Genomic DNA, 48212 nt, shown 5'->3' with positions numbered 1-48212 from the left:
ACTAATTAAGGCAATTAATGGTTTCCCCAAAAAAAGTACATCTTATTTTTCACTTAAATTCCAATTAAAGTCTTATAATCGTAATTTTAATTAAAAATTCTAATTTGAGAACTTCATTAGATAGGTTCCCGAGAACTCCTCAAACAAAATAGCAGATGAACACCTGCTCAATGAACAAGAGGCCCTTCTTAGCCATTTAAGTTAAAAAAGAAAAGAGGCTTCCGCCTCAATTAAGATGGTACATAACTAAAGTAAGACAAAACCATTTCTGCATTCTGTCCATTTATCGGCACTAGGTGATTCATAAGCCACATCTGCATAGCAACTCCGCCAGCCACATGTGGAATGCTTGTCTGATCTGTACAGTTCCAGTCAGATATAACAGTTCCATTAGGTAGTTTTGCAGTGAAGTGGACATATGTTGGTTCCCAATCAAACCTGTATATCACGTTTTTAGCTCTTTGGTAAGAAGAGTCATAAGATATTGAACTCTGATATGCATTTGGCTGGACACCATAACTAAGTCTGTCACTGTATATCCAGCCCCACTGAGTAGCTTCGATATCTATTTCATTGGTATCGTTATGGCGGAAGAACATAGCCGCTACAATGTTAGGATCAAGGTTCAGTATTGGTGACGAAACCTTCCACGTGTATACACCATATGTATAGTTAGCGGATGTTGTATCAACCTCTGTTGAATACCAGGTATTTCCGATTTTTTGGATTGTAAGGTGCAGTTTCTGGTTTTCATCAACCCAAACACTATTACTTGAGTTGCTCCAATGGTTACCACCAGGATTACCAGTTCCACTTCTTACCCACCACTCTTTACCACACCAATTGAGATAGGTGTCTGCTGCAGCAACGTTTGCGATCATAAGCAAGCCTAATGTACTTAATATTACGAGTTGTATATATTTTTTTTTCATATTACTCGTAAGATAAATTGTAGTACTTTGTGAAAAATTCACAGGTTTTGATTCAAATAGAAAGATAAAAATATTTTAAAAATAATGTAACTATTCATAAACCATAAAATGAGCCAATTGACGCTGATTTTGACTATCTCGGCAACCAAAATTAGGGCTCATAGCAAAATTAAAAACGCCTTCATTTGACATCAGAGTATAAAATAAGCTTAAGTATAATAGACATTACAGTCCACGTAAATTACGGCTCTTGATGGTGATTATTAGGTAGCTGAATAGTTACAAAATAATATAAGTTTACAGAACTTGAGCATTAGTGATAACGTATCCTCTTCAAATTGAGTGGAAAGCTCTTACTCAACTCAATGAGCTTTTTTCTCTGATCAGTTTTGCTAGAGACGGCATTTCAAATGTGTTGCTCACTCTATCAAATATGTAATCATATGCACTTACACTCAGTTTCTTTGCTGTCTGAACAATCGTCATAAATGTATCGTTTGCCCTTGTTCTTTCATCTGTTATGGTTTGCAGGCTCACGTCTCTTTTTCTGACCTTTGCTCTTGCCGCTAACTCTGCTGCATTGTTATTCAGCGGTACCTCTGGTGAAATCAATGTCTTCAAGAGATGTTCCTTGTTCTCTTTTGTTTTACAGCTTCTTTCATCCAGCTTTTCATATCCTGTTATAGTCGAAAACAATTGATCAAACTTTGTGGGTAATTGTTTTGCAATCTCTAAATCTGGGTTTTCTCTAAACTCACAGAGTTCCCATAAAAGTCCCATATTCCCAGGCATTACATAATTCCTTTTATAGTATTGTTGAGAGTCATAAAGGGAATTCATTTATCGCTGATGATCAATATGTCATAAGATGCGAGAGGCAAGCTGGCGAAGATAAACGATACTGAAAGAACTGTATACATCGGAATATTTTATTTCAGTGTATGGAATTAGTATCTGTTGAAGGAATGGTATATATTGTTTATTGCGAAAGTGATGAAAATGGACGAAATTAGTATAACAGTTAGGCAAGCAATAGTATTTGGTTCAAAAGCACACGCAGAGCAGCTTGACGATGCCGGAAAGGACTATTTTATGACCCACTGCTGGCAGGTCTATGAAATTGTCAAAATATTATACCCTGATGACTTTGCACTACAGACGGCTGCTCTGCTGCATGACACATTAGAAGATACCGACACGACATATGAAATGTTAGTTGCCATATTCGGCGCAGATGTCGCTGATCTGATTCTTGAGGTTACACACGAAAGAAAAGAAGATGATACAGGCTGGTATTTCCCTCATCTGCACTCTATACGCGGAATTGTCTTAAAATTCGCTGACCGTGCCTCTAATTTGTCCAGGATGGAAGGTGTGTGGAATGCTGAAAGGATCGAGAAGTACATCAAAAAGTCAAAATTTTGGCAATCAGAAGATATGTAGGTAAACAATTTTAGTTAAGTCCCCATTTCCCTTTTTTCGGGCTTCTTCCTTCATTATTAAAATCCGATATTGAAGGATTTCATGGGTTCAAATCTACTCCTCGCACCAAATTTCGGATATATACAACGTTAAAAAAGTGTACGCAACTGCCCTATATCCATAGTACAGTTTTTTTTCTACAGTACCGTTTTTTGGAAAATTGTCTTAACCAAAAATCACTCTATTTTTATAATCATAGCTTAATAAAAAGCCTCGTTCATTTCTGATGAATAAATCAAATTGCATGCGGCCACCCCACCCTAAAGGATGGGGTATGCTGATGGGCCGCACGCCGATTTATGGGGAATAGTTTAGTATCCTTTGACAAGATTTCCTTGATATAGAGTCGCATTCCCAACTCCTGTAACTATGGTACCAAGAAACCTTATTTTACAAAGAAGCGATGATATAGAGGTTTAAACAAAACCAAAAAGAGGCGAGGGTTCACTTCATCCCCGACCTAAAGGATAGGGTATTCGTGACCCTCCGCACTCCCAAAGCAATAAAACCAGAAAATAGTAATTTTTTCAGCATAACTAATAACTTTTCATATTATTGGATTTTACAGGAGTTTTGGTATTCCATCCCTGTTTTAGTAGACCTTGCGCTTGAATCTCTAAAGCCTAATCTGTCAATACGATCCCATGCAACAACCCATAAAAATTTAGCATAAGAGGAAGGATAATTCACCCAAAAAACTAATTTCTTGAAAAGCGATCGATTTCTATAGTCATCTACCCACATAGATTCGCTTAGAAATCCTTTCCAGACAAGAGATTTTTGCATATGTTTCCATCGCTTGAACATATGGCCTATTATGAATAAGAAGGTACAAGTGATTGCAAATAGTCTTTTAGTTATATTTTTCACCCTCAACGACTCAATAAATTTAATAATAGGTTAACAGGAAAATGCATTAAAAGCAACACATTTCTTACAGATCATATCTTAACCGAATACAAATTAATATATTTTTAAAATTATACTTTCTTTCTTCCCATTTTCTTTCGTACATACCTTAAAACCCCATAAGAACAACCCAACAGAAGCATAATCTTAAAGGGTTTCTCACCTGCTTTGAGGAGTTCTTCGATTTTTTCATGATCGAACTTTGGTTTCTGACCTCTCTTTTTTGGAGGAAATTGGTGACTCATTAAGATTTCATCTCTTCATATAATTTACTGTACTTTTAAGTTTACGAGGACTGGTCATTTTATAGGTTCAACTGAAGCTGAAAAAATTCCTTAGCTTCCATAGACTTGACAGAACCTCAAGAAAGTTGAAAAAAATAACTTAGCAGCCCCATATTATCCTTCTCCACAATATAACCATATTATAACAAAAATATAAAAGCCTTTCATATTAATTATTAATTTAAACTATTAATATTTCTCGTATCATCTAAGAATTTGTAACGAAATAACTTAGGCAATAAATAATTTAGTTAAAGTTAAATCATCCCTCTTGCATGTGAAAGTTATTTAATACATTCTTAAAAACTGCCTATGTTATTTTGCGGTGGGTCCTAAGTAAGTAGAAGTAAAAATAAAAAGCAGTAAACGTCTATCAAAAGGCTTATTTTTAGACTTGATATGTATTTCTCAAAATAATTTTGCTCTAAAGTGGACTGTCATCAGTCATAAGTCCGGTATTTCGATGGTTTCTGGAACGATCGAGTTTAGAATAGTAAGAAGAAAGCAGAAAAATGAGAGGGTCGGAACGTAGAAGACATACTTATAAAATATCAATAGAGAAAGTCAATCAACTCTACTCTAGAAGACTGAATATTCATGAAATTTCACATAGCAACGAAATAATAAAAGGCTGCTATAATCTATGTAACAAATACCAAAAACTGCAGGAAATGGGAGCAGTGTCACGAATTTGCTGTAAATTCAAAGTTAATTTTTTGTGTACTGAGTACAATTTCGTTCTTTCAATATTGAATTTTCAACCTACCAACTTTTTAAGATTTATGATATTGCAGAAAATCAACATACTGCTACCGAACTTCTTTTTGTTCGATTTAACGGCTTTATATACCTTATTTTTCACACGTTTTTGTCCTGAAATTGAATTGTCGGGCAGCCTGCTTAAGGTGGAGTAGCTGCCCGTAATTTGATTTTATAGGTTCCGAGTTATGAGATTATCACCATAGATAGAACCGGAGCACATCGGGATTGGTGTTAGCTATATGGAAGTACATGTTCTCAGCGATTTCCTGATCAGAGTTCCTGACCAGAATGAAGGTATTTTCATTGCTGATGGAAAGGGTATCACCATTAATTAAAACGTCGTTGAGGTTACAGAAGTCGTCGTCAGATTCGATGGTCATTGCGTTTGCGTAGTCTATGAGCCAAATACCTTCGATCTGGGCAATGCTGTCGGATGCGCCCTGGAAGACCTGGTTGACATGGACTCTCAAGACAACAACGTCGTCTTCGTCCTGCACGTCATCTAGTTCGACGTCCCATGTGCTGTTATCTGTACCGACTGAGATGATTTTGTCATCTACGTATTCTCCATCCTTGTTGAACTGGAGCCAGACTTTCTCACCGTCAACATCGATCTGCTTGGCTTCGAGAGTGTAGCCCTGGCCGAGGTCAAGAGTTTCGCCGGTTATGATAGTGTACTTGTCGTCACTGTCAAGAATCAGTTTTGCGAGTTTGTCAGCGCTGTTGGATTGGAGTGGGATGTACCCTTCACCGAAGAAACCTATAATCGGGTACTGGTTCCAGCCTGCATTTGCATTTTCGTATTCGTATGCAACCTGCTGGATCTGGGTTTCGTAGACAAGGCCACTTTCTCCAATGACATTGCTCTGAGTGCCTGAAACATCTTTAATGGAAATAGTTTCAGTTTTCACGTCGTTGTCAATATCGTAATAGAATCCTTCAAATTCAGCAGCATCGATTGTAAGAGACGTACCGTCACCATATGTGTCGATAATATCATCGATGTCAGAGCCGTTGTACACATTACTGCGTGCTGCTGCACTTGCGGCAGATGCAAATACAATCAGAAGCATGAGAACAGCCAGTGATAATACTGTAAATCTCTTCATTTTATTGTTTCCTCCTTTTTTGAGTTTATCCAAAAGCTCAAAATCGTGCATAAAATATCTGATTTTGATACTATAGAACTAACTATATAATCTATATTCCAATTTTCCAATACCTAAGTTGAGTTTGACTGTTTCTAAGTATGAAAGACTTCCCTCTTGATATTACTTTCTATACTTTTTTATATAAATTTTAAAAATACTTATTTGTATGAAGAGGACTTTCGATATATAATTATTCTGTGGAAAAAGGCAGGGGAGAGCATGGAGGCGGATAGACCAATATTTTCCTAATCCTGCTTGTGATTATATTGTAAAAGATTATGTAGAGCTTTTCAATTTTTCTTTTTCGATTTCGGTATCCGTGATTAAGAAAAGTAATTTTGAGTTTGGGGATCAACTCTTTAATTATAAAAAGCTGTTAAATAGGCTGGTTATAGACCGAAAATCCTGTATTCTTATAGCCTATATAATCACTGGCTTTACTGAAACATACCCTCGAATTCAAAAACATATAATAGAAAATGTACAAAATTGTATAAAAATAGTTAGATAGTTTGTCGTTTGCCATTTTTTACAGATACATTTAATACATATCTTCAGGATTATTTTAATTATTTCATATATTCAGGATGAATTTAATAAATTCTTAAAGCTGAAAGTAGTTATTTTGGCCAAAAAGAACTCCTTGAAAGAAAAGAACGAGCTGTTCAGTTATTTTTAATAATTTTTGGTTTGATTTTATCTTATAGTTGGAAATCTAATATTTTAGACGGTGCCTTACCTTTGTTGTTTTTTGCTTTCGTTGCATCAATTTTATTATATTAGGACTTACGCACTTGACAAAATCAACCACTTTCGGCGTTGTGGCTGGGTTAGTAATTTACATAGTAAAAGTTTCTAGCTATTGATTTCTCAGTTCAACCGCGTAAGTCCTGAATAATTCACTCTGTTTTACCTTCTTTTATACAAGAATACACCGAGCAGCCCGATAATACAGTAAATCATTTGGAATCCGGGCATGCCTGCGTTTTCTTTCTGAGGAGTACTTGTGTTTCCTATTTGCTCAGGACTTTTTTCAATTTCTGATTTTATACTTCCGTTTTGTTCAAGATCCTGAGTGCCAGGTTTAGGCAGTATTTCAGTCGCAGCTTCTTTTGCTGTAATCTTACCTGTTATTGCAAAGGGCGAGAATCCCGGAGTTTTTGCTGTGAAATACAGATATTCGTCATCTTCCCTTAGTAGAGTGATTGGAAGCTCATTCCATTTCTTGTCAGTGTACCTTTTGAGAGTGATTGAAGACTTGTCAATGCCTTTATCCCTTATCCAGGATTTTTCAACCTTGAAACATACAACCGCGTTTTCGAGATTATCTTCATCACTTCCATATCCGCCATTTCCAACCCAGATATTCAGGTAATTATAGACTTCGCCTTCGGGTGCATCCGGCGTAAGCGTAGATTTATCTCTCAGCATCTCAACAATTGTCGTTGTCTTGCCAACAGTTTTCTTTGAATCAAAGCTTAAATAAACAATAGCAGTGACATTCTTTGGGAAATCAAACTTTACAGGGTTTCCGCTTGTAATAAAAGTCTGCGAAAGTTCCTTTACTTTTACATTCTTTGCAGGCTCAGGGGAACCACCAGCACCACCACTGCCTCCACCGTTGCTCCCACCATTGCTTCTTCCACTGCTTCCACCGCTGTCTTCAAGTACAGTTATTGTATCAGTTTTTGAGGCATCTCCGTCTGCGTTGCTCACTACAAGCTTAACGTTATAGGTTCCTGCTGAAAAATAAGTATGAGTTGTATTCTGCTCAGTTGAAGTATATCCGTCTCCAAAGTCCCAATTCCATGACGTTGGAAATCCTATACTGGTGTCATTAAACTGAACAGTTAATGGGATATTTCCACATGTTGTATTTGGGCAGAAATTAGACGATGGGGGTTGTAGCAATACTGTTATATAATTTACTTTTTGAGTACAATTCGATCCTATGTCATTCACCACTGTCAACATAACAGAGTAATTTCCACCATTCGAATATTCATGTACCGGATTCCTGGTTGTTGATGTATTTCCATCCCCGAAATCCCATGACCAAGATTTTGGAAATCCGGTTGATGTATCTTTGAACGTGATATTGAGTGGCCTAAATCCAATTGTACAATTACTGGTAAAATTAGCAACCGGAGTTGACGGTTGAATAACCTTAATTGTTTGGAACATCGAATCACTGCAAACGTCATTTGTTACCGTTAGATTAGCCGTATAAATTCCTGGTGTTGTATATGTATGAGTGACATTTGCAGTACTACTCGTAGGCGAACCGTCACCAAAATCAAGCAGTTCAGTAGTTTGGTTGATACTATAATCCACAAACGTCACATTTTTCCCAACAAATAAACTATTTGTAGAAACTGTATAATTTGCAGCCACATTAGAAAATCTGGGGAGTTGCACCCAGGACGAATTACCCAAATCTCCCATATGATAAAATACTCCGCCATTCTGACTGGTATAATTTAGAATTGAATCCAGTTTTGATGTTGAAGTTTGATATGGTCCGGTAGCAGTTGGAGTAATTGCATGCCCATATAACACTAATACATTCCCAGTTTTTATTGCGTAATCGATTCCATTTTCTATAGATTCCAAGCTGCTACCAGAAGACTGGTCATCTATTTCAACACCATAAAGAAGTTGAGTATCATCCCATTTGTAATAAGCCAGTGTTGTTTCGTTTATATTCCCGTTTACAACCGTGGGGGTTCTCGTTCTAAGTGTTCGGAAATATGGAGCTACTATTGCATCAGTAGCTGCATTTCTACTTGAATAAGGGTATGCAAGGGTACAAACCGGATAACCATAACGGGTGACTTCTACGATGTTAGGGAATATTTCCTGGTCTAGCCACATTGTAGAATTGTTATCATTTAGAAATTGAACTGAATTTACGTGATTATACCCATGCAAAGCTACTTCCCATCCAGCCGAATGAAGTGCATTTAGTTCATTTATTATGGTCTGTGGCCTGTTACTTACTATATTTACATTTATAGTACACGTAGCGTTATACTTCTGGAAAATTGGCAAATATTTATAACACGTATCAATATGTCCTGAATCGTCCCATGATAGAGCAATACCTCCTGGTTTATTTGAATTCTGTATGCTGTGGATAATTGTACTGTTACTTTTGTGTTCCGAATTATCAACTGTGGTATTTCCAGTATCTTCAGACCAGTTATAAGACACAAGCTGATTTGTATCTGCATATGCAGTGCTAACTAAACTAATTATGAATAAGAGAGATAATCCATATTTTGCATATGGTTTAAAATTGTGAAATTTCATCGTGTCAGACCCTTATGAAGACAATATTAGACGTTTTCCTCTTATGCAGTGATTCAAAAGTTTTTTTAGGTTCTAATACAAAAACTTTTGATAAATGAAGTAAGAATTTTCCTTTTTAGTTTGCTGCAACTTCATTATTATCCACCGATTATGTACCTGGTATAAGCCTCGTATTTGGACTCTGATATGTTCAAAAATACTTCTTTAACCGGACTATTCAATTTAATAATATCCACACAGTCTGGTTTTGAGGAAGTAATCTAATTGGTTTACAGTAAAAACATTATAAAATAGAGTACAACATCTTAATATTTATACTTAAGTTCGCCATATTTATAGTGTTTTCATGAATGATCATATTGATAAAAAATAGATATAGTTTTGAGTGCAGACATTCACATTTAAGTCGCTTGATGGTGAATAACTATTGTTAGCGTGGAAAAATATGGACAAGATCCTAACAAAACCCTAAATCCTGAGATAACCGCAGGTAAATGATAGATTCTGCTGATCGGGCGATAGAAAATTAATCGATTTGAATAAACTCAATTTACCCTTGCACCTATCCCAAAGGAAACGATCCCGATATCATTCCCATAGAGAATCTGGAAATCTTGTGCAGAAGCTCATATAGAGTATTGTAAGATGTGAAAAAACCCATTCTTTGAACTTAAGCCGGGAAGTATGAGGATTCGAAAAGGTCGTGAAGTAGGGCTAATGAAAACTGTAAGCACAAGAATAGCTCTTAAAAAAGGAGAAAGGTTTTTTATAAGATTTGATCAAAAACCCAACCTATAATAATTTATTTTTTTTTATCTTCTTTTGTACAAGAATACGCCAATAAGACAGAAGATATTGGAAGCTACTTAAAATCCAGGAATGCCTGCGTTTTTTCAGAGAAGTATCTGTGTTTACTATTTGCTAAGGACTCTTTACACTTAAGATAAATACTTATTTAGTTGAGATGTCATTCACAAATAACAGAACCTGTGTAGTCCAAGAAAAAAGATTTATAACTTTCGATTCAACAGCTTTATCACCCACAGATTATCTGCAGGTTGAATTTACGTACTTTTGGTTCCTCAGTTCAACTACGTAAGTTCTAAAGTAAATTTTAAGTTATGAGATAAATTGATACAGATAATTATTTATAAAGAATTACGTCTGCATCTTTGGTAGATATGATGAAACTAAAAGAAATAAAAGATAATGCGAAAAGATACATTGAACTATGCAAACTTCTATGCGCAGACTCCCGAACTCCCAAAACTACAAAAATAATATTATGGATCGCCATAGTCTATGCATTATCGCCGATCGACTTAATACCTGATTTTATACCTGTAATTGGGTATCTCGATGACATAATAATCCTTCCTGCTCTTTTGTACATTGCAATAAAATCAGTACCAGAAAATGTGTATATAGATAATTATGATCAAGTTTTCAAGAGATAAGTTATTTAGCCAGAAAATCGCTGTGCAATTTTGAGATTTTTAAAGATCTACTTCAAGCCAAAACGAATTTGTAAAATTTTTCGGAGAATGGAAGTTACTGTGGTTATGTAGATCTGTATCCAATGGCAGCACTAAATATATAGAATGGAATAAAAATTTTACTCATGAATGGGACGACTGAAGATTGGAGAACTCCCGAGAAAAAGGAGTTCTTCTGCTTCGGTTCAGCCCGAGCTGATTTCCTATTGAGTTGAAAAAAAACAATTTTGTCAGATTTCAGTGGCACAGTTACGACTCAAACAAACTCCTTATATAAATCACATCTCATACAATCAGCACATTGATTCCCCTCTCTGTCTTTACTTCTACGTAATTCGGCTGCAGCTTGCACCATCTCTATGCGAGTTTTGTCGTGAAGGTCTTCCAATACTTTAAATCGTCTCGACTTCAGCTCATAGCAGTTTGGATTTTTAGCAATTTCAAGATCGAGATTTCGCAGTTTCAAGGCGACATCAACAATATGTTTACTTTGATCAACGATATGCTCATCTATAACAGTCATATAATTTCTCCACTCCATGAAATAAATCTTTGAAAAGAAAGGCTTGACGGTCTGCCAGTTCTATCCTTTTTTCTGCCGGTGCTCCCAGTCTGGAGTCTCAAGTTCATTTTACCTTCACCCATATTTTTCGCCGTGTTATTTTTCCCTTAGATGATTAATTATTCTATAACTAAAATATATAATAGTTTCTGGTCGGAGTATATAGGAATCCTAACGATAACAGTTTGAGAAGTGGAAAAAATTGTGACGTAGAGGAATGTACCGTAATATCAACACTAAAAATAGAACCATTACTACCAACCAAAGCAGAAAAAGAAGTCTAGAAAACCGAGAAAGGATGATCAGAAAATAATGAATGGAATTTTTTGTCCTTCATAGTGGTTGCCAATGGAAAGCGTTGCTAAGATGGAGGGGTCAGATCAACGATAAGAATAATATATATCCGAGTAGATATTAACCAGTAAAAACGGGGTAAGGGGTTTTAGATATTAGCCTCAACAATGCCTAACATTTGCCATTTAATCATGCTACTGATGGATATAATAACCTGGGAGCCGAAAGACTCATTAAAAGTCGCGAATTTCTATGCAAATTATGAATACCCTAAAGGCATAAAAGTGATCGACGAGTGGACTGACCTTACGGGCTACCGCACGTTTGTGATTTATGAAACTGCCGACGAGAAAACGTATGCAGCTTCAGTTCTTCCTTTCATAGGGCTGTGCAGGTTTGAGACATTCCCGATCATGAAACTGGATAAATTTATGCAGATTGCTCAGAAATTTGCCGAGAAAGTCGGAGGGAAAGGATCTGGAGCTGAACAGGGCGGAGAAGCCTCAGAAGAGTTTCTTCAGCAAATGGAGAATATTGAAAAGAGGATTGAGCGCCTGGAACATCACTCTTTTATCCAGCAGGAAGATACGACCTGAAGGCTTAAATCCGGAATCAACTTTTGCTTTTAGGCCTGTGGATAAAATTTACCTTGATTTTATTTTTTAAGAGAACTTTCGAATCTGTCCTCGTTCATACGATAGATGTGCCATCCTTCTACGAGGCCTGCCCCAAAGTATTCGTAGAATTTCCTTGCCGGGTTCCAGTCGAGAACTGCCCATTCCATTCTTCCACAGTTCCTTTCTTTTGCAAGCTTCACACAGCGAAGAAACATTGCTTTTCCTATTCCTTTTCCGCGAAACCCGGGTTTTACGAAAATATCTTCAATGTAGAGCCCCTTCTTCCCCCCGAAAGTAGAGAAGTTATGAAAAAAGACCGTAAAACCTGCAGGTACCCCATCCAGTTCCGCAAAGAAAACTTCCGCAGAAGGCTTTTCCCCAAACATGGACTCCATCAGGGTTTCTTCTGTGGCTGTGACCAGATGAGAAAGCTTTTCGAACTCAGCAATGCCTTTAACGAATTCAAGAATCAAAGGAACATCTTCTTTTTCTGCGGTGCGGATACTCAAACCTAATTTATGTTCATTTTCGGTCATTTTAATTCCCTTATCAAATTAATAGACTAAGATAATCTCAGCAGGTTTGGTGAGATTGAATTTATTTCTTTGATGAGATTGAATTTATATGATTCTATTCGTAAGCTACGTAATTTACCACTAGCTTGAAAAATAGGTCTTGTTCATGAATTATTGATCAATACTGAAAAAACGAGTATACCCCCCTTATTTACGGAAAATGAAAAGAGATTCTCATGCTTATGATTTTCAATAACTCACCCCCACGACAGAAAAATAGTACTTTAATCTAATTTATAGAAATAAACCTCATTAATGTAAACCCTGATGGATAAATGATTATTTAGTGAAAATCATATTAGTTGGGGAGTAAGAATAACTGACCGTACACAGTATTTATCAATAAAAATAATTAAAAGCCAAAAAAGTCTTGTTCAAAATGCTTTGTCAGGAAGATTTCAAACCGGTCACGCTTGCAGATCGGGCTTTTTTCGAGAGCCATTACGCGCTCTACCCGCAAACCCACAGCGACAACACCTTCACGAATATGGTTTGCTGGAGCCATTTTACGCAGTACCGGTATGCGTATGTTAACGGGAACTTGATACTTGCGTGCACCACCGCAGGAGTGACCAGATTACATCCGCCCATAGGCCCCTACAATCCTGTGCTCATGCGTGCACTCATACGGCTGGCGCTGGATATGGGCGATGATAATAAGCCTCTTATACTCATTGATCCTGGTACTGCGCAGCGGATAAAGGAGATCGATCCTGACCTTATGCTGGTTCCGGAACTGAACCGTTTCGAGTATGTGTACCGAGCTCTCGACCTTGCAGAGCTTCCAGGAAAGAAATATCTCAAGATTCGCAGCCAGATCAACAAATTTCGGAAAAATTACCTGTACACGATCGAGACGATAACACCCAGTAACCGGGAAGAAATAATGGAGTTCCTGGTAAAGTGGTGTGAGAGCAAAAGGTGCGAGGATGATTTCATACTTTCACACGAAATAGAGGCAATCTTCTACGCGATCGAGCACTTCATCGAACTACCCCTGCAGGGCCTTTTGATAAGGGTCAATTCACAGGTAGGCGCCATCTCTCTTTTTGAACGTCTCAACGCTAATACGGCGCTAATCCATTTTGAGAAAGGATTGCCTGAATATAAAGGAATCTACAAGGCAATCAATGCAGAAACTGCAGCAGTTCTTGTCAGCGAGGTCGAATACATCAATCGAGAAAGCGATCTCGGCATCAGCGGGCTTCGAAAAGCAAAGCTGAGATATCACCCACATCACATGGTCGAGGTATGTTCGCTAAAACGCCGAGCCTGTTTTCCATTTATCACATGATTTTTAGTTTCTGTCGGATGGGCGTGAGCTGACGGTACCGTTTCTTCAGAGATTTGAAAAACTAAGGTTCTGCAGAAGAAAGAATTGATAAAGAGCTAAAAGAGGGTGAAAAAATCGACCTTCTGCAGATGTCTTGTTTGAGTAATCAAGCCGGTTTTCTGAAAAAACGATAGCATGAGAAATTGCGAAAATTGAAAGGGCAGCTGAGGAAAGTGGGAAAAAAAGTTAAAAAATGATTGAAAAAAGAGTTAAAAAGAATTGAGAAAAAAATTGAGAAAAGAATTACTCTTCCTTCTTCTTTTCCTCGAAGGCTTCCTTTACGATTTTCATCGCGCAGAGATCACCGCACATCGAGCAGGCGTCACTTTCAGTCTTTCGGGCATCCCGAATTTTGCGAGCCCGGTTGCCGTCGATTGCAAGCTCAAACTGCTTTTCCCAATCAAGGTCCCTGCGGGCATATGCCATAGCTATGTCCCTTTCCCAGGCGCGTTCTCTCGGGCCTTCCTTTATAAGGTCTATGGTATGGGCTGCAACTTTTGTTACGAGCAAGCCTTCTTTTATATCTTCGAGGGTTGGAAGGGCAAGATGTTCAGAGGGTGTTACCATGCAGAGAAAATCCGTGCCATACATCCCCGCAATTGCCCCCCCTATTGCGCCGGTAATGTGATCGAAACCAGGAGCAATATCTGTCACTAGCGGGCCAAGAAGGTAAAGAGGAGCATCATTGCAGAGTTCTTTCATGCCCCTGACGCTGAGTTCGATCTCATTTAAGGGAACATGTCCGGGGCCTTCCACAAAGGTCTGGACATTGACAGCTCTTGCCCTCTTTACGAGCTCTCCGAGTGTGATGAATTCCATGAATTTCGGGCGGTCGGAAGCATCGGCAATGCATCCAGGGCGCATCCCGTCTCCAAGGCTCAGGGTCATATCATATTCTTTTGCGATTTCAAGAAGATAGTCGTATTCGGCATAGAAGGGATTGTCTTCCTCGTTATGCAGCATCCATGCAAGGGTAAAAGAACCTCCGCGGCTGACAACATTCATTATCCTGTCACTCTGGCGCAGACGTTCAAGGGAATTAAGGTTAACTCCGACGTGCACGGTTACGAAATCCACGCCCTGTTCGGCATGTTTCCGAACAGCATTGAACATATCGTCCGACGTCATTTCTACAACAACTTTTCTGGAAGCTGCAGCCTGGTAGATCGGAACCGTGCCTACGGGAATATGGACAGATTTAAGGATAAGGCTGCGGATTTCGTCCAGATCCCCGCCTGTGGAAAGATCCATGACCGCATTAGCGCCGAGGGCTTCTGCAGTCTTTGCTTTTTCGACTTCGGCATGAATATCGATGCAGTCCCTCGAAGTCCCTACATTGGCATTGATCTTTGTGCTCATATATTTGCCAATGCCGACAGGAAGGGTTTCCCGCCTGTTATTTATGGGGATTGCTATCAGCCCTTTTGCCACGCAGGAGCGGATAGTCTCGGGATCTATTCCTTCAGCTTTTGCCACGGCTTCTATTGAGGGGGTGACGATTCCCTTCTTTGCATCTTCCATCAGTGTCATTGTTACTCCATATTGTGAGGTGAATGAGGCAATTATAATACCATACAAAGTAAGAGATATTAAGATATATTGATAAAAACACGTCAATAAATATTAACTGTAATTAATCGACATATTATACTGGCCCGCCAGAGTAATTGAGCATCAAGATAAAGCGGGTATTTCCTTCTCGCAGAGTAGAACAGACAGTAAACTGATATATATCTTTTCACGTATGGGGAGTAACTTAATAAAGTATAAATAGACAAATATATAAATAATGTGAGCATATTATTGTAGTACATAAAAGTAGAGAGAAAATTGCGGAAATTGCTTATAAAGTAAAGAGTTTTTACAGATAACCTGTATTATTAGACCGGCATAAATAAGCAAAATAAGGAAAAGACAGAGAACTTTTTCCTGATTTCCCTATATACTCTGATTTCCCGAGATATTTCCTTACATATTTCGTAATTTATACTATTTTATATCGCAATACCATTTCAAGAACAAAATTAAGGTATTTTATATGACAGTTGTCGCATTTGCAGAAAAGAACAAGGCAGCAGCCCAGATTGCCAGCATCCTGGGGGATGGGGAAGTAGAGAAAATTGCAGTAGAAGGGCTGCCTGCATACGAATTTAAATGGAAGGGCGAAGAATGGCTGGTAATGGGGCTATCCGGACATATTATGAATTACGATTTTCCGGAGCAGTATAATAAATGGAGTGAAGTTAATCCTGGAGTACTCCTGGGAGTAGACCCGGAAAAGTTCGTGACAAGAGCAGATTACGCAGCTGCAGTAAAAAACCTCGCAAAAAGGGCGGATAAGATTATCCTTGCGTGCGACTACGACAGGGAAGGAGAAAATATAGGGTTTGAAGCCAAGACGCTTGCAGAGGAAGTAACAAATGTGCCATTTGAAAGGGCACGTTTTTCTGCCCTCTCCCCAAAAGAGGTGAAGAAAGCTTTTGAGAACCTGATGGACCCTGATTATAACATGGCAATGGCTGCGGAAGCAAGGCAGATTCTCGACCTGAAAATGGGTGCTGCATTTACCCGCTTTGTCACGCTTTCAGTCAGGGAAAAGGCAAGGACAAAGGACATCCTTTCAATCGGCCCCTGCCAGACACCAACCTGCGGATTTGTGTATGAAAGGGAAAAGGTTATCAGGGCTTTTCAGGCAAAAGACTTCTGGAAGATAACTGCAATTTTCTCTGCAAAAGGCGGAGAATTCGAGGGCACTCACAGGGCAGGAAATATCCATGACAAAGAAAAAGCCGCTGAGATTTTCAAGAAGCTGAAAGGGGCAAAAGAAGGGCTTGTTGCAAAAAAGACCGTAAAAGAAACAAAAACAAGCCCTCCTAACCCGCTCAATACTACCGAATTTCTAAAACGTGCCTCCAAGTTCCTCGGAATCAGCCCCGAACTTGCCCTTGAGGTCGCAGAACAGCTTTATCTTGCAGGATTTACCAGCTACCCCAGAACAGAAACAAACAAGTACGCAGATGATTTCGATTTCAAATCCTTTGTCTTGGATTTTGCACGGCAGAAGGAATACAAACCTTTTGCCGAATCTATCCTTATAGCCCCTATTGTCCCGAAAAACGGAGATAAAGACGGGCACGATCACCCTCCGATCCACCCTATCAGGGCTGCTTCTAGAGGAGAGGTAAGCTCTGCAATAAACATCCCCCAGGCACCCGAGGTTTATGACCTGATAGCAAGGCATTTCCTGGCAAACCTCATGCCTGCAGCAATTTTTGAGAAAACTCATCTTCATCTTCTTGTGAAGGAAGATCCTTTTGATTCATCCGGGACAGTGCTGAAGGATTCAGGCTGGCTCGAAGCCTACCCCTTCGAAAACAAGAAGGATAAACTTCTCCCGTTTGTTGAGGAAGGAGAAGAAGTGGGCATAAAAAAGCTCAGCAACACGAAATCCAAAACAAGCCCTCCAAAAAAGCTGACAGAAGCCGAGCTTCTGACCCTTATGGACAAAAATGGGATCGGAACAAAGGCAACAGCTCCTTCTCATATCGAAACAAACAAGAAACGAGGGTATTTTGAGACAAAGGGAAAAACCGTATCTATGCTTGACACAGGCTTTACCCTTATGGAAGGGCTCTCCCTAACTGTTCCGATTCTCGTCAGGCCGGACATCAGGGCGAAGATTGAAACCCTGATCCAGGAAGTCGAGGATGGGAAAAAAGAGTTTGAAGCCGCCCTTGACGAGGGAATAGCTCTGTTAAGGGAGATGTACTCCCAGCTTGAAGCGAATAAAAAGGAGCTGACTTCAAGCATAGCAGGCACGATCAAGGACGAAGCTGCCCTTGAGGACAAAAAAAACTACATAGAGACCTGTAAGGCTTGCGGGCATGTGTTAAGAATTGTGCAGACGGATTCTGGGCGTTTTGTGGGCTGCACTGGCTATCCTGACTGTAGAAACTCATATCCCCTGCCGAAAACGGGAGCTCTGACCGTGCTCAGAAGCAAGGAATGTAAGAAGGAAGGGGCAGCCGTCCTGAAAGTAGGAAATAAGTACAACTGGGCTGTAGGCATAGGGCCCTGCTTTAAATGTGACCTTGAAAAGGAATGCTACCCGCCTGAAACTGTCGGGCCCTGCCCGGAATGTGACGGAAGCATGTTTCTCATTACTTTCAAAGACACCAGATTCCTGGGATGCACAAAACGCTGCGGGTACACACATTCGGTCCCCAAAGCAGGAAAACTGACCCTGCTTGATAAAACCTGTGAGGGCTGTGGCTGGAGGATGTTCAGGCTAAAAGAAGAAGGCGAAAGCCCTGAAGAAGATTTCTGTGTAAACCGACGCTGCAAAGAAGGCAGAAAATACTGGAAAAAACCAGGCACGGGAAATGAAGCCAGGATTAGGAAGACGGCTTCTTTAAGCCCGGCAGCAAGTTCAGCAGCAATCCCGGTAACAGGAAGAACTTCAAAAGTACTGGCTGCAGACCTGAAAAAGAATAAGTAAAAACTTAAAAAAAAAGATAATCAAATACTAAGAAATTGGAAAACGCTAAAAGAGATAAGAAAATCCTTTCGGATTTTCCTCTGCTTCCGAGCTAAAAAAAGTTATGCTGCGGCAGGTGCGGGTGCAGCTGCTGGCATGGATTCGATCTGGGTTTTCCTGATTTCGACTCTGCGGAGCGGGTAAATGAACTTGGCCTGCCTGTAAATGGCTGCTGAGAGCCTGCCAAGGATTGCTTCCTGCATGAAGGTCTCGAAATCGGATTCCGCTGCGCGCCTTTTGACGATTTCAACCATCATTTCCCTGATGGCTTTAATCTGGCTTGAGCGTGCCCTTTTGATGGTGAAGCAGGTGGGCTTTACACGAATGATATAGCCATCTCTGGTTTTAACCTCGACATTGGCGTCAATCCTCGATGTTTGCCTCTTTACGATTGAGCGAATATAGTCGGTTGTAAGTTCGTGGCCCATGAGGTCAGTAGTTGCTATATCTCCGACGACGTTGTTGATCCTGAGGATGACCTTTGTATTGTTTTTGGTCATGTCGTTGGTAAGTTCTCCAACAGTGGTTTCAACATTGCGCCCTACGAGCAAGGAAGGGTCTCCTGCCATAGTATTACCGACAATAATCCTGTTTAAATAGACAGGAGCTTCAATATTATACCATTCCTTGGATTTCCATCCGTCAAGCTTTCTCTGTACTTTCTTTCTTGCCAAGTAATTCCTCCAAAGTAATGTTCATTTTTGTATAATTTTTGTATGCAACTGATTGGTCCTTCGGCCTCAAGCCTCTAGGTTCTTCTTCCGGATGCTCGGGTGAGCTTTCTCCTTAATCGATGAGCGTGAATGATTTTCAGCGCTTTTGCACAGACTTTACGCTGCCCGGCGCAGTTTGCGCTTTCAGCACCTTATGTCCGTTTCGAGATGAAATTTCCGAGCTTCTTAGCGTTTCCGAACCCAGATCCGTCCCCTATCTACCGGCAGCTACAGGCTCCTGATAATCAAAAGTATGATCCGGAAAATTGCCAGAAAGGTCCTCAGAAATTAGTGGATTCTAACTAGTTAATGGCTCACTATACATATCATTTCCGTATATAAACAAATCGGTCAGAAGCGCTTTCCGCCCGGTTCTCAGGATGTTTGACCGACACGGTGAATTCAGTAATATATGATTCAGTTATATGATTCGGTTTTTTGCTAAAGGAAAAACAAAAAAGTTTAAAGGAAGCGGATGCCTTTTGGCAGCTCGCCTACCCTTTTCCTGAACTCTTCGGGCCAGTTCTCAGGGTCAAGCCCTTTCTGCGCAAGGAAGACTGCAGCCCACCTCTCAAGCCCGACTCCAGAGCAGCCTGACCAGAGTTCTTCTCCAGACTGAAGCTTCACATTGAAGCCTTTGGGGTACTTGTCACCATTGATGCTCACGTTCTGGAATTCAAGCCATTCGCCATCCGGCCCACGGTAAGGCAGACAGGCCTCGTAGTCAGTTGTCCCGACAGTGTTTCCTTCAGCAAGGCCGAGCAGCCCTTCCTGTGCCATAAACCAGGGGGTAACTCTTGCTTTCCTCCACTCAATATCCAGGATATCGTTGAAAATGTGCATGTAGCGCTCGTGAAGTTCATCTGCGCACTTTACTACTTCTTCCTTTGTCCCGATCCAGACGATTTCTATCCTGTGGAACTCATCTACCCTTTCGATCCCGTGGATTCCGCCGCTCTCGTACCTGTGTGAGGTTCCGGACCTGTCAAAGACTTTTATAGGAATCTCATCGTTCGGAAGAGTCTCGCCTGTCACATACATCCAGAAAGGAGGACACTGAGCGTAGGCCATACCTCCGATTGGCTCTCCTATCTTTTCCTTGATCAGCTTTGTGGGCACTTCATGGGTAACCTTGTAATAATCGGCAACCTCTTCCCAGTATTCGGGGTCCCTTGTCTTCGGAGGACATACATAATAGATCTCAGGGTATACGCCTTTGGCATGTCCGGACTTCATCCAGACTTCCCAGGTGACCAGTTTCGGAAAAATCATTTCCCTGTATTCGAGGGGTTCCAGAAGTTCGTCAAAGACGATCTTTTCGAAAGCCCGGAAAAGTCTTGTCGACTGAGGCCCATGGATCCACTGCCCACGGCTTGCCCCTCGCTTGAGCCAGCCTTCTTTCATCATAGCCTGGGTAGGGTCTTCCTTGAAGAGATGTTCCATTGGCTCTCTCTGCCAGAGCAGATTCCAGTGCTCGGCCTTTGCTCCGTACTTGGTAGCCTCGATTTTCTCTTCAAGGAGCGTGAGAATCCTGTCCGGCACCCGATTTTTCATCTCAGCTTCTCCTACCTCAAGCTCAAGTATTATTCCGCCGTCTACATTTTCCATGCTCTTGATGTAGGGAACCTTGAGCGCCTTTAATTCGTGTTCAGCAGGCAGCTTTATGGTGAAGGACTCAACCTCGACTCCGCGAATCCCTATTTTATATTTCTTCCCAAGAGCCTCGGCAAGCACCTTCTTCAGCCGAAGGATCGCATCATGCGCCCTGACGTACCGACCTGACTCAAGCGTAAGCTCGATCCTGTCCTCCCCGAGTTTCCATTCCGTAATTTTTGCTCCCTGTCCTTCAGGCGCCCCTTTTGTGAGAAGGGTATTGTTTGCCTCTTCAAAAAGAGCAGCTACAGCTTCTCTTGCAGGAGTGGGGTCTGCACTTGTTTTAAAATAAGCTTTGAGATTGAACTGTAATTCCAAAGTTTAAGCCTCTTGTAATTATATTGAATAGTGTAAGTGTGAATCAAGATAAGGATTGTAAACAGAATCTAAACATTCTATTTCTGATATAAATGCCTATTCTACAGCGAATATCCATAACTAAGTATCTGCAACTCCGATGGGAGATATCCGTAGTTCTGGCATTAGAATTATAGTTTGATAGCACACGCCTACAATTCAAATACAGAATAAGATATAGATGCCTGTAAGCCACTTATACTTGTGTTATCTACATAAAAAACTGACCAGCTATTTAAATATTTAGCATCTACAAAAGCAGTTAACTCTTACTTATCATTCGGTACTTTATACACTGGAAGAGAACTCCAATATACGCGTGAACGCAAAAGTAAGTGGCTAAAATAGAGGAGTCAGATGCTATGGAATACAAAGGAACCACATTAATGTAAATCAGATCCGGCTTCTTATCCTGGAAAGAAAGGAAGAAATAAGAAGGGAATTTAAAGCAGAAGTCATCGGGGTTTTTGATTTATATGCACGCGGGGAAGAAAAAGAGGGAAGTGATATTAAGTTCTGGCGAAGTTGGGGAAGGAGCATATCTTTTTGACCTTTTGGGGCTTGAATATTATCGTGAAGATTTGTTTGGAGTCCCAGTTGGTGTTGTTTCGGAAAGGGCTCTCCACTCGATGATGAAGGATGATATGTTAAAAGATACCCACAGATCATACATTTATATCCATATTTTTCTTTATGGCATTGGATAGTAGAGAAGGCCTCTGTAATGATTAAGATATTTCCGCAGTGTTATAAAAGATTTCTCTTGCGGATGCCGGACTGAAACTTCTGATCCGGATTGATCTTTTCGCCAGGAGATATTTTCACAGGAAACTGAAACCTGCCGGGAATTGAAAAAGAAGTGCACATAGCTTGAGAGATATATTTATTCTGTACATTAAGGTTCAGGAGATTTCAAGAAGATTTTCGGAACAAAAAGCAGAATTCAAACCTGTGTTTGCCTAAAAAATTTTAAAACTACTTGAGATTCAAAGGTGTTCCAGAAGTTATTCGAGTGAAACATCAGCCTGCTTCAGAATTGCATTTAAAGTGGATTTTTTAACAGGATCATGGAGAGGAACAGTTAGCAGGTTTGATTCTCTTTGCAAAAGTACATGGCTGCCCTTCTGCCTGACAACAACAAAACCCAGTTTTTCGAGGGCTCTTATGAGCTTTTTTCCGGAAACTGAAGGCAATTTAGCCAACCGAAACCTCCACTGTGGCAATCTCCCCCAGCACCTGAGCCTGTTCTCTGGTTACTTCCAGAACAAGCTGGATAGCTTCCTTGATGTTTTCAAGTGCTCCTTCCTTAGTATCCCCTTCACTGATAGCGGCAGGAATTTCAAGGCACTGGGCAGTGTATCCTCCTTCCTCTGACTCTTCGAGTTTAATTGTAAACCGCATAGATATTAATTGGTAATTTTGATATTAATATATACGTCTCAACGCTTGATGAGTTAAACAGGAGAATAAAGGAAGCAATTGAACTCTACCTTGAAATTGAATAGGAAAACGCAAACCAGGATAGCTACTTCCATATAAATTGATTCTCAACAGGAAAACTGCAGAAGATTTTTAAACAAAAACTAAGGATGTTAGAAAATACATCCTGGATTTCATTTTCCTTAAAAACCAACTATGTTCCTCCGAAGCTTCATGATCTTTGGCTCTTTGGCTCTTTAGCTTCAATATTCTGGTATATTTCTGCAGACTCTGCTTTATATACTTCAGCTTCGGCATCCATGCCTGTTTTGAGAAGCAGGTTTGCATATTCTTCTAAAGTTAAGGCCCTGTCCTCAAGATAATAAATATTTTTGGGTTCTTTTTCAAGGAGCTGTGCATTCATAGCAAGGGCTTTTTCAAAAACCTCTTTCGATTTTTCGTACTTATTAAGGGCAGAGTACGACATCCCCAGCCCGACATACAGTTTCTGAGTCTTCGTCTGTTGTTCGGATTTTTCCGGAGAAACCTCAATCAATCTGTCCAGGACCAAAAATGCGTTTTCGTAGTTTTCAATTGCTTCTTCGAAGTTTTCCATGCCGTAATGAAGGAGGCCGGTCTCATACAGGACAGAAAAAAGGCCATCAAGAGCACGGAAATTATTTGGTTCCTGTTCAGAGATACTTTCGTAGTATTTACGGGCAAGTTCCAGGTACGGTTTCGCACTTATATATCTTTTTGAACTCAGATAGGCATACCCACGCAACTGGATTTCAGTAGCGAGGCGTATTCCTGTAGCGGCGTCTTCTCCACCAAAAATACCTTCTGAAAAAGTCTCTACGGCTTTTGAATGAAACATATCTGCCTGTTTTAGATCTCCAACCTTTTCGAAAAGAAGCCCCAGCTCGCTGAAAGCGTTTCCGACGTCACGCATATGCATCCAGTTCCCCGGAAATTTATCAAGAATATCAAGCTGGAGTTTGAGTACACGCTGCTGAAAAGGAATTGCGGCTTCATAATGCTTATGAATTTTATTCAGGTCTGCAAGGTTTTTCAGAGTCTGGATAAGATCCGATCGGGAAAGAGATTCTTTTGGAGCCTGTTCTCCTGTCTTTTCAGCAATCGCAAGAGCTTTTTCGTAGTACTGCCGTGCAGTTATTTCTTCCTTTTCAAAGTAAAGGTCTCCGAGTTGATTGAGAGCCTCTGCAATATAGAGTTCATAATCGGTTTCTTCAGGGAATTCGAAAAAAAGCCTTTCGTAGATCTCTATTTCCTTTTCATAGTACTCTTTTGAACTTTCTGCATCCGGGACTTCCGAATAGAGATTTGCGATCTGGTTAAATGTCTCGGCGATGCTCAGCTTGTTATCGATCTCATCAACTTCAGCTCCGATCAGAGATTCATAGATTTCGATTTCATGCAGGTAGCACTCCTTTGCTTCTTCCACGCTGGAAATGTCCCTAAAGGCTCCAGCAAGCCCATTAAATGCTCTGGCAAGGTGGTATCTGTAGTCCGGATCTTCAAAACTTTTTTCAATTAGTCCCTCTAAATTGACCAGCGCTTTTTCATAGTAGAGCTTTGCTTTTTCGAGCTTTCCGACTTCGGAAAAGAGAGTCCCCAGATCCTGGTAGATTTTTCCCCGGTTCATGATAATGGAAATATCTTCCGGATTTTTCAGGAGTTGCTCTTCAGCGAGTTCAAGTGCCTGAGAGTAGTAGCCTTCAACTTTATCCATTTCCTCCATTTCTGCGTAAAGTTTTCCAAAGTAGTCGTAGGAGAAAAGCAGGAAATTTAGCGCAAGCATGTTTTCCGGATTCTTTTCGTGGATATTTTTATAAACGGCGTGCACCTGCTCGTAAACTTGTTTTGCCTCTTCAAATCGGCCGTCTTCCAGGCAGGCTTCTCCAAATTTTTTTACAATATTGTCAAATAGGATAAAATTTTCAGGGTCTTCTGGGTCGGACTCAATGATTTTTCCGTAAGTCTGCACGATACCCGGTACAAGATGGATTTGTTTTTCAAGATCTTCTGCTACCACATAACAGGCCCAGACATTTACCATTGTCTTCACGTAATTGAATAGATGCTCAGAATTGTCAGGATTATTTGCAAGCAGCCTTTCATATTCTATAAGAGCCTTCTCAAAATATTTTTCTGCCTTTTTGCATACCTGCTCTGCTGTTGTAATGCTGCCAATTTCCTCAAGTATTTTTCCAATCTTGCCAATAGTATTATACAGAAGCTCTTGATGACGAATATCTACTGTATCTTCGAAAAAAAGATCTGACGAAAAACCCAGGGCTCTTTGATAAGTCTCCAGGGCTTCCTCCAGCCTGCAGGCAGCACCCAGAGCTTCACCCTTTGCCATCAACGCCCAGCCGATAAGGTTCGGCACTTTTGCCTTTTCCGCAAGCTTCTGGGCCTTTTCGGCCTTTTCAAATGCCTGCGTATAATCTCCTTTCTCGATGAGGGAAGGCACAGCCCCCAGGATTCGAGCAGCAGAATCTATTGCCTGTCTGGACATAGAAGTAAATTGGAACCTGGATAATTATATTTGTCGCCGAAACTCCATTTGTGTTGAAAGAAACACTCAAATTTACTCTGAGGCAGAAACCTTAAAGTAAGGGAACTAAAATCTCCAGCCTTTTCCATTGGTTCTTCACACTTTTCCCTTACCTAACAGCCTCTCATTTGCAGTCAGGATTTCGACTCCAAGTTCGCTGAAATCCTTGTCATGGGTTACGAAGACCAGGCCTTTTGCGCTGCAGATTTGTGCAAAGAGAAGGTCGTTAAAATCGTATTTCCCCTGCTCAAAGATGTCCATTACTCCGGGAAGGTCTATGACCTGTAATTCAGGGTCACAGGTCAGGGTGCTTTTGAGAATTTTCCTTATGTTGTAGGCGATTTCCTGGGCAATGGCCCGGTAGCTCAGAGAGTTTCGAAATTCTTTGTACCTCGTAAAATCGGACTGCTGCTTAAACTCTATTCTCGAAAAGGCATTGATGAATTCTGAAATGATCATGCAATTGATGTAGATTGTACCTTCTGAATTCCTGATCTCTTTTAAGGCTCTGGAATAAACATCCGACCTCTCGTCAGGCCAGCCTATAGGACCGTAAATATATAGCCAGATATTGGTATCAAAGAAGTAGCTCTTACCTTCGGGAAAATCGTAGCTTTCTATGGAATGTACTTTGATGGGGACAATTTTTTCAGGCCTGGCTCTTCCGGCGCGAAGTCTTGGGCGGCGTCTTACCGGATAAACAGTTGCACGGTGTATTCTTTCAGGCATCCTCGCCTCCCAGCGTATCCCTGAGCATTTTCCTGCAGGAGTATGCATGCTCGAAATAAGTTTTCGCCCTCTCGATAACTCTTTTTAGGATAATCTCATCTTCCTCTAAAATATTGGTAAATGAGAGGTTACTCTCAATTGATTCTGCATGAAAACTTCCGTAAAGCTGTCCCACTGCCGAATTCAAAAAGGCAGGAGTCAGATCACTCGTCCCTGCGAAAGAAAGTTCCACCTTCTTATTTTCACAGAAAGCGGCTACAATTCTGTCGTATATCTTCTGCCCGTCACAGGCGGCAACACAACAGTTGGCTCCGGTAGTTTCAAAAACATTGATATTTACCCTTTCTTCCGTAATTATCCCCATATGCTTATTCTCATAATAGTTTAAAAAGCTCAGGGTCTGAGCCTGAAACCCAGCCATTTGAAAAACGCCTGCACTGTTGACTGCACTGTTTGAACATTCATGAAAATAGCCTTTCAATCGGCCCTTTTAAAGAAGAGCCATCCTTTTTCTCCTTTTCCATACTTTGTCCTTATCAAAACGTAATCTCCTTTCAATTCTTCTCCTTCAAGTGTCACAACAATCTCTTTATCCTCACGTTTCAGAAGCTGAAAAGTTCCCCTATCCCAGATCTCAACTTTGCCGGCTCCGTACTCTCCGACCGGAATTTCCCCCTCAAAATCAGCATACGCCAGAGGATGGTCTTCGGTCTGGATAGCAAGCCTTTTGGTGCCTGCCTCTTTCGACGGCTGCTTCGGCACAGCCCAACTTTTAAGGACACCATCCATCTCCAGGCGGAAATCATAATGGAGGTTCCGTGCGTCATGACGCTGAACCACAAAAATAGGTTTGTCGGAACTTTTTTTAAAATCACTGGCTTGCGGCTCAGGAGTCTTCATAAAATGTCTCTTAATCTTATATTCTTCAAGCATGGAAGATCAATAGAAATATGGTTTCGACGAGTATAAAGACTTAGATGGCAGGAAAAATGAGATGGTAAAAACAATTTGGCGAAAATGAAGATAAAAAACTGGAAAAAACATATTAAAAGCTTCAGAAAGAATCAAAACAAAAGGAGAAAGGTCAGATACAAAAATGGAGAAAAGAATAGAACAAAAATCGTATGTCTTCATCATAAACTAGAAATATCCAAATACTCCCCTGCCCGGTAGTTCTGATTTGCAGTTCTAATGGTAATCCTGAAAGTTGCTCTTACAACTGATATTTTATTTATGAATAAGTGCCAGGGAATTTTAGATATTACTCTTATCTTCTACTCTTTATCAACTCTTTACCTTCTAGCCAGCGCATAGTCTGCGTAGATTTTTAGAAACTCACGGTCCGTTTGAAGAAGTACGGTCTCAAACATGGCCACATGGATTTTTTCTTCCCTGGCAATGTCAAGCAGGATTTTACGAATCTTCTCGTTTTTCGTCAGGTTTGCCATCTGCTCATAAATATTGACAGCATCCAGTTCTGCAATCATAGCAGCTCTAAGGATTTCTTTATCAAGGTCTTCAGCTCTGGTATTTTCAAGGTCTGCGAGTACTTCTGAAAGCAGGCTTTCACCCCCATTAAATGTGCCCTATAAGATATTGAAAGGCAAAAGTATTATTTCTTTCTGTTGTAGGCATCAGCCTGAAGAATTGAAGAGTGAAACTGAAAGAAATAAAACCGGAAGAAGTAAAACCGAAAAAAGGAGTAAACTCTGCGCAGCAAGTAAGATTCCGGAAAAGGCGGCCGTATCCGATACAATATTAAAATTAAATAATTGCCATTAAACCGAGTATTCGGAACTATATTAAAATTAGACAATTGTTATTAAACTGAGATAAATGGAACTGGAGACTTGAATACTATTTAAAGTTTATATTTCTTTATTCATTTATTTTGTTTTCCTTTGAGATGCAGTATAGTTTTTCGCGCTTCTGCAATTGAATTTAGCTTTGCTTAAGGGCCCTAGCTAGATAATTAATTTAGTTTCAATAATAAAAAATTATAATAAGTTGCAAAGAGACTTATACATTAATTTCATAATATTCCTACAAACAATTTAAAAAATAATGCTAAAGATTTACTTCCCAGCCAGCTCTGAGAAACATTCTACAGGCTAACCAGGAGCCAATCCAACGGAGGCCAAAAACCTTGAAAAGAATAAAATCCTCTCAGCTTAAGAAAATCAAATCCTCTCTGCTTGTATTTATTGTCTTGATTTCTTGTTTACCGGGCAGCCCGGGTTTTGCGGCCGGAAATATAGAAAACTATGAACTGCCGCAGAACGATACATTTTCTGCTGAATCATTGATTGAAACGGCACCAATGAACCCCAACTTTTTGGAATTATGGCAGCCTAGCCCGATTGAACTTGTTTCTTTGGGGAATAGTTACGGACACGTTTCAGGCACAGGATATAAGCCTTCGCCTGTGAACATGTCAGGACTTGCAAAGCCTGAAGAAAGGCTTTTGTTGAGAGCTTCAGGCTCAGAACTTCCGGCTGTTTATGATCTGCGCAACGAAGGAAAAGTGACAGATGCAAAGAACCAGGGAAAAGACGGAAGCTGCTGGGCTTTTTCAAGTATGGCGTCTCTTGAATCTTATATTCTGGGAGCTGAAGGAAAAAGCTATGACTTTTCCGAAAACAACATGAAAAATCTTGTCTCAAAGAGCTATCCAGAAGGTTTCGATCTAACTTCGGATGACGGCGGGAACGCATTCATATCAGCAGCATACCTTTCCCGCTGGAGCGGGCCTGTAAACGAATTTGAAGATCCTTATAATGAGTTGTCTGCGTATTCGCCCACAGGGCTTCCCGTACAGAAGCATATACAGGAGATACTTTTCTTGCCTGGAAGGACAGGGCCTCTGGACAATGAGATTCTCAAAAGGGCAATTATGGAATATGGGGCTGTGTACTCAACACTGTACTGGAATCAGGATTATTATCAGGAAAAAAATCACGCCTATCAATACACCAGGAGCCTGACTGTCAATCATGCTGCAACCATTGTGGGCTGGAATGATTCTTATGACAGGAGTTTGTTTGCGCAGGTTCCGCCAGGAGACGGAGCTTTTATAGTGAAGAACAGTTGGGGTGAAAACTGGGGTGAAGACGGCTACTTTTATATTTCCTATTATGACCTTAAACTCGGATACGACGAAAATGCCGTATTCACAGCTGAGGGGCAGAATAATTATGATCATGTTTACCAGTATGACCCTCTCGGGTGGATAGTATCAAAAGAATATCCAAGCAGTTCGATTGCCTGGGGTGGCAATGTCTTTACCGCGGAAAGGAATGAAATCCTCAGGGCCATAGGATTTTATACTACAGATCGTGGTACGGCTTACGAGATATACATCTACAAAAACCCTGTTTCCGGCCCTGTTAATTCGGAAAAGGTATTTATTGCACAGGAAAACGGCGGATATCCTTTTCCCGGATATCATACGCACGTGTTGAGTTCGGCAGTGCCCATCAGTGCAGGAGAGAAATTTTCAGTAGTCATAAAATTCAGTAACCCTTCTGCTCCAGGCCCTCTTGCAGTCGAACAGCCTGTAGTCCGTTACAGCAGCAACGCACGGGCCAATCCCGGAGAAAGTTACGTGAGCCCTAACGGGGTCAAGTGGGAAGACATATCCAGCAACTCGGAAGCAAATCTCTGCATAAAAGCTTTTACAACTACTGATGAACTTCCTGAAGCTGATTTCTCCTCAGATATTACAGGTGGGATGTATCCCCTCACGGTTCAGTTCACAGACCTTTCCAAAAATGCCTTTTCATGGGAATGGGACATGAACGGAGATGGAAAAACAGACTCGACAGCCCGAAACCCAACCTATACTTATGGCTCTTACGGCAATTATACTGTCTCACTGAGTATCAGCAACAGTAAAGAGCTTGACTCCGAGACAAAACGTAATTACATTACAGTAGCTTCTCTTTCGATTAATTCAGTCAACCCAAGAAAAGATATTACAACTTATGAAGGAGAGAACCAGGAGTTTAATCTCAGCACAAACTACGCCTGCGATGTAAGCTGGTACCTTAATGGAGAAAAAAGGAGCTCCGAATCTCGCATTAAGAATAGTTTATATTCGGACAATATACGTTCCCCAGGTTTTTATAACGTCACCGCACTTGCCAGAGCCGGAGACGAAAAGGTTATTCATAGCTGGAACTGGACAGTTCGCGCCTGGAACCCCTGGAAAAATTTGGCTTCTCAGGAAGGGGAAAACATAAGCACTGAGGAACTGCAGGAGGCTATCCATATCTATCGCAGTGGACTGCAAATCCCTGAAACAGAAGCAGAACTCACGGACGAGAGGCTCAAAGAGCTTATATCGCTCTGGCGGGAAGGCTCAGTTGGCTGAAAAGGGAGAAAGAAGGAAAGGGAAAAAGGAAAAAGGAAAAAAAGGGAAAAGCAGGAAAACAAATTCAGCTTTCCCAGAGTTTAGGAATGATAAACATATAACTTCAAATTTTCAGTTCGGTAATTGCTCTATAGTTTCATTTCCCCAAATAATAATTTATGGTGACAAAAATCCTTGACATTATATTTGAATCATTCCTTAGCTCTTTTTTTCCAGAGCCTGTTCGATTCCTTCCCCAATTTTAACATTCATGAGAAAGTCATCAACAGTTGCGAGAAGGGAGCCTATTTTCTCAGAGTGAAACAAAACAGCAACTCTCTCACCACTGATCTCGCTTTCCATGCTTCTAAGATTATCCGGAGAAAGAGCTTGCAGGATTCTGGCAGCAGACTTTCTTGATTCGGAACCCGGAAATTCAATTGTACCTGTAATCTTCATAAGCACCCCTCAGATTTTTTGCCAGCTTTTCGTTATCTTTATTCGTTTTACTTTCTTATTTCCGTTGCATTTTACTGTATTTTCATTTTTTATTTTTATTTTTATTTTGATTTCCTTTACGTGCCTTTCGGAGCTGATCCCCTATGATTCGGTCTGCAATGCTCAGAAATTCTTCTGCACTCCCAATGGGAATTGCAGCTCCGGAAGCTACACTGTGCCCGCCTCCGCCTCCACCGACTGCGCCTGCCGCTTCCCTCAGGGCAAAGGCGAGGTCCAGACCCTGGGAAACAAGTTCGCGGGTCCCTCTTGCAGAGATTTTCAGGATACCTTCGGATTCGTTTATGCAGATGAAGGGGAGTTCGGGATGAAGGTAACGGACAACAGTGCTTGCAAGACTTCCGGTAGAAAGGGCTTCAATAGTGGTGATGTACCAGATGCTCTCCCCTTTTCGAATTTTTTCTACATTTTCCCGGATATCCAGGGCAAGTTTTTTATCATGTTCTTTTGTAAGAGAGAGGGCTTCATCGGCAACTCCCTGGCTTTTTAGGCAGAGAGACAGAGCCAGCCCATAGACTTTATGCTTACCACATGCGTTAAGAATAGAGATAAAATCATAAACATTTTTCACGAGCTCTCGGTTCAGGAGTAAAACTTCTCCTATAACAGCTTCAATAGCTTCAGGGCTTGCCTGCCTGACAAGTTTCAGGGCGACAGCATTGACAAGCCTGGAGGCTTCCTCTTCAGAAAGGTTCTCAATATTTCCTGAAAGCTCGAGATGGTTCAGAAATTCTTTAACTTTTTCAGGATAACCGGTTATGTCCAGAAAAGGTTCGGTACTGTATGTAAGTACGTCTGCAAGGTCTCCGTCTCCTACTTTCAGTCCCTTCCGGACAGATACGACCCCTGTTTTTAAGGCCTCTTCCAGAATGAAGGCATTAGCCGTGCGAAAAAGCTGCCTGTCTCCGACTGCGCCTGCAATAGCCAGTCCTGCAAGGTCAACATTCTCTGCTGCCAGTTCTCTGGCTACCAGGTAGCAGGTGCCGGAAGCCGAAATGTCAGTAGCCCCGTCGATTCCCACCAGATGGGCGTTTACAACTGCTTTTGCTGGAGATTGCCCTACTGGTTTATGGTGGTCAAGCACTACAACGTCAGCTGCCACTTTACCTATGAGTTCAGGCTGCCCGCTACCCATATCGCAGAAAATAACAAGTTCTCCCTGGGAAATGCTCCTGTTCACCTCTTCAATCACAGTTTCGTCCAGCCTTCCAGCTATCGAAAGCTGGAAACGGATGCCTGCCCTCAACAGGGCCTGGGCCATTATCCCGGCTGAAGTTAGCCCGTCTGCATCATTATGTGAGACTATACGTACAAATCTGTATTTCCGGATTTTCTCGGCTGCATTTTTTGCAAGATTTATCAGTTTTTCAAGCTCGCTCAAAATCCATCACTCAATAAATTCAATGATAAAGTAAAAAGATCAATTTGGAAGATAGATTTAACACATGATTTCCAGAGCATAAAGGATGCCAGTTTATACTGGCTTGCTAATATAAAACACATGCCCCGAAAAGATCTCAGGGGTCAACTTGCTCGAGAAACTAATTTGGGATTTCTGGGGCAGTATATAGCCTATTTTGAATTTTCTATATTCTTCAGTCATTTCTTTATTTATATAGTCTGAAGTTTGCGCGTAAATAATTACATTAAAAATGTAAAGTTTACGAGAAATAATCGATATATTTTTCAAAGATTTGCATATGAGAAAACAGAAGACTGCTGGAGAACAGGATTAAAAAAGAAAAATCAGCAGCTTTGAGGGCTGCCTTAAATTTAAATTTATTTCGAGATTCAATAATTATTCTTACTTCCTTCTCAGGACCTGATACACAGCTCCAAGGACTCCGATAGCTATTGCAGACTCAAAACCTGGTATAGAGCTCCAGCCAGAAGGCTTCTCTGCATCAGATGCCGGGTTAGATTTCGAATTGTTTTTAGGAGTAGAGGCCGCCGAATCAGAAGGTTTCACTTCTATGTTCTCATCAGGTACGACAATTGCGAAGGGACCGAAAACTGGAGTTTTAGCGTCGAAGAAAACATAGGTGCTATCTTCACCAACTTTTTGAGTTTCAAGCTTGCTCCAGGCTTTATCATAGTTCCAGAGAGCTAGAGACGTTGCATTAGCTCCGCATTTTTCGAGCCATGTCTTTTCGACTCTGAAGCCTACGACCGCGTTTTCGATGTTGTCAGAATTTGCAATTCCTCCGGAACCTACCCAGATGTTCACGCTTTTATAAACCGTGCCTGCAGGCAGGCTCGAAACCAGCTTGGACTGACCTTTCAGCATTTCAACAACAGTAGTGATCTTTCCTAGCGTCTTTTTGGCATCAAACTCTACATACCTTATGCAGGTTGCACCCTGTGGAAACTCGAACTTTACGTGTGTTCCAGCGGTGATAGACTTCTGGGATAGTTCTTTGGTCTCGACATTGCTCTGGGGCTCGGGAGAACCGCCTGCTCCGCCGCCTGATCCGCTTGAACCACCTGAGTGTCCGCCTGAGCTGCCACCTGAGCTGCCACCTGAGCTGCCACCTGAGCTACCACCGGAAGATTGACTTACAGTGATGGGACAGTCGACAGGAAGAACAGGAAACTCAGTTTTGTTGATATCTCTTAAAAGACCTGCAATTTTGTATGTACCGGTTGACGCCGGAGCTTTCAGGGTGTAAATGAAGGTTTTTTCATTCATCAGCAGGAAGGAAACTTTGCTGTCATTTACAGTTACAGCTCTTTCAGGAAGCGTCGAGCTAACAAATGTGAAACCAGCAGGAAGCTTTTCAAGAACCTGCCCGGCTGCACCGTAATTGGCTACGTTGACTGTTACCTGGAACTCCTGATTGGGACTAACCGAAGCAGGGAAAGTCCTTTCTGCACTGCCAGCAGAAGCTGGAGCAGCACATAAAGTCAGGGCCAGGAACAGCACAATGATAAATTTAAACTCAGGCCGTTTCATATCCGATCCCACCCATCAGCAAAGTATGCACGCAGAACTGCATATTTGATCTCGCTGGATACATTGTTATCATTTACAAGAGTCTTAATTTCCTCAGGAGAGAAGATCCCGTCAGCGCCTCCGAACCTGGCTGCGAGTTCACTTTCTTTCAGTACGGTGATAGAAACTTTCTCTTTAGCACTGCTTCCGGAGGGATACGCAGCTGTAAAAGCTAATTTAAACTCACCTGATACATTACTGTTTACGTTGCAGGTATAAAGATTTCCACCCTCTGAATTCAATGAAACCACTCCCTGTCCCAGGGGGGTAAGGTCGATGGTCACTGATGGAATTTTAGAGGATTTTGGATCTACAACCTTTGCCGTGACAGTCGAGAAATCTTTCCCGTCATTCAGGATGAATATGGGGGATGCAGATAAAGTTTCTATAGTTGGGGGTACAAAATCTCCGTAGAAAGTCAGGTCAAGTTTCGCTGGCAAAGCTCCTTGCTTATAGGTCACGGAAATAGGTTCGGATGCGACGCCTCCCAGCTTGAAGGTTATCGCTTTTCCATTATATTTCTCAGTACCCGAGACTGCCACTTTATACTTTCCAGTCTCTTTAAGAGTGTTCGAGCCAACAAGCTCTGAATCTATATATGCAGATATTGTAAGTCCAAGACCCGCATTTGCAGCATCTCCTTTAAGGTTTCCTTCAAACACGTTGGGGATAGAAGGAGGACTGCTGGCAGATGCAGACGGAACAAGGGATAAGCCCAGTAGCAGAATAACCAGGCATGATAAAATTCTTAAATATTTGTCCTTGATGGTCATCGTGTCACCTTGAAATTTTACCATTAATTATGCAGACTTTTTTTGAAAAAGTCCTTCAGGGATTCCTTCGAGATCCCCTCCCGAAATCGGATCCGAAAGCGAGCAGAAGTATGCCTGCAACCGCATAAGCAATAGGGAAACCTGGAGCACTTTTTGGTTCAGGGGAAGCTTCGGAAGATTCTGCTGCCACTTTATCTTTGGAATTTTCGATTGTATTTTCCAAAGCCTTCATGTCCGGCTTAGGGACTGAACTTTTAATGACATCGACTTTGGAACCCTCTGCTGAAACTCCCTGTTCTTTATTATCTGTCAAAGGTTCTGAACCTGTTTTTAAATTTGAATTACTGTTGGAATTACTGTTGGAATTACTGTTGGAATTACTGTTGGAATTACTGTTGGAATTACTGTCGGAATTACTGTCGGAATTACTGTCGGAATTACTGTCGGAATTACTGTCATCAATTTCGGTATAAACTACCTTACCATCAGGCAGCTCGAGGGTAACTATACCTCCGTCTTTCCAGGAAACACTGCTTGCAGCATCCTTTCCGTCCACCTTAAAAGTAACCAGTTTTCCTTCATCCTCAGCAGTACCAGGAATAAAAAGAGAGTAATTTCCGAAGGAAGTATTTGCAAGATACTCCTTTTCATTAAGATAAGCTGCAACAACAGTCCCGTTGGGAGCAGGCGTGCCGTCAATGAGAGCAACTCCTGTTACTGTCATAGGGAGCATTGGGGGAGCTGGAGGAACATTCTCTTCTGCAATACACGGCTGAGAGAAAGCCAGGAAAAACAACAGTAGTATAGATATTCCTAACAGGCCATTTTTTAATATTTTATTCATTGTAGACCTCCAATTGTACGCGAACAACAAAAAGAAGAAAACTGCTCAGCCTGTTAGGCTGAACAGTCACTTGTTCTGGAAATTAGTCTTATTACGGGTTCAAAGGTCCGAAATGTCGTCCGGAAAATCAATGTCGCCCGTGCCATCGTCTATGGTATCGTCCGTGGTATCGCCCGTATTCTGGTCTATATCCAGGTTGTATACGTTTTCGATGGATGCGTAGATGCCTTCATCCTTCATGAAGATCCAATAGCCCTGTCCTGGAACCATATAGCCGTAGGACTGGAGGGCTGCAACTGGACTGGAATCACTCTCACTAAGTTGTCCTTCTGTGCCAAAGTCATAGTCGACGCCAGGGATTATGCCGCCCCAGCCTTCACCTTGAGAATAAGTGATGAGGTTGGAGAACCTGTAGTCTTCAGCAAGATCAGAATCGAAATCATTTAGCGAAGCCAGAGTGAGGGACCAGGCTGCAGCATTTGCAGAGGTGTGTCCTATTATGTGCCATCCTGGAGTGAGCTCAAGAGAAGCTGGTACATCCGGATTAGTGCAATCACCTGACATTCCCCTGAACTTGACATTGGTCACGCAAGGCTCTTTAGTGTAGACCCAGTAACCCTTGCACGGTTCAATGGTTTCAGGGAACTGCCAGCATGAACCATCCCAGTAGAGGACCGTGCTGCCATTGCCAAAGGCTGATTCCGGGCAAGCGCTAGAAGCAACAAGGCTTTTTGGCACGGATTTCAGGTTCCAGCCCTCTTCAAGCGTGAGATCCATATCTTCATATGTCTGTACAGGCCCGCACATGGAAAAAGCATCATTGTAGTTGCTGGCGTTGTCCCGAGCAATCACAGCTACCCAGTAGTCCTTGCCGTAGACAATGTCTTTTCCGTCGAGTGCTTCAATGCACAGATCCGTAACGCTTGAATTCTCTAATTTCTGGTTTGGAGTCGTTGATCCGTCTGTGTGAGTTTCTGACCCAGACGTGTCTACCTTTTGCATATCCTCAATACAACTTGGCTTAGATGTGCTGATATAAACTTCATATGGCTCCGTAGGCCTAAGATCGCTGTCGGTATTTGCTTTCCAGCTAACCACAAGCCCGGGATAATCTCTTATGGAGTACCAGGAAGTTGAACCAAATGCATCTCTAACATTCAGATTTGCTACACAAGCCGGATCAACACTATCAACTGAGAAATGCTTCACAGTAGGCTGGTAGGTTTTGCCGGTTGTACGGTCAGTAATAATTACTGTCCAATTTTTGTTAACTCCATCTGCTACCGCAGCTTTTACGGAATACATGTCTTTACCTACAGCTAAGCAACTCTCGTCACAATCTTCTTCGGTGCAGCCCACTGTGCAGTCATTATCTCCTTCGTCATCGCTATATCCTTCGTCACAGTCGCAGTCGCAGTCGCAACTTCCTTTTACTTCTTTACCGTCAACGAGAAGTTGGTAGTCGAAAGGTAGCCCTGCTCCTGGTACCACGGATTCTTCCCCGATCCAGGAATCCCAGTTATTTTCCGTGTTTCCCGTAACAGTGAAGTTGAATGTCGGGTTTGCGGAAACGTACCCTCCATTGGGAGTACTGAGGGAGACTGTAAATCCGTTAAGGTCCACATAGAATTTCCGGACTTCACTTGTAACACTGTTTCCGGCTCCATCCTCAACTGAAACTGACCAGTTGTGAGCACCATCAGCAAGTTCAATTTCCCGGGTTACGGGCACTCCAGGTTTCGTTGTGGAAAGCGTATTTCCGGTAAACACATCTCCGGAAAACACATCTCCGGAAAGCATATCTCCGTAAAGGTCCTCAGCAGGTTCCCCATCTATATACAGTGTATATGACAGATCAAGATCACTATATTGAGCAGCTAAAGCATCCTCACAGGTGAAGTTGAATTGAGTAGCACCTATTACCTGGTTGAAGCAATCTTGAGGGGAAATAAGTGTTACACTGGGACATTCGGTGTCCACATACAGAGTACGAGTACCACTTGTGTGTTCTCCCAGACTGTCCTTGGTTTTAACTTCCCATGTGTGAGAACCGTCATCCAGTTCAAACTGAAGCTGTTTATATGCGCCAGAGGTTATAACCCCGTTATTTTTTTGAACACCATCGAGCCAGAAAGTGTAGATAATTTGACTTCCGGCCTGTCCAGCATAATCGTCGTATGCACTGAAATTGAAGTCGACACAACTTTCGCCGGCAAACTCGGAGTCAGGGCTAATTATCTCTATGTACGGATCAACTCCAAATCCATCAAGATCTGAAAAATCTGCGTCATCCAGCAGGTTTCCTTCAGAATCAGATGGATATATCGAGTTTCCTTCAGAGTCTAATGGTGATATATCTACACCCAAAGAACCACTTAGATCCTCTGGAATCTGGAAGTCATAACCAAAGGAATTACCACCTAGTTCATTATCACCCAGTGATGTCATCAGAGCATCAGTCGGTAAATCAGCGCCCACCAAATTTACATTATTAGCGCCTACTAAATTTGCTCCGAATAAATTTGGATTGTCAGTAATCGATATTTTTGCGCCAGCGACAGATGTATTGAAATCTGCGGTGATATTTACAGTATCCCCCGGTCTGAAACCAGTCCCGCTGTAATTGATTATAACGCTCATATTACCAACGGTCACATTGGCTGGTAAAAAAGAACCGCTTGGTTCTGCAAGTGCACTTCCTATCCCTGAGAAAAGGAATATAATGAGCAGCGCACTAAATTGTATTGATCTTTGTTTCATGTTCTGCACCTTGATTCCTCAAATATCAAGTTTTATTCAATTTTGTTTCAGATAAAACATTGAGTATTATATTATATAGATAATATTTTTAAGTCACGAGATATAGCAGACCCCAGTTATTAAAAACAATTCGCAAACAGTCTCAATAATGTTAGGCAAGTGTATAGCCAACATAATAAATAAAAGATGACTGTTTTGACAATCGTAGTTTATAGCTCACCCATATTTCCTCAGCCCAACCCCCTATATATAATTAAACTGATTTGATTCTTATCTACTCAGTTGACAAGAAACATAACACTTCTCAATAACTTGTTTTTGAGAGAAATGTAGTAACCTTTGATCCTGGTGCGGCAAGTAATAAACTCATTGATTCTCGCTGCAATCAGGGAAGCTGTGAATTAATCCCGTTTTTGTGCCAGTGCTGACCAATCAGCCTGGTGTGTAAGACATATACCTATTATCGCAAAGCGTAAATTTGTTATAAGTTAAATTTTTACTGACAGGAGATATTCTATTTTTACATAGAGTACATGTCTTTGTATATTATCATCTGACGATAATATAACTAAGATTGCACAATAACTGATATAAATCTTTCTGAAAGATTGAAATTAAAAATTTTTATATGATAGGGAAAAAGAAATTCAATGTAAATTAATAAATAATGTATAAAGTAACAGATTTAGGAAGAGAAGTTATTTTATTAAAAGTACATAGATAGAGCTCATCCCAAAACCAATTTTATTCTCAAATCAGCAAAGTTTCAAAACTATTTTTTCGTAACCAGAAACTCTATTGATTATTCGGAATATGAGAAGCAGATAAGCATTTTTTTTAGTTTTGGGATCAGCTCATAAAATAAAGACAGAATGAGACTTCACATTCAGAGAGATTTTTCAGATTTTTAGAAAATCCCTGGAAATAGAGGAAACCATATTATTCTTTTCAGAAATGTAAGCTCACAAAATTAAAGTGGGAAAAAACATAATTTAAATAAAAACGTTTTTCATGCGGAAGGGATGGAGAGTTTAAAATGAGATACACTTTTCAGGATTCTACCGATTTTCCTGTCCAGAGAGATTTCATCCAGGACCTGCAGGATTTGATAAGAATTTCAACGGAAGTCATACCTCTGGAAAAATCAGCTATCAAGATAAAAAACGAGAACAGAGGAAAGATCGCAATTTACGAAAAGAGAATTCAAGAAATAGACATGTTTGAGAAAGATATAAGGGATTGTATTGAAAACCGTACAGCTGAAGTCAATGCTGCGGATATTCTTGAGATCAAAGCCAGAACTCTTGAGACCTCCTCGACAGTGGCGCTAACAAAAAAGAATGAAAAACTTGAAGAGCTCGACCGGGAAAATAAACTGGACCTGATGGAGGTGCAGCAGCTTGAGACACGGATACTCTCAAACCTTAGCCCCTTTTTTGAAGATAGTATCTATGGAGCTAAAAGCATCTATTATGCTTTCGTTGAGGATAAAAAACTAAGAGGAAAGCAGGTTAGTTTCGTTGACGGTATGCAATACGAGTTTGAACTGTATTTCACGCGAGACACGCTAAAGGTAAAGGACCTTCATGAACTGACTTTACCAGTATGGTCAAAGAGTGGAATCATATCCAGGGAAAAAAAGGTGAAAAAACTCGACATATCTGACTTCTATATCTCGAGTATAGAATACGAAGGAAATAACCTGAAAGCTGTACTTGAAGACAACAAAGACCCGGAAAACAGATTCATAATATCGGCGGATGAGAAGACTTTCCTGATTCTGCACAAAGATTATGAGATTACAGGCTATGAAGAACTGGCCGCCGCTTTAAACCGGGATTCTGTCAATATATTCATAATAAAGCTCATAGAGCTCTTCAAGGAATTCGTGGGATCAAAGAGGCTCAGGCGTATTATGCTTGACGGCAAAAATGTAGTTGACGAGAACAGGATCTTTGACTGCCTCAAGCTAATTGCTTCCATATACGGACAACTGATAACACAATGCATTGAAAAAGGATATACTGAAGGAGAGATTACCCTCAAAATAGAAGAACCTGAAGGTATAAGGACAGAAAAATACCTTGAAAAGTCGGAGATGTTGAGAGAATTTTCAACAATAGGAAGCGAAGGACAGGAACTTGCCAAAATCTTGAAGGTTACAGAGACTTGAGGAAAAATTAGAAGGCAATGAGCAGACAATAATGAGACAATAAGAAGGCAATGATCGGACAGGAAGACACTAAGGAGATTATAAGCAGATAATGTACAGGCAACGAACAGACAGGAAGACACTAAGGGGATATCCGGTTGCTCGATAATGAAAAGCTTGAATTCTGGAGTATTTCTGAGTCCAGAATGTTACAGGAACTCCAAGCAACGACTGAAGGCCTGAAAGGTTCAGAAAGCAGTGAACGCCTTAAAAAATACGGGGCTAACATTCTCAAACCAAAAAAACGGTCCGATACCCTTACACTCCTGCTTTCGCAATTCAAAAGTCCGATTACCCTTATCCTCCTTTTTGCAGCCGGACTTGCCTTTTTCCTCCACGAACCAACAGATACCATAATAATCGTAGCTATTATTCTGGTCAGCAGTCTGCTTGGATTCTGGCAGGAAAAAGGAGCGGCTGATGCTTTTGAGAAACTTCTGGCTGCGGTGCAAATAAGGGCGACAGTGCTCAGAGACGGCGAAGAAAAAGAGATCCCTGTGGAAGAGATCGTGCCAGGGGATATAATAATCCTCAACGCAGGAGATATAATTCCTGCAGACTGCCTTATTGTGGACTCAAAGGAACTTTTCGTTAGTGAAGCGACTCTCACAGGAGAGACCTATCCCGTAGAAAAAACAGTCGGCGTACTGAAAGCAGAAACCCCGCTTGCGAAGCGCACAAATTCCCTCTGGATGGGAACCAGTGTTGTCAGCGGCAACGGAAAAGTGCTGGCAGTTTCCACAGGGAAGGGAACTGAGTTTGGGAAAATATCAGATAGATTAAAACTCAGGCCTCCCGAAACAGAATTTGAAAAAGGAATTTCAAATTTTGGATACTTTCTAATGGAAGTTACGATGCTGATGGTAATAGCCATCTTTGCGATCAATGTATATCTCCAGCGCCCGATCCTTGACTCTTTCCTTTTCTCACTGGCTCTTGCAGTGGGGCTGACCCCGCAGCTCCTGCCTGCAATAATAAGTGTTAACCTTTCCCACGGCGCAAGAGAGATGGCGCAAAAGAAAGTGATTGTCAAGAGGTTGGCTTCCATTGAAAACCTTGGCAGCATGAACCTGCTATGCTCTGACAAGACCGGCACTTTAACCGAGGGAGAGCTGCAACTCCAATCTTTTCAGGACCTTAAAGGAGAACAGAATGAAAAAGTCCTGCTTTATTCCAGCCTTAACGCCTATTACCAGAAAGGCTTTGAAAACCCGATCGATAGGGCAATTCTTGCACAGAATAAACTCGATCTGGCCGAGTATGAGAAACTGGACGAAATCCCTTATGATTTTGTGCGAAAAAGATTGAGCATCCTTGTCTCAAAAGACGGCACTAACCTGATGATAACCAAAGGTGCGCTCCCGAATATTCTTGAAATTTGCTCCCTAGCAGAGGCTGAACCTGGAAAAACTGTAGAAATTTTCGAGTTAAAGGAACGGATTGAGCAGCAGTTTGAGGAGTTCAGCGAAAAAGGACTTCGAACGCTGGGAGTTGCATACAGGCAGATGGACCAGCAGGAAAAGATCAAAAAGGAGCAGGAAACAGGGATGATCTTTCTCGGGTTCCTCTTCTTTTTTGACCCACCAAAACCAGACATTATAAAAACTATAGAAAATATGGGGCAGCTTGGAATTTCTCTGAAAATAATTACCGGAGACAACAAGTTTGTGGCTGCCAGTATCAGTCGGGAGATAGGGCTTAAGAACTCAAAGGTTCTAACCGGAAGCGAGCTTGATAAGATGAGCAGCGAGGCTCTGATGAAACAAGTAAACGATAATGATATCTTTGCCGAGGTAGAGCCGAGCCAGAAAGAGCACATCATCCTTGCATTTAAGAAGAGCGGAAATGTCGTCGGGTATATGGGAGACGGAATTAATGACGCGTCTGCTCTTCATGCAGCAGATGTGGGAATCTCAGTTGACAGCGCTGCAGATGTCGCCAAAGAAGCCGCAGACATTGTGTTAATGGAAAAGAGCCTGGATGCGCTTGTGGAAGGAGTAAAAGAGGGGCGTAAAACTTTCGCCAATACCCTGAAGTACGTCTTCATGGCTACCAGTGCCAACTTCGGGAACATGTTCAGCATGGCAGGAGCATCACTTTTCCTGCCTTTCCTTCCCCTGCTGCCTACACAAATCCTGTTAATCAACTTATTGACTGATTTTCCGGAGATGACCATAGCCACAGATACAGTGGATAGGGAAATGGTCGAAAAGCCTCGCAGATGGGATATAGGTTTTATCCGCAAGTTTATGTTGGTATTTGGCATTACAAGTTCGGTATTCGACTACCTGACTTTTGGTACTTTGCTTTTTCTCCTCCCAGGAAGTATAGAAGAGTTCAGGACAGGCTGGTTTGTGGAATCCGTTATTTCGGCATCCATGATAGTACTGGTAATCAGGAGCAGAAAACCTTTTTTCAGGAGCAGACCAGGAAAATACCTGCTACTAGCTACCGTGCTTACCGGATTTCTGACGCTTGCCTTCCCACTGACACCTTTTGCAGCACCTTTTGGCTTCAAACCTCTTCCAATACAGGTTATTTTAATCCTTGGAGCAATAATAGGACTGTACATCCTTACAGCTGAAACAATAAAGAAATTTTTTTACAAAAAAGTAAAATTTTGAGATCTGCTTGCACCGACAGGAGAAGGTTCAGTTTATGTTGCAGTTATTCCGGTTTTCCTTCTTCGTAACCTGCTCCGTCCGGCAGAAAAGGAGTGAAAATGATTACCATAAACAGTAACAGGAAAGTGCCGTACATTCTGGCAGTTACCTCACACGTAGCGTAGAATATGAGAATCACAAGCATGACCAAGAAAATGAAGCTTAGCTGAAGAGCAATTTTTGCTCTGTATAAATTCCCCGCGCTTTCGCTCAAAAAATCCCCCTCAAAAATCCCCTTTATAAAAATTTCCTCTATAAAAATCCCCAGTAAAAATAATTCTCGATTGGATAAATAAGTGTTTATCTAAAAATGAAGGTATCAAGGTCCCAACGAATAGGAATAGGAGAGAGTTTCTGAAAGATGCCTGAAACCGCGGTAAACCCTGAGCCCTATAATGCTAAAGGCTATGGATTCTGAAATCGCCCGGAACTAGACCAACGCATCTGGATTCTAATAAAACGCCAGGTCTTAACAATTCAAATTTCAATAAACCTGAGCAATTTATCTCCTTCATGTACGCGCTTGAGAAAATCTTCTCTGTCAGTATAGGGGACTCCGGCAATTATCGAATCAGCAGTTTTCTTGCCAAGCCCGGGAAGTTCTCTGATAAGGGAAGAAGAAGCCGTGTTTATAGGCAAAGGGTAAGGAATACCGGTAATCGAGCGCATCCCGTGCCCTGTGACGGTAATGTCAACAAATTTCCGCAAAGGCAGAGAAGCGGGAATTCCTACCAGTAGGGGATATGAACCAAGCTGTCTTCCGAAAGTAACTCCCTTTTCGGCTACCTCACACATTACATCCCTCAGCACCGTGCCGTCTGGTACAACGCGCCTCAGCATTGGAAGATCAATGCTCTTCCTGACACGCTCTTTATAGTCCAGAAAGAGTTTCTTGTGTTTCCTTGCCGCTTCGTCCTTTCCGTACATAGGCGTTCCTGGGAAAGCCATTACCTGACGGACGTTAATCCTGCGCAGAAGTAGCCCTGAATCAAGCACGCACTTCAGAAAATCATAATTAAGCTGGAACGTTTTTTTAGATTCTCCCATCAGCCCGTGCACAAAATTGATTCCCGGAAGAATTTCAGGAAGTCCGTTAGCCCCTCGCACGGCCCCAAACTTGTTTACAAGTTTGATCGCTTCAAAGACCTCCTCGGAAGTCGCCTTAAGGGAATTTGCTGCAATCACTTTCGGATCGGCACTTTCCATTCCAAAAGCGGCCACGTCGCCTGCTGTATGATATTTAATTATCGTCTTCAGGATCTGCTCCGACTCTTCAGGGTAAGCTGCAAGCGTTATTGGATTTGCATTATCCATCTGGAGCACGGAAAGGTCAGGGGCAGAATTCCGGATCCCCCTGTAGAGCCTTTCTATAACGGCGGGAGAGGGCTTCGGGACAGGCCCTCCGGTATCCTTCCCATAATACGAGAAGAGGTCAGGTTGCCTTCCGATCCTGAAATAGCGGGCTCCATGGGAATAAAGGGAAGAAACTTCAGATATCACCTCCTCAACAGGCCGGTAATCGGAATCCCCGTAAAAAGGTTCTGTGCAGAAAGAGCAGTGTACTTGCCTGCCGCAACCCCTATAGGTCTCAAGCTCGCACATGCAGTAAGGAAAGTCAGGGTGCTGCCTGATCAAAAAAGCTCCTTTGGATCCCCATCTTCCGATTTCGGCCGTTGTCCTGAAGCGATGTTCTACGGCATCAGGGGCTTTCAGTCCTGGATAAAGGCTTCCGCTCCTACCAGTCCCATCCTCAAAAAGGTCATATATGAAAGATTCGACATCCATTCTGACAAGCATTGCACCTTCAAGGTTTATTCCGCCTTCCGTACTTTTTGCAGCCCTTCCGCCTTCACTGCTGAAACCTAGCCTGATAGGGCCGCCTATAACTTTTACACCGCCTGCGGCCCGGAAGATTGCCTCAATTTCTCCAGGGGTGATTGGAGAAGCCCGAAGATATTTACCCGGCACGGTCATGCCTGCAATAATGATAAGGAGTTCTGTTTTTTCTATGAGTTCCCTGGCACCGGGTAGGTTTTCCCTTAGAGTGTCTATAGTCAGGTAGTGAATGTCCTTTTCGGAAAGCCCGCGTTCTCGAAGGGCGCCTGCTATGTACCGTGGGTAGGGAGAAAAGTAGGGAGGAACCCCAAGACAAGCAGGTTCATCCACATAGCCGTCTATAATGAGTGCTTTCATATCAGTTCTCGTTTCCTTTGTTTGATGCCTCGTTTCCTTTGTTTGATGCCCCGCTGGAGAGTATTTTCTGCGCTGGGTGAGTTATAGAAGTTGGAGTTGTGTAAATATTTAAGCTCAAAATTATAAATAAATGCTAGAAGCAATATATAAGGCACTCACGCAAAGAAAATTAAAGAAGCAACTGCCATAGAAACAAAAAAAATTAGTTAAAAGAAATTATTAGGGCCGGGACCGAGAATCGAACTCGGGTCGTAGCCTCCACAGGGCCACAGGATGGCCTCTACCCTACCCCGGCCACAGGGTCTGGCACTTCAGATTTGAAGCAACCTATAGAAGGAGTTTATTTATATAAAGTTTTTGCCGGAAAGGAGAGGAGGCCCTCTTCAGGGAAGGAGAGGGATCTGCTTTCCGGCACGCAATAGGCACAAAATTGGGTTAAAATTATTCCTGGATTGAAATTAGAGTTCCTTAAGTCTGTCAAGGGCAAGTTTTGCAGCCTTTTCTCCCGAAAGGAGCATGCCTCCAAAGACAGGCCCCATCCTCGGGGCGCGGGTTGCGGCATTTGCAGCCATGCCCGTAACGATCAGGCCCGGATAGATCTCCTGCGTTGCGTCAACAGCAAGACGCTCGCCGACCTCTGACCACATGGGTTTTTCTCCGAGCATCCCGAGTTCTCCGATCTTTGCATTGGGAATCTTCCTGAGAATCGTGTTGCATACAACTGCATCGTGCCCTGTCCCATCGATTACGAGTTTTGTGCGGATCATTAGAGGATCCACATGCAAGCGCTGTGCTGTTACGGGCCCCCAGTTGATAACGATTCCCGTAACCCTGTCGTTTTCCCTGATCATGACATCTTCAAAACTCACAAGGTTGAAAACCTCAGCCCCGGCTGAAGTTGCACCTGCAATCAACTTCCCGACAGATTCCACGGAATTTGCCACATAATACCCCGGCTGGTACTCCTTATATCTAATCCCGAAGTCGTCCAGAATGTGGCAGGCCTCTTCCTGAACAACTATGCGCGGAAACATCATGCCGCCAGCCCACATACCGCCTCCGAGAGACAGCTTTTGCTCATAGATGGCGACCTTTGCCCCTGCTTCTGCCAGGTACTTTGCAGCTACCAGATTTGCAGGGCCCCCTCCTACAAGTGCTACATCGATGTCCGTGTAGTCAAGGAAGGTTTTAGAATACTCTTCAAAAATTGCCCGTGTGATTATGACTTCGTCGAGTTCCATTTTAACCTCTCATAAAGTTTTTAGGGTTGAAAATCCGGGGAAAATAGCCTGGCTTTTCCAGAAATAAACCAGGGAATTGTTAACCCTGATCCGCAAGCATTGAAATTCACATTTTGATCACGGGCATTGCTTTTAAAGTTGTTGGAATTGATGGAAGAAAAGGGAAAGAAAAGGACTTGAAATTAATTTCCTCACCGGAGATTAAGATTTTTTTTCACTTTTACCTGCCTCGAGTAATAAAAATTAATTAAATTCTAACAGATCGGCACTAAGCCAAAACCGGGTAATAAAAAAGCTCTGTAAATACAAGCTTCCAAGTGCCAGAATTAATTTTCGATGAAAGAATGAAATATATAAATATAAATAAAATTTTATAATATCTGATTTGAATTCAGAAAACAAGATTCCTATGTTTCTATAATTGACAAGACTAACCTTATTGATAACAAAAACAAATACCGGATTCACGGGATAAAGATGAAAATAAGTGCACGGAATGTTCTCAAAGGCAAAGTCAAAAGAATAGTTCATGGATCTGTCAACTCGGAAGTAGTAGTCGAACTTCCGGGTGGTATGGAGATTACTTCTATTATCACAAAAAATTCTGTCGAAAACCTGGATTTGAAAGAAGGGCATGAAGTGTACGCAGTAATTAAAGCCACAAGCGTAATGCTAGCTTCTGATTGACCGATCATGCTTTATTGGGCTTTAGTACTGCAGTATATAAACGTCTTATAAAAATATAATCACTTTGAAAATTGCATTATTGAGCAGAGGGGGAAGTTATTTTGCGAAAAGAAGAAAAAGAACCATCTTTCCAGCCGGAACCAATACCTGACCCGGAACCTCAACCGGTTCCTTATCCTGAGCCACTACCTGACCCAGAGCCAGATACTGAGCACGAAAGCAAACCAAAGAAAAAAATAGTAACTTCAGGTTAAAGCACGGAAGCTATGATCACAAAAATTTACATAGCTCACTGCGAACAGGATGAGCCACTTGCCCAGGAGCTGGCCAGGGCGCTCTGGGCAGTGGAACTGGAGAGCTTTTCATCCCTGTACAGGAAAGCTCGAATTCTTTCCCTGGCAGAAAGGATACGTTTTGGGGTCCGCCAATCAGACTGCTTTATACCGATTATCACACAACAGGGGATGATATCTCCAGAAGTAAACCAGGAGATAGGTTTCGCTGTAGGAACCGATCAGCTAATAATTCCTCTCCTTGAGACAGGAATAGAATTACCTGTTTTGTTGCGCCATCTTCAGCCTATTGGCTTTTACCCTGAGACCTATGAAGATGCCCTTGGAAGACTAATACAGAATATAAGGCAGCTTACGAAACTGGACTGGCTGAAGATAAAGTGTCCTTACTGTGGAGAGGAAATGACCCAGTATATCTCATCTGAAGAGGAAGTAGAAAGAGCTCTTCTTGCAGGGACACACCTTCTAACCATATGCAGCTACTGTCAGAGAAACATTTACCTTGACCCGAGGACATTCAGCCCGAAACCGTGAGCATTTCTAATGCAGGAAGGGAAATTCATGGAAAACATAATTAAAGATGAAACAGGAGAGCCCATGGTAGTTCAATCCAAAATGGGTGGAGCTACGGTAAGTGAGTTAGAAGTCAAGGGAATAGAGAATCTTACTCGGACGGAAAAGAAACACCTGCTTTTGCAGCTTGCCCGCGATAAAGTGGAAAACAACTCTGCCGGTCCATGGGAAATAGTTGATGTCACCAGGGAAGAATGGAGAGCAGTTAAAGCTACGTTAGCTCAACCCATAGAGATCAATGTAAGGGATACAGGCAGAGATGCTTTCTTTCGGGTATCGCTAGATATAACAAAGTTAGAAAGAGAACTCGAAACAGAAGAAAAGGAATAAAACCCTTTAAATTTAAGGCTGTTTTATCTTTGAGATGATCTCCATCACATCTCCAGAAAGGAAGGAAAATATCTTCATAAAAGAAG

39 protein-coding genes and 1 tRNA gene are annotated in these 48212 nt (G+C 41.7%); 14 read left to right on the top strand and 26 right to left on the bottom strand.

The genetic code is table 11. The annotated features are described in order from the left end of the window. Positions 1-230: 230 nt before the first annotated feature. Entirely contained in the window at positions 231-887 is a 657-nt protein-coding gene (locus RG963_RS08330; RefSeq protein WP_310575801.1) for a glycoside hydrolase family 16 protein, read from the bottom strand. A 402-nt stretch (positions 888-1289) separates the two neighbouring features. Beyond that, positions 1290-1712 carry a hypothetical protein gene (locus tag RG963_RS08325; RefSeq protein WP_310575800.1) on the bottom strand — a complete coding sequence of 141 codons (423 nt, stop codon included), beginning with the start codon at positions 1710-1712 and terminating at the stop codon, positions 1290-1292. Between the two features lie 219 nt (positions 1713-1931). On the opposite strand from RG963_RS08325, the gene RG963_RS08320 reads away from it, so the two are divergent. Then, positions 1932-2375, top strand: coding sequence for an HD domain-containing protein (locus RG963_RS08320; protein ID WP_310575799.1), 444 nt, complete (start codon positions 1932-1934; stop codon positions 2373-2375). 2188 nt (positions 2376-4563) lie between these two features. On the opposite strand, the gene RG963_RS08315 is transcribed toward RG963_RS08320, so the two are convergent. Both RG963_RS08315 and RG963_RS08310 read right to left on the bottom strand, forming a co-directional pair. After that, positions 4564-5478 carry an S-layer protein domain-containing protein gene (locus tag RG963_RS08315; protein ID WP_310575798.1) on the bottom strand — a complete coding sequence of 305 codons (915 nt, stop codon included), beginning with the start codon at positions 5476-5478 and terminating at the stop codon, positions 4564-4566. Between the two features lie 951 nt (positions 5479-6429). After that, entirely contained in the window at positions 6430-8832 is a 2403-nt protein-coding gene (locus RG963_RS08310) for a PGF-pre-PGF domain-containing protein (RefSeq protein WP_310575797.1), read from the bottom strand. 1181 nt (positions 8833-10013) lie between these two features. Here RG963_RS08310 and RG963_RS08305 point away from each other — a divergent pair. After that, positions 10014-10289: a YkvA family protein gene (locus tag RG963_RS08305; RefSeq protein WP_396654701.1), complete on the top strand. Its 276-nt coding sequence runs from the start codon at positions 10014-10016 to the stop codon at positions 10287-10289. A 295-nt stretch (positions 10290-10584) separates the two neighbouring features. Here the strand turns inward: RG963_RS08305 and RG963_RS08300 are convergent, their stop codons facing one another. Continuing rightward, entirely contained in the window at positions 10585-10851 is a 267-nt protein-coding gene (locus RG963_RS08300; protein WP_310575796.1) for a hypothetical protein, read from the bottom strand. 533 nt (positions 10852-11384) lie between these two features. Here RG963_RS08300 and RG963_RS08290 point away from each other — a divergent pair. Continuing rightward, entirely contained in the window at positions 11385-11780 is a 396-nt protein-coding gene (locus RG963_RS08290; protein WP_310575795.1) for a DUF3303 domain-containing protein, read from the top strand. 59 nt (positions 11781-11839) lie between these two features. On the opposite strand, the gene RG963_RS08285 is transcribed toward RG963_RS08290, so the two are convergent. Next, the gene (locus RG963_RS08285; protein ID WP_310575794.1) at positions 11840-12337 is read right to left on the bottom strand and encodes a GNAT family N-acetyltransferase; all 498 of its coding nucleotides are present in this window, start codon (positions 12335-12337) and stop codon (positions 11840-11842) included. Positions 12338-12755: 418 nt separating this feature from the next. Between RG963_RS08285 and RG963_RS08280 the strand changes: the two genes are divergently transcribed. Continuing rightward, complete coding sequence (locus RG963_RS08280; RefSeq protein WP_310575793.1) at positions 12756-13670, top strand: DUF2156 domain-containing protein; 915 nt, start codon at positions 12756-12758, stop codon at positions 13668-13670. Positions 13671-13952: 282 nt separating this feature from the next. Here the strand turns inward: RG963_RS08280 and thiC are convergent, their stop codons facing one another. Next, positions 13953-15239, bottom strand: coding sequence for a phosphomethylpyrimidine synthase ThiC (gene thiC / locus RG963_RS08275; RefSeq protein ID WP_310575792.1), 1287 nt, complete (start codon positions 15237-15239; stop codon positions 13953-13955). 508 nt (positions 15240-15747) lie between these two features. Between thiC and RG963_RS08270 the strand changes: the two genes are divergently transcribed. Beyond that, positions 15748-18207, top strand: coding sequence for a DNA topoisomerase I (locus tag RG963_RS08270; protein WP_310575791.1), 2460 nt, complete (start codon positions 15748-15750; stop codon positions 18205-18207). A 101-nt stretch (positions 18208-18308) separates the two neighbouring features. Here RG963_RS08270 and RG963_RS08265 read toward each other — a convergent pair whose 3' ends face one another. Then, a complete protein-coding gene (locus RG963_RS08265; RefSeq protein ID WP_310575790.1) occupies positions 18309-18920 on the bottom strand; it encodes a 30S ribosomal protein S3ae in 612 nt (203 codons plus the stop codon). A gap of 501 nt (positions 18921-19421) precedes the next feature. Continuing rightward, complete coding sequence (locus tag RG963_RS08260; protein WP_310575789.1) at positions 19422-20930, bottom strand: serine--tRNA ligase; 1509 nt, start codon at positions 20928-20930, stop codon at positions 19422-19424. A 515-nt stretch (positions 20931-21445) separates the two neighbouring features. On the opposite strand from RG963_RS08260, the gene RG963_RS08255 reads away from it, so the two are divergent. Further along, positions 21446-21676: a hypothetical protein gene (locus tag RG963_RS08255; protein ID WP_310575788.1), complete on the top strand. Its 231-nt coding sequence runs from the start codon at positions 21446-21448 to the stop codon at positions 21674-21676. Between the two features lie 297 nt (positions 21677-21973). On the opposite strand, the gene RG963_RS08250 is transcribed toward RG963_RS08255, so the two are convergent. The 7 genes from RG963_RS08250 to RG963_RS08220 all read right to left on the bottom strand — a co-directional run bounded on the left by RG963_RS08250 (position 21974) and on the right by RG963_RS08220 (position 27260). Continuing rightward, entirely contained in the window at positions 21974-22171 is a 198-nt protein-coding gene (locus RG963_RS08250; protein ID WP_310575787.1) for a type II toxin-antitoxin system HicA family toxin, read from the bottom strand. Beyond that, a complete protein-coding gene (locus tag RG963_RS08245; RefSeq protein ID WP_310575786.1) occupies positions 22164-22370 on the bottom strand; it encodes a type II toxin-antitoxin system HicB family antitoxin in 207 nt (68 codons plus the stop codon). The genes RG963_RS08250 and RG963_RS08245 overlap by 8 nt, the downstream gene beginning before the upstream one ends. 250 nt (positions 22371-22620) lie before the next feature. Then, entirely contained in the window at positions 22621-24930 is a 2310-nt protein-coding gene (locus RG963_RS08240; protein ID WP_310575785.1) for a tetratricopeptide repeat protein, read from the bottom strand. A gap of 135 nt (positions 24931-25065) precedes the next feature. Beyond that, positions 25066-25698, bottom strand: a complete 633-nt coding sequence (locus RG963_RS08235; RefSeq protein WP_310575784.1) for a type II toxin-antitoxin system VapC family toxin — start codon at positions 25696-25698, stop codon at positions 25066-25068. Beyond that, entirely contained in the window at positions 25691-26179 is a 489-nt protein-coding gene (locus RG963_RS08230; protein WP_310575783.1) for an STAS-like domain-containing protein, read from the bottom strand. The genes RG963_RS08235 and RG963_RS08230 overlap by 8 nt, the downstream gene beginning before the upstream one ends. Next, positions 26176-26598, bottom strand: a complete 423-nt coding sequence (locus tag RG963_RS08225; RefSeq protein WP_310575782.1) for a DNA polymerase ligase N-terminal domain-containing protein — start codon at positions 26596-26598, stop codon at positions 26176-26178. The genes RG963_RS08230 and RG963_RS08225 overlap by 4 nt, the downstream gene beginning before the upstream one ends. A 392-nt stretch (positions 26599-26990) precedes the next feature. After that, entirely contained in the window at positions 26991-27260 is a 270-nt protein-coding gene (locus RG963_RS08220) for a demethoxyubiquinone hydroxylase family protein (RefSeq protein WP_396654700.1), read from the bottom strand. Between the two features lie 584 nt (positions 27261-27844). Here RG963_RS08220 and RG963_RS08215 point away from each other — a divergent pair. Together RG963_RS08215 and RG963_RS08210 are read left to right on the top strand one after the other, a co-directional pair. After that, a complete protein-coding gene (locus RG963_RS08215; RefSeq protein ID WP_310575781.1) occupies positions 27845-30070 on the top strand; it encodes a C1 family peptidase in 2226 nt (741 codons plus the stop codon). Beyond that, on the top strand, positions 30063-30248 hold the full coding sequence (locus RG963_RS08210; RefSeq protein ID WP_310575780.1) for a hypothetical protein: 186 nt from the start codon (positions 30063-30065) through the stop codon (positions 30246-30248). Before RG963_RS08215 ends, RG963_RS08210 begins: the two co-directional genes overlap by 8 nt. Before the next feature lie 20 nt (positions 30249-30268). On the opposite strand, the gene RG963_RS08205 is transcribed toward RG963_RS08210, so the two are convergent. From RG963_RS08205 to RG963_RS08180, 6 genes are all read right to left on the bottom strand, one after another. Next, complete coding sequence (locus RG963_RS08205) at positions 30269-30508, bottom strand: KEOPS complex subunit Pcc1 (protein ID WP_310575779.1); 240 nt, start codon at positions 30506-30508, stop codon at positions 30269-30271. 82 nt (positions 30509-30590) lie between these two features. Beyond that, the gene (locus tag RG963_RS08200; protein WP_310575778.1) at positions 30591-31946 is read right to left on the bottom strand and encodes a DHH family phosphoesterase; all 1356 of its coding nucleotides are present in this window, start codon (positions 31944-31946) and stop codon (positions 30591-30593) included. Positions 31947-32369: 423 nt separating this feature from the next. Further along, positions 32370-33518, bottom strand: a complete 1149-nt coding sequence (locus RG963_RS08195) for a PGF-pre-PGF domain-containing protein (protein WP_310575777.1) — start codon at positions 33516-33518, stop codon at positions 32370-32372. After that, entirely contained in the window at positions 33515-34354 is an 840-nt protein-coding gene (locus tag RG963_RS08190; RefSeq protein WP_310575776.1) for an Ig-like domain-containing protein, read from the bottom strand. The genes RG963_RS08195 and RG963_RS08190 overlap by 4 nt, the downstream gene beginning before the upstream one ends. A 31-nt stretch (positions 34355-34385) precedes the next feature. After that, positions 34386-35174 (bottom strand): hypothetical protein, encoded by a 789-nt coding sequence (locus tag RG963_RS08185; RefSeq protein ID WP_310575775.1) that lies wholly within the window; start codon positions 35172-35174, stop codon positions 34386-34388. 99 nt (positions 35175-35273) lie between these two features. Beyond that, positions 35274-37934, bottom strand: coding sequence for a hypothetical protein (locus RG963_RS08180; protein ID WP_310575774.1), 2661 nt, complete (start codon positions 37932-37934; stop codon positions 35274-35276). A 1036-nt stretch (positions 37935-38970) separates the two neighbouring features. Between RG963_RS08180 and RG963_RS08175 the strand changes: the two genes are divergently transcribed. Together RG963_RS08175 and mgtA are read left to right on the top strand one after the other, a co-directional pair. Then, positions 38971-40107 (top strand): hypothetical protein, encoded by a 1137-nt coding sequence (locus RG963_RS08175; RefSeq protein WP_310575773.1) that lies wholly within the window; start codon positions 38971-38973, stop codon positions 40105-40107. A 137-nt stretch (positions 40108-40244) separates the two neighbouring features. Continuing rightward, positions 40245-42770 carry a magnesium-translocating P-type ATPase gene (gene mgtA, locus RG963_RS08170; protein WP_310575772.1) on the top strand — a complete coding sequence of 842 codons (2526 nt, stop codon included), beginning with the start codon at positions 40245-40247 and terminating at the stop codon, positions 42768-42770. Positions 42771-42813: 43 nt separating this feature from the next. Here the strand turns inward: mgtA and RG963_RS08165 are convergent, their stop codons facing one another. The 4 genes from RG963_RS08165 to RG963_RS08150 all read right to left on the bottom strand — a co-directional run bounded on the left by RG963_RS08165 (position 42814) and on the right by RG963_RS08150 (position 46243). After that, positions 42814-43023, bottom strand: coding sequence for a hypothetical protein (locus RG963_RS08165; protein ID WP_310575771.1), 210 nt, complete (start codon positions 43021-43023; stop codon positions 42814-42816). A 263-nt stretch (positions 43024-43286) separates the two neighbouring features. Then, positions 43287-45002 carry a radical SAM protein gene (locus RG963_RS08160; RefSeq protein ID WP_310575770.1) on the bottom strand — a complete coding sequence of 572 codons (1716 nt, stop codon included), beginning with the start codon at positions 45000-45002 and terminating at the stop codon, positions 43287-43289. A gap of 223 nt (positions 45003-45225) precedes the next feature. Then, positions 45226-45297 (bottom strand) — tRNA-His (locus RG963_RS08155). A gap of 163 nt (positions 45298-45460) precedes the next feature. Continuing rightward, on the bottom strand, positions 45461-46243 hold the full coding sequence (locus RG963_RS08150; RefSeq protein WP_310575769.1) for a sulfide-dependent adenosine diphosphate thiazole synthase: 783 nt from the start codon (positions 46241-46243) through the stop codon (positions 45461-45463). Between the two features lie 477 nt (positions 46244-46720). On the opposite strand from RG963_RS08150, the gene RG963_RS08145 reads away from it, so the two are divergent. The 4 genes from RG963_RS08145 to RG963_RS08130 all read left to right on the top strand — a co-directional run bounded on the left by RG963_RS08145 (position 46721) and on the right by RG963_RS08130 (position 48126). Further along, positions 46721-46930: a TOBE domain-containing protein gene (locus tag RG963_RS08145; RefSeq protein ID WP_310575768.1), complete on the top strand. Its 210-nt coding sequence runs from the start codon at positions 46721-46723 to the stop codon at positions 46928-46930. A 101-nt stretch (positions 46931-47031) separates the two neighbouring features. Further along, the gene (locus tag RG963_RS08140; protein ID WP_310575767.1) at positions 47032-47184 is read left to right on the top strand and encodes a hypothetical protein; all 153 of its coding nucleotides are present in this window, start codon (positions 47032-47034) and stop codon (positions 47182-47184) included. Between the two features lie 12 nt (positions 47185-47196). Beyond that, entirely contained in the window at positions 47197-47757 is a 561-nt protein-coding gene (locus RG963_RS08135) for a toll/interleukin-1 receptor domain-containing protein (protein WP_310575766.1), read from the top strand. Between the two features lie 27 nt (positions 47758-47784). Further along, the gene (locus RG963_RS08130) at positions 47785-48126 is read left to right on the top strand and encodes a hypothetical protein (protein ID WP_310575765.1); all 342 of its coding nucleotides are present in this window, start codon (positions 47785-47787) and stop codon (positions 48124-48126) included. Positions 48127-48212 lie beyond the last annotated feature (86 nt).

Origin of the sequence: Methanosarcina baikalica, from assembly GCF_031461075.1 — an archaeon.
GTDB lineage: Archaea > Halobacteriota > Methanosarcinia > Methanosarcinales > Methanosarcinaceae > Methanosarcina > Methanosarcina baikalica.
The sequence above is the reverse complement of the archived record's forward strand: the minus strand, read 5'-3'. Positions and strand labels throughout refer to the sequence as shown.

Excerpts from the sequence above, each read along its gene's own strand:
- RG963_RS08195 (WP_310575777.1), bottom strand. The coding sequence starts at position 33,518 with ATGAAACGGCCTGAGTTTAAATTTATCATTGTGCTGTTCCTGGCCCTG.
- RG963_RS08300 (WP_310575796.1), bottom strand. The coding sequence starts at position 10,851 with ATGACTGTTATAGATGAGCATATCGTTGATCAAAGTAAACATATTGTT.
- RG963_RS08145 (WP_310575768.1), top strand. The coding sequence starts at position 46,721 with ATGAAAATAAGTGCACGGAATGTTCTCAAAGGCAAAGTCAAAAGAATA.
- RG963_RS08270 (WP_310575791.1), top strand. The coding sequence starts at position 15,748 with ATGACAGTTGTCGCATTTGCAGAAAAGAACAAGGCAGCAGCCCAGATT.
- RG963_RS08160 (WP_310575770.1), bottom strand. The coding sequence starts at position 45,002 with ATGAAAGCACTCATTATAGACGGCTATGTGGATGAACCTGCTTGTCTT.
- RG963_RS08175 (WP_310575773.1), top strand. The coding sequence starts at position 38,971 with ATGAGATACACTTTTCAGGATTCTACCGATTTTCCTGTCCAGAGAGAT.
- RG963_RS08225 (WP_310575782.1), bottom strand. The coding sequence starts at position 26,598 with ATGAAGACTCCTGAGCCGCAAGCCAGTGATTTTAAAAAAAGTTCCGAC.
- RG963_RS08320 (WP_310575799.1), top strand. The coding sequence starts at position 1,932 with ATGGACGAAATTAGTATAACAGTTAGGCAAGCAATAGTATTTGGTTCA.
- RG963_RS08255 (WP_310575788.1), top strand. The coding sequence starts at position 21,446 with ATGCACGCGGGGAAGAAAAAGAGGGAAGTGATATTAAGTTCTGGCGAA.
- RG963_RS08130 (WP_310575765.1), top strand. The coding sequence starts at position 47,785 with ATGGAAAACATAATTAAAGATGAAACAGGAGAGCCCATGGTAGTTCAA.
- RG963_RS08290 (WP_310575795.1), top strand. The coding sequence starts at position 11,385 with ATGGATATAATAACCTGGGAGCCGAAAGACTCATTAAAAGTCGCGAAT.
- RG963_RS08185 (WP_310575775.1), bottom strand. The coding sequence starts at position 35,174 with ATGAATAAAATATTAAAAAATGGCCTGTTAGGAATATCTATACTACTG.
- RG963_RS08315 (WP_310575798.1), bottom strand. The coding sequence starts at position 5,478 with ATGAAGAGATTTACAGTATTATCACTGGCTGTTCTCATGCTTCTGATT.
- RG963_RS08180 (WP_310575774.1), bottom strand. The coding sequence starts at position 37,934 with ATGAAACAAAGATCAATACAATTTAGTGCGCTGCTCATTATATTCCTT.
- RG963_RS08280 (WP_310575793.1), top strand. The coding sequence starts at position 12,756 with ATGCTTTGTCAGGAAGATTTCAAACCGGTCACGCTTGCAGATCGGGCT.
- RG963_RS08240 (WP_310575785.1), bottom strand. The coding sequence starts at position 24,930 with ATGTCCAGACAGGCAATAGATTCTGCTGCTCGAATCCTGGGGGCTGTG.
- RG963_RS08205 (WP_310575779.1), bottom strand. The coding sequence starts at position 30,508 with ATGAAGATTACAGGTACAATTGAATTTCCGGGTTCCGAATCAAGAAAG.
- RG963_RS08325 (WP_310575800.1), bottom strand. The coding sequence starts at position 1,712 with ATGGGACTTTTATGGGAACTCTGTGAGTTTAGAGAAAACCCAGATTTA.
- RG963_RS08235 (WP_310575784.1), bottom strand. The coding sequence starts at position 25,698 with ATGCCTGAAAGAATACACCGTGCAACTGTTTATCCGGTAAGACGCCGC.
- RG963_RS08285 (WP_310575794.1), bottom strand. The coding sequence starts at position 12,337 with ATGACCGAAAATGAACATAAATTAGGTTTGAGTATCCGCACCGCAGAA.
- thiC (WP_310575792.1), bottom strand. The coding sequence starts at position 15,239 with ATGACACTGATGGAAGATGCAAAGAAGGGAATCGTCACCCCCTCAATA.
- RG963_RS08245 (WP_310575786.1), bottom strand. The coding sequence starts at position 22,370 with ATGCGGTTTACAATTAAACTCGAAGAGTCAGAGGAAGGAGGATACACT.
- RG963_RS08305 (WP_396654701.1), top strand. The coding sequence starts at position 10,014 with ATGATGAAACTAAAAGAAATAAAAGATAATGCGAAAAGATACATTGAA.
- RG963_RS08150 (WP_310575769.1), bottom strand. The coding sequence starts at position 46,243 with ATGGAACTCGACGAAGTCATAATCACACGGGCAATTTTTGAAGAGTAT.
- RG963_RS08135 (WP_310575766.1), top strand. The coding sequence starts at position 47,197 with ATGATCACAAAAATTTACATAGCTCACTGCGAACAGGATGAGCCACTT.
- RG963_RS08190 (WP_310575776.1), bottom strand. The coding sequence starts at position 34,354 with ATGGTAAAATTTCAAGGTGACACGATGACCATCAAGGACAAATATTTA.
- RG963_RS08310 (WP_310575797.1), bottom strand. The coding sequence starts at position 8,832 with ATGAAATTTCACAATTTTAAACCATATGCAAAATATGGATTATCTCTC.